Genomic DNA, 55,946 nt, shown 5'->3' on the forward strand with positions numbered 1-55,946 from the left:
GCCGATGGCGACGGCCTCCGTCTGCTCCGCCGTCGGCATCGGCTCCTTCTCGACACCGGGCTGCGTGGCGGGGATCGGCAGTCCCAGGAGCGCGGTGGCGGCCGTGGCCAGCCTCGCCTCGAAGTCGTGCATCCGCACCTCGAGCGTCGACATGCGCTCGAGGGCTGTCTCGAGCTCGTGTGCCATCGGTGCGAGCGATATGGCGACCTCGTCGCGGATCGCATCGCCGAGATCGGCGAGGGGCGCAAGCACGCGGTCGAGCTGCGAGGCCGCGGCGCCGGCACGGTGGACACGCGGGCTGCGGCGGGCGCCGGGATGGGTGGCGATGCTCATGACGGTCTCCTTTCCTGGGGAGGAGATCGTCCCGTTGGATGCAGGGGATCCTGTTCGGGGGGATGGTTCGCCCGGCCTTCGCTGCGCGGACAATCGTCAGGTTCTGGCGCTTCGGCGTGGCGACGCCTCGCTGCCAGCGGTCTCTACATTTCTATCTTTTCTTTCCTCGCATCGGACTCCGGGCGTGTCGCCGGCGGCCAATCTCATTGGTGAGCCGCCCGCGGGGCATCCTTGACAATGGCATCAAGGACGCGGCTGCTCATGTTCGACGATCTCCCCAACGCCACCCAGTCCCCCGCAATCCGATCCGCAACTGCTCGCCCTCCGGTTCCTCGCGACGGCCGGCGCGGCGCTGACGCACGCCCTGGGCGCCATGATGATCGGCCCCACGGTCGATCCGATGCACTGGCTGCTCGACGAGACGCTCGCGCTGCTCCGACGCCCGGCGCGCAGCCGGACACCCGGGTGGAGCGCCTGATTGCGGACCTCCGCGACCTCCGCAGCAGGATCGACGATGGTTCCGCCTGATCCGGCTCCCTGAGCCACCGGCGCAGGGCCTTGACGCCAATCCCGGCGACAAGGAGACCGCTCATGCAGATCACCGTCGACTACGACGACTACGTGTCCATCCTCTCCTACGTGCGGATGCTCGGCCGCCGGCTTGCGCCCATCCTCGAAGGCGATCTGCCGGCATTGCTCGGTCACCGCGCGCCGAGCGGCATGCGACGGGTCGCCGACGCTGCCGCGCGCGGCCGGCTCCATGCTGGCTTCGCTCGCGACATGTTGCCCGTGCTCGCCGATGCCTGCGATCGCGCAATCGAGGACGGCGTCTCCGTTGAGGGCGACTGGATCGAGGTCGGCTGGAGCGACGGCGGGATGGACCAGGCCTGGCATGAATGGGAGGTGCTGTCCGAGACCGCCCGCGAGATCGTGCCGATCCGGCGCGAGATCCGGATGATCATCGAGCTCCTGGAGCGGATCGAGGATCTGGTCGCCGCGCAGCGAGATTTCGCCGAACTTCGCCTCTGATCGAACCCGGGAACGGCCGAACAGCGCGAGGACGCCTCATGCGTGACGCGGAGCGACGACGAGCGACTCTACGGGCTGGATGCTGATCGCTCGACGACGGTCGGCTGGGACAGGCGGCCCGTCCGCTCGGTGGCATTGGCCGCAAGACGACGAACCGGCGCAGACGAGACCGACTCGCGCTCCGTCGTCGTTGCGCCCTGCCTCACCCCCACGGTGGCATCGCTCATCGTAGAGTCCTGCTCGCCCGTGAACGCCAAAGCCAGCAGGACGCCGAACACGCGCTGGACCGTCTCGTCGACGAAGCCCTCGATCCGATAGCGCCGGCCCGCCAGTATTCCGGCGACACGACGCCCCATGCGATCGAGGATTTCGGAGCTGGCAGCAGGATCGCGTGGATCGATGATCCCCTCGGGCACGATGAGGTGTGTGACACCGGTCTCCGGCTCATGGATTTCGATGCACTTCGGACGGTCCGCGGCGTCGAGCGTCAGGCTGACGCGCACGGGCGCCTGCTTGAGCAGCGAGCAGCCCCGGATCACGGGGAAGCCGAGCCGAGTGTCGAATTCCACGATCAGCCCGAGATCGATCCGATCGAGGAAGCTCTTGATAAGGAGCAGGTTCGCTTGCGTGTAGTGACGGTTGATCACCGAGCCGTGCTCGTGTCCAAGAATCGACTGGCGGACGTGGTCCGGCGCTCCGAGGGCGAGAAGCTCAGTCGCGACCGTCATGCGGCCGGCATAGAAGTCCTCGTGAGGATCCCGGATTCCGATGTGCTGGAAGATGCGACGACGGCGCTTGCCGAAGATGTCGGAGACCTTGCCGTCGACCTCGCTGGCCGGGAGCTCCGGGAACAGCAGGTCGCCCGGCAAGGCCAGTTGCGCCCGCCACCATTCGGCGAACCCGAGGCGAAGCAGGATGTCCGGAATCGGCACCACCCGCTCGCTCGCCTTGTTCTTCTGCCGCGCATCCGGACGCATCTCGAAGACGAAGCAAAGGATGCCGTCGCGCACCTGCACCGAGTCCTTCCGCAGCGCTGCGGACTCTTCGGGGCGCGGTCCCACGGTCAACTGGATGAGCGGAAGCCAGTAGAGGCCATCGCGGAGGATCACCCGCCCCGGGCGCCAGCGCCGGTGCTGGCTCAAGCACCCACCATAGATCGGCGACGTGACGAGGCCGCTGATCCGCTCGAGGCTCCAGACCGTCCGCTTCTTGGAGTCGGTCACGCGCAAGGCGAAGGGATCGGACGCACGATTGTCGGCGGACGCCGCCGGGCGGCGGAACTCCGGCAGGACCGAGACGAAGTCCAGGCCATTCCAGCCGAGGTCGACCTTCGCACTCCGGGCGATCGCCGAGACGCGCGCATGATGATGCTCGACGGCGGCATCGCTCACGCGGACCTGCAGGCGCTTGGCGAGCTCCGCGCGCTTGGCGCGCAGGTCCATATCAGCTCGGCCGCGGACCTCCACGATGATCTTGCGGTCGTATTCGTCTGCCTCGGCAATGGTCGCATGCTTGTCGGGCTCGATGCCGGTCTTGCTGTACTTGTTTCGCCCGTGGTTCTTGCCGTGCGGCTTGGGCAGGCGCCGGAGCCAGAGCAGGAAGGCGAGCAGGTTCTCCTTCTCCAGGAACAGATCGAGCGGCATGTCGCCGCGGAACGCGAGCATGCACTTCCCGGTGCCCTCGACCTTTCGCGCCATGTCGATAGAGACCGCGCTCCGGTGCGCCGCATCGATTGCGGCGCTTAGCATGACCGGAGCGGCGATCTCGGCGACCGCCTTTTCCGTGAAGAGCCGACCGCGAATGTCGCGGGTCGCCTGCTCGAGGGTCATTCCGTCCTCGTAGGCAAGCTCCGCCACCTTGACGTCGAGCAGTGTCCCGAGCACTTCCCGCTCGACGGCGGCCGGGGCGTTTCCCTCTCCCGGAATCCGGAGCGCCTCCATCGCCTGCTGCGTCGCCTCGCGCGCGACGTTCCCATCGCGAAGCCGCATGGCGGTCTTGAGGCGCTCGATCTCCTGCTCAAGACCGGCGCGGGCGGCGTCGGCCTCGGCCACGGTCCGCTTCGTCGCGATGGCATCCCGCTGCACGATCTCGTCGAGCGCCGCGCGCGCCGCTTCGCGAACGATCAGCGTCACCGCCGACGGGGTAATCATCCGCACCAGGTTCGTCGTCACGTCAGCCTCAACCCGCTCGAGAGCGGCGACGATCGCGGCAGCGCGCTTCATCGCCTCGAGCAGCACCTCGGTCTGCAACGAGAGGCACAAGAACGGCGGCGCCCCCAGTTCGGTCAGCTTTTTCGGGAGGCGGCGGCGGAACTGGTAGGTCCGCCCCCGACGCCAGACGAAGGGCATCGGTCCGGCCGGCGCCGACCGCGGCCGACGCCGAGTCGCGGTGCCGCGCGAGGAGGGCGGCGCCGGGTCGTGTGCTACACCCTGTGCGACACCGTGTGCCACACCCTCGCCGGGAGGCTGGGACGAGCGGCTCCAGGGGCTGGTCGATCTCTTGGATTCATTGACATTTTCTGAAAACATGGCTGGGGCGGGAGGATTCGAACCTCCGAATGACGGTACCAAAAACCGTTGCCTTACCGCTTGGCGACGCCCCAAAACTCCAGTCGCATCCGCCTGGCGCTGTCGCGCCGTTCGGAGCCCGCCCGCAGGCAGGCCGCCGATGCCGGCGGTTATGAAGGACATGGGCCCGGCAGCGCAAGGGGGCGTCGACATCGTCGAGCCCGCCTCGCGAAGGAAGGGTCCGGCGCCCGTTTCAGTCGTTTGACAGCCGTGGGCCGTCGTGCCTGAGGCGCGCGAGCGCTGGTAGAACAGGCGGACCAGATGCCAAACCTCGTGCGGACGCGGCGGCTCTCTAAGGACAGGGCGGATCGCCTCGAGCGGATGATCCCGCGAGGGCGCCTTAGCCGACGGCCGGCTGCCTTCGGAGCTCGAGCTGATACGGACCTTCGGCGTCGGGCGGCCCTCGGTGCGCGAGGCGTTCCTGCACCTGAGCAGGATGGGCTCGTCGAGGTCGGCTCCGGCGAGCGCGCCCGAGGGACCAGTCCGACGCCCCAGTTCGTCATCGACGCCCTCTCCGGCCCGGCACATGATCGCGGCGCCGGGAGGGTGTTCTTCGAGGCCGGCCTTGCCCGGCGCGCGGCGCGGCACGCGACGGCGGAGGATCTCGACGCGCTCGCCGAGGCGCTGGAGGTCAACCGGCGCTCGATCGGCGATCTCGACGCCCTCCGGCAGACCGACGTCGACTTCCGCCACACGCTGGCGGCGATCGCGCGGAACCCGATCTTCGAGGCGGTCCACGCGGCGCTCGCCGGGTGGCTGCTCGAGCAGAGGCGGCGGACGCTGGCGGCCCGGCCGGCCGGTCTCGACCTTCGTCGCCGGGTTCCTCGGTTCGCCGCGGATGAGCTTCCTGCCCGCGACCCTCGCCCTCGGGGCGGAGCGGGCCGTCGTTCTCGGCGACGCCCGGCCGGCGCGCGGGCCGGAGCGCGGGCTCGCCATGGGGCGGACGGCCAGCCGGTGCTGCTCGGCCTGCGGCCGGAGCACCTGGGCGGGGCGGAGGGGCCGTCGCCGCGGCCCGGCCGGGCCCGCCATGCCGCGACCGTCGAGATGGTCCAGCCGACCGGCTCGCGCAGCTACGCCACCGTCCGCCCCGGTCGTCGCCGAGTTGCCCGCCCACGACGCCAGCGTCCCCAGGCGAGTCGATCGAGATCGACATCAGCACCGCCCGGGCCTCGCTCTTCGACCGCCAGACCGAACGCGCCCTGTGAGGCCAACGGCGTGAATCTCGCAGGTGTTCACGCGTGAATATTACGCAAGGCATTGATTTCATTTGATGCGTTATACTATAGCGATACTCCGGCACGCTGCACGACGGAGGCGGCAAGGGTCGACCGGATCGGCGACGGTAGCGGTCGCAACGGCCGGCTGGCGCGCGTTCGTGGCGCCGGCGGCCGCGATTGTCCTCGGTGGTGGCCCGCCGCCTCCGCAGAGCCGGAAGGGCACGGGCGCCGACGGCGGCGCTAGAGGTAGAAGTCCTCGCCGTCGCGTCCGGAGTAGCTCGCCGCGGTGATCGTCGCGCCGTCATTGATCCAGATGGTCGCGTCGTGGCCAGCGCGGGCGTCCACGTAGAGCCTGACCTCGGTATAGGAACCGTTGTTGAACGTCGCCATGCCGCCGGCGCCCGTGGAGCCGGGCCGGAATGCCTGGTCCCCGGCCAGGGTCAGGTTCGCGTCGATCTCGCGCAAATCGATGATGTCGCCGCCGAGCGTCCCGACGCGCGACATGTCGTTGATCGTGTCCGGAGCCGTCGTGGTCGAATCGGACAGGAACCTGAACTTGAACAGGTCGTCCCCGTCCCCCCCGACCAGCAGGTCCTGGCCCCCGCCGCCGTCGAGCGTGTCGTTCCCGGCGAGCCCGTAGAGCTGGTCATTGCCGTTGTTGCCCCACAGCGTGTTGCGGGCGGTGTTCCCGATCAGCCTGTCGGGGCCGACGCCTCCCCATGCATTCTCGATAAGCGACCGGCTGTCGCCATAGAACTGGAGCGCGTTGTAGACGTTGCCGCGGGCGTAGCCCTGATTCTGCGATCCGCCCAGATAGGCGACCGTATCAGACGAGAAGTAGCTGTACTGCCCGGGCCGGAGATCCACCGTCATCCCGGCCGAGAAGTTGCGCAGGTCGTAGGTGTCGTTGCCGTTTCCGTCCCAGATCGTCTGGAATATCTTACCATACGGCGAAGTGATCGGTACGACTGCCCCGTTCAGATACGAGTTCCCCGCCGCGTCCCACGAGTAGCGCGTGTTTCCGGCGTTCGTCGAGAAATCCGCCCCGTAAAGGTATTGCAAGGCCGCGATATCGAGCATCATAAAGGTTTGCGGGAAATGCGAGTTCTGATAATTGTCGATCTCGTCTCGATAATGTTCCCTGTATGACATGATAGTGTACTCAAGATAATCATAATTAACACTTAGAACGTCGCGGAAGCTGTCGTTAAACCCGTAGTCGTGCGGATGCTTCAGACCAAGTGCGTGTCCGGTCTCGTGCATCAACGTCGCATAATGGAACGTGCCCGCATACGGGACGCCCGATTGATTGTTCTGCCGCCCGATCCAAACATCCCCCTGATACATCGAATAGCCATAGACGTCCGATTTACCGCTTAGGCCCGAGTTCCAGTAGGACCCGGGAAAGTCGCCGACCCGGGCCGTGTCCACGGACGACGTATTCGCGTACCGCAGCGTCGCGTTCCCAGCGCCGTACCCGGCGAAGGCAATGCCGAGGCCGGTCAGGCCGGCCACCGAATACGCCCCGCCAGTCTCCAGAATCCACCGCGTCGAGCTCTGCTGCGCGGCGGAAAACTGATAGTACGTCTGCTGCGACACGAAAAAGCCGTGCGTGCCGTATCCGGCCTGATAGTCGAAAAAGGAATCAGTAAAGCTGTAGGTGATGAGGGGCGACGTCCACTTCGTGCCGTGTATGATCCCGTTAAGGTCGCCACCGGGCTTGGATGTCAGCCATCCCCAACTCGTATATGGACCAGCTCCCATGACCTTCTCTCCCTATGACAGAAAAACAATCTGGGGTAGCGAGGCATTGCTGTTGTCGAACAGTAGCTCCGGGTCGCTGGTTTGGTCAACAACCTCATCTCGCTCAAGTTACGTCGCCGTCAAAAAAGGAAAACGCCGGAACCGCATCGATTCCGGCGATAGCTCGCATTAGTCCCCAAAGGCGACGCCTCAGCGTCCGAGGATCTTCTTCACGTATTGCTGGGTTTCCTGGTAGGGCGGCACGCCGCCGTGCTTCTCCACCGCGGCGGGACCGGCGTTGTAGGCGGCGAGCGCAAGGCGCCAGTCGCCGAACTTGCGGTACTGCATGGAGAGATAGCGCGCCCCGCCCTCGAGGTTCTGCTTGGGATCGTGCGGGTTCACCTGCAGGAGCCGCGCCGTGCCCGGCATCAGCTGCGCGAGCCCGATCGCTCCCTTCGACGACTTCGCCGTCGGGTGGAAGTTCGATTCCGTCCGCACCAGCCGCAGGAACAGGTCCTCGGGGATGTTGTGCTTGCGCGCGGCGGCCCGGGCCATCTCCTGGAACTGGCCGTTGCTGCCGTAATAGGCCGGGATCGCCCAGTCGTCGGTCTCGGCGATCCGGGACGGCCGGCGCGGCTGGCCCTTCAGCGCCCCGGGCACCGGGGTGCGGATCAGCGCGCGGTACTCCGGCGAGAGGCTGGAGCTGCCCGACAGGACGCGGCTCAGCTGAACCTCCGCCGCCGCCGGGCCGGACAACGCGAGGCCCACGCCCAGCGCGATCGCAATCCGTCTCATGGTCCCTCGTCCTGCTGTCGGCGCCTGCCTCGGGCCGCCGCCCGGCCTCTGCCGGAATTGCGGCGGACTATGGCAAAAAGAATCCGGCCTGTCAGCCCCGACGTGTTGTCCTTCACCCGGGCTTAATCCAAAAGAAGGCGGACTTCGGCCGACCGCCCGCACGGTCGGCGCGAGATGGAGGAGGAAAGCGGCATGGCCGGCAGCGTCAACAAGGTCATCCTGATCGGCAATCTCGGCCGCGACCCCGAGGTCCGCAGCTTCCCGAACGGCGGCAAGGTGGTGAACCTGCGCATCGCCACGTCGGAGACCTGGCGCGACCGCAACACCGGCGAGCGCAAGGAGCGCACCGAGTGGCATTCGGTGGCGATCTTCTCCGAGCCCTTGGCGCGTGTCGCCGAGCAGTACCTGCGCAAGGGCTCCAAGGTCTATCTCGAGGGCCAGCTCGAGACCCGCAAGTGGCAGGACCAGTCCGGCCAGGACCGCTACTCCACCGAGGTCGTGCTGCGACCCTACCGCTCGGAGCTGACCATGCTCGACGGGCGCGGCGAGGGCGGCATGGGCGGCGGCGCCGACTACGGCGAGGACCGCGGCATGCCGGAGAGCCGCGGCGGCGCGTCGAGCCAGATCGACGACGAGATCCCGTTCTGACGCCAGGGGCGCGGCGACATGCTCGGCGAGCCGATGGAGGCCATCGGCCGCACCGGCGCCATCCGGCTTCCGTTCCGGCCAACGACGCCGGCCGGGTCGAGTGCGTTCCGGTCCTCGCGCTCAAGAAGCCGCGCCGGGCCATAGAGGCGACATGCGCGAACCCAGGCGAGCGCCCTGCCGCATGGCGACAGGGCGCTCCTTTCGGTTCCGTGCCGGTCAGTCGGAAAGGACGAAGCGGTTCCGCGACGCGCCGCGCAGCGACAGGCGGTAGACGACCACCGCGACCACGAAGGTGGCAGGCGCCGACCACGAGGCGAGGCTGCCGCCCGCCTCATGCAGGATGAGGCCGACCGCGGCCGCGCCGAACCAGGACAACAGGCCGCCCGGGTTGATCGAGGGCACGCGGTCGCGATCGACGACCATGTCGCCCCCGAGGACGCGCTCATAGACGCCGCTGAGGATGTGGGTAAGCGCGATCGCGACCCACGCGACGACGAAGATGCCCTGGTAGGCGAGCGCCTGGAGGATGTAGGCGAAGACGTCGGCCAGCATCAGCAGGTAGACTGCAAGGCCGACGACACAGGCCCAGACCGCCTTCGGGAGCTTCAGGCCGAAGGCGGTTTCGGCGAAGGATTCCATGTTCACCGCAGCGAGGTAGTAGTTCGCGGTGTTGATGCGGGTCTGGCTGATCCAGACGAAGGCGAGTCCGGCGAGACCCATCAGCTTGACGATGGCGAGCACGACCGACACTTCGGTCACCCCGCCCTCGGTCGGCAGGGACGCCGCGAGGAAGATCCCGACAAGGCCGTTGAGCAGGAAGGCGACGAGGTAGAAGGGCGCTCCGAAGTTGAAGAAGGCGTGGTAGTCGCTGTCCTTCCGGGCGCCGAAGCGAGCGTAGTCGAAGGTGTACATCATCAGGACCCAGACGCCCATGAAGGCGACGAAGCAGTCCCACCAGCCGCCGGCCGGGGCGCCGCCCTCTGGCCCGAGCGTCAGCCAGGCGTTCGAGTAGCCGTATTCGGTGATCGCGAGCACCACGGCGGCGATGAGCCCGAGCAGGTACAGCGGCAGGAGCACGCCGTTGAACTTGTCGAGCCAGTTCTGGATCGAGCCGAAGATCAGGGCCACGGAATAAACGACGACGATCAGGCCGGCGACGGGATAGGCGAGGCCCGCAAAGGTCTGCGACAGGGCGACGGCAATGACCGAGCCTTCGAAGACGGCGTAGTAGATCGCCGTAGCGAAGAAGATCAGCGTCGCGATCGCTGCGCCGCTGCGGCCGAGCAGCACCCGCGACAGGAGCGAGACGCTGAGGCCGGTGCGGATCGCGTAGCGGGCGAGGACGGCATTGACGGCGGCGTAGGCGACGACGGACAGCGCGATGCCGGTGATGGCGTTGACCGAGCCGTAGGCGAGCGCCAGCGAGGCGGCGACCACGAGATAGAACATCGCCGAGCAGACCGACCACCAGGCCATCGTGAGCGGCAGGCGGCCCATGCGGGCATCGACGGGAACCGGACGGTCGGAGAATTCGAGCTCCGCCCCCTCCTGTTGTTGCAGCTTTCCAGCCATGACTTCTCCTTTCGCCGGTCAGACCGGCGGCGGCATGCGTTTCGGAAAGGAGGCCCGGCCGTCGGGCGGCCGGGCGGAGGGGAGGGGTCAGGCCCCGAGGAGCGCCGCCTCGGCGGTGGGCGCCGCGGCGGCCGGGGCATCGGCGACAATGACGTAGACGCCGGTCTCGTCGAGCCGCGCGGTCCAGCCGGGCTCGATCACGATGGTCGTCGTGACCTCCTCGATGACCGCAGGGCCCGCGAGCTCGTCGCCGGCGCCGAGCTTGGCGCCGTCATAGACCGGCGTCGGCGTCGTGGCGCCATCGGCCGAAAAGACCATGTCGCGCTTGCCCTTGACGGCGCTGTCGGCGCCCCTGCCGGCGGCGATCGTCATCCGGCCCGGCTTCTCGACGTGACCCGTGACGACGCTCTCGACGTTGACGACCTCGACGGCGCTGTGCGGCTCGGCATAGGTGTAGAGCTGCCGGTGCCGTTCGTGGAACGCCGCCTTGATCGTTTCGAGCGTCTCCTCGGTGACGTCGAAGATGTCGATCTCGACCGTGCATTCATGCACCTGCCCGACGTAGCGCATGTCGAGGCTGCGCCGGATCGAGATCTTGTCGCCGCTGAAGCCGTCCTCGGCGAGATCGGCCCGGCCGCGGGTTTCGAGCTCGTCGAACAGCCGCGCGAGACGCGCCGCGGCTTCCGCTCCTTCGAGGCGCATCGGGGCGGGGGCCATGTAGTTGTACTTCACGTCCGACAGGATCTGCCCGTAGGCGCAGAGGCCCGAGGCGAGCTTCGAGAACAGCACCTTGCCGATGCCCATCTCGCGGGCGAGCGCGGTGATGTGGGCGCCGGTGGCGCCGCCGGCGCCCATCAACACGAAGTCGCGCGGATCATAGCCCCGCTCCACAGAGACGCGACGGATGGCGTTCACCATGTTGTTGTTGACCACGGTGAACATGCCGTAGGCGGCCTTGCGGATGTCGAGCCCGAGCGGGTTCGCGAGCCGCGAGGAGATCGCCTTCTCCGCCTTGGACTTGTCGAGCGGCAGCCGGCCGCCGACGAGGCCCTCGGGGCTGAGATAGCCAAGGACGACGTTGGCGTCCGTCGTCGTCGGGTTCTCGCCGCCCCGGCCGTAGCAGGCCGGTCCCGGCTCGGAACCCGCCGACTGCGGACCCATCTGCATCAGCCCCATCGAGTCGATCCAGCCGATCGAGCCGCCGCCGGCGCCGAGCGTCTCGACCTGAACCATGGGGATACCGATCCGGTAGCGCAGGAAGTCGATGTTCTTGCTGACGTTGGCCTGGCCGTCGCGAGTCAGGGTGATGTCGAAGGACGTGCCCCCCATGTCGACGGTGATGATGTTCTTCTCGCCCCAGGGCTCGCCGACGTGGAGCGCCGCCTGCGGCGCCGAGGCAGGGCCGGAGTTGATCGCATAGACCGATTGGTCCGTCACCGTGTTGCCGAGGGCGAGGCCGCCGTTCGACATGAAGTAGCGCACCGGGTGTCGCGAGCCGAGCTCGCGGAACTTGGCGTCGACGGCCGTGACGTAGCGATGGAGGATGGGCGCGAGATAGGCGTTCACGATCGCCGTCGAGGTGCGGGTATATTCGCGCACCTGCGGATAGAGGATGGAGCCGACCGTCAGGCGCACGTCCGGCATCATCTCCCGGACGATCTCGGCGGCACGCAGCTCGTGGTCGGTATGCAGCACCGACCAGACGAAGGAGATGGCGACGGATTCGACGCCTTCCTTCAGAAAGTATCGGCAGGCCGCGCGCACGTCCTCCTCGTCGAGCGGCGTGCGCACCGAGCCGTTCGACAGAACGCGCTCCTGGACGCCGCGCCGAAGGTGGCGCGGGACCAGCATGGTCGCCGGCGGATAGCTCGGGTCGTAGCGGTAGCCGTCCTCCTTGTGGCCGAGGCGGATTTCGATCGAATCCTCATGGCCACGGGTGGCGATGAGGCCGGTCCTGGCGCCGGTGTGCGTGATGAGCGCGTTGAGCCCGACCGTCGTGCCGTTGATGCAGAGATCGGCGTTCGAGACGATGTCTCTTGCGCTGATGCCGGTCTCCTCGGTGATGAGGGCCAGGCCGTTCTCGATGGCCTGCGTCGGGTCCTTGGGCGTCGACAGCGTCTTGAAGATGCGGACCTGACCGTTCGTGTCAGCGAGGATGAAGTCCGTGAAGGTGCCGCCGGCGTCGATACCCACGCGATACTGATTGCGCATATCTTGTGTGTCCTTTCGTGTCCGGATTCAGTGGGCGCGGGCGGCGGCGGTGGCCGGCTCGTCCACGATCAGAGTCTCGCGGTCGGTGATGATGACGCCGTAGTCGCGGCGGGCGCCTTCGAGCGACACGAGTCCGTTCCTCACATCCTCCACTACCAGGGCGACGTCGCGTTCGAACGGATTGCCGAAACCGCCGCCGCCGGGGTTGACGTTGGCCGCGACCTGGCCGGGCTGGATGATCTCGATCGCGTTGTCGGTCAGGATGTCGGTCCTGCCGTTCCGGGTGATCTCCATCCGGCCGACCTTGGGCGCGAGCATCTCCGACTTCGCCCCGGCCGCGCCCATGGCGGGAATGCGCCGGCCTTCGCCGAACATGACGAGCGTCATCGGCGAGTCGAGCGGCTCGACCTCCCAGCGCGCGCCGGAGCCGCCGCGGAATTTGCCCGCGCCGCCCGAGTCCTCCATCATCGAATAGCGGTGGATGATGATCGGATAGGAGTGCTCGAGCATCTCGATGTCGCCCGAGGTCAGCGCGCCGAAGCAGCAGAGCGGCCCGCGCACGTGCCAGCCGTCCTGGCCGTTGGTGGCGCCGGCGCCCGAGATGATCGAGGCCAGCACCATCGTGACGTATTCCTCGTCGTGCCGGGTGTCATGGCCGGCGATGTTGCAGCCGTTGGCATGACCCCAGCTCGCCGAGACCTTGTCCGGGGCCGCCTGCTCGAAGGCGAGCCGCACCGCGTCGGTCAGCGTCTCCATCGGCGTCGTCGTGCAGTTCATGTGCGGCGCAGGCTCACGCGCGTTGCAGAGCGTGCCCTTCGGCCCCATGTCGGTGGTGACGCAGCGATAGAGGCCCTCGTTGTAGGGCGGCGGCAGCTGGGCGAACATCATCAGCCCGAGATAGACGCCCGAGTGCGAGTTCCCCTCGTAGGAATTGATGAAATAGGGGATCTGCGGCGGGCTTGAGATGGCGATATGACAGGTGTCGCCCTTGATGGTGACCCGCGCGGTGATCTCGAAATCGCCGAAGCCGTGGCCCGCGTCCTCAAGGATTGCCGTGCCGCTGTAGGTTCCGTCCGGGACGGCGGCGATCAGCTTGCGCATGTGCTTGTCGGCCATGTCGAGCAGCACGTCGATGCAGTCCCGCACCGTTTGCAGGCCGTATTTCTCGATGAGGCCGATCAGGTTGCGCGCGCCGACCTGGCAGGCGCCGATCAGCGCGTTGAAGTCGCCTTCCTGGTCGCGCCGCGCCCGTACGTTGGTGAGGATCAGGTTCATCACGTCGCGGCGCGGCGTGCCCTTGTCCCAGAGCTTGACCGGCGGGATGCGCAGCCCCTCGGCGTAGATTTCCTTGGCCTCCGGATTGTAGCCGGCCGGAACCGGGCCGCCGATATCGGTCAGATGGCCCTTGCAGACCGTCCAGAACACCAGCTCGCCCTTGTAGAACACCGGATAGTACATGCAGGTGTCGATGATATGGCTGCCGGCGTAGTCCGGGTCGTTGTGCAGGATCAGGTCGCCCTCGTGGATGTCGCCTTCGAAGAACCGCGCCACCGCCTTCATCGCCGGGATCAGCGAGCCGAGGTGGATCGGGATGTCCTGGCCCTGCAGGATCATCTCCGGCACATGGTTGAAGAGCGCGGTGGAATAGTCGTGAGCGAGGTTGAACACGCTTGAGCGCGCAGTCTTTTCCAGTGTCAGGGTCATTTCGCGCTGGGTCGTCTCCAGCACACCTCGCACTACCGTCAGGGTGATGGGATCAACTTGCTTGACAGGCACCTGAGTTCTCCTTCCTGTTGGGAGCAAAATGCGCAGACGATTTGGTTGCGGGACCGGGGATCGCGCTCCATTTGGTTCGTCGTCGGCGGCATTCGCTGGAAGGATGACAGTCTTCACCCGACCTGTCTTGTCAGTGGGTGAACGATCCTTTTCCAAACCGCGCACTCGCACACCAGCGCGTTGCCCGTGCTGGTGTGCGGTGCTATCTTCTTTTTGCCCAGACGGGAGGGGAGGGCGCTTGCCCGATCGGACGCCGAGCGAGGAGCATCTAGAGCACACTGAGCTGTGGCGCCGCACGGTCTCGGATGCCTACTTTCCCCTCAACGTCTCCCTTCTCGTTCCGTCGGGCTTCACCGCGAACCTGACGCGTGCGAGCTTTGGCGAAGTGTCGCTGTCGCGCCTTCGCTCGGCGCCGGTGCGCTACGAGCGCGAGGCGCAGCATGTCGCTGCGATGACCGACGAGGTATTTCTCGTGACCTTGCCCGTCGTCGGCGCCTTCGAGTTCAGCCAGAGGGGCTACGAGGTCAGTTGCGCCCCGGGTGGGCTCGTGCTCGAACGCGGTCACGAGCCCTACCGCTTCCAGTATGTCGTGCCGAGCGATCTGCTGGTGATGAAGGTCGGCGCCCGGGCGCTCGGCGAGCGTATCGGCAACTCCAAACGCTTCGGGCAATGGGTGTTCGACGCGCGCACCGGCCTCGGAAGCCTGTTTTCGACGCTGCTGGCCGAAGCCCACCGCTGCGGCCGCGGGATCGAGGGCGTGCCGCGAACCGTCGTCGGTCGCCAGCTTCTCGAATTGCTGGCGCTAGTGCTCGCCGAAGACCAGCGGGTGCTGGGCAGCTCGCTCTCGGTGGTTCGGGCTGCGCATCTCCAGCGCGCTGAGCGCTATATTCGCGCCAACTTCACCGATGCCGACATGTCGCCGGAAAAGGTGGCCACAGCCTGCGGCATCTCGACCCGATACCTGCACGGACTTTTCCGCGATCTCGAGACCACCGTCGCGCAACGCATCCGCGACGTCCGGCTCGTCGCCGCTCGGGATGCGTTGCGTACGCCGGGGACATCCTCCCTGTCCGACGTCGCCTACCGGTTCGGGTTCACCGACCAGGCGCAGTTCTCCCGCCTTTTCAAGCAGTCGTTCGGCGAGACGCCCTCGGCGTATCGTAGCCAGAGCCTGGGCGCCGCCTCAGGCCCCCGCCCACCTGCGGCGGCGGTCGCCCCACCCGTTGCCGTTGCTGCGGAAGACTATGATTGCAGCCACTTCGGGTCGCCTCGATCGGGATAATGACGGGATAGCCTGCCCTGATCATGCCGCCCCGTGCTGAGCTTCGGGATGCGCAGGTTCAGCTGCCCGAGCCCGGGTGTCGAGCGTCCGGTCGCGGTAGACGTTGCGCCAGGTCGACCGCTCGCCGGTTCGTTCGTACCGCCCCGCGCCGATCATGCCCTCCAGAGCCCGCCCTCAGCGGCGCTCAAACGGACCGCGCCGTATCGGCCAGCGTTTCGAGCAGCCATTGCAGCCCGGCGTCGCGATCCGAGCGCTGGTGCCAGATCGCGTCGAAGCTCACCTCCAGAGGCTCGTAGGGGAGATCGAGGATCGCCAGAACGCCCTGGTCGACGGCGCGCCGGGCGAGCCGCTCCGGCAGGGTCGCCACCATGTCGGTGCCGGCGAGGATGTCGGGAACCGCCGCGAAATGCGGGAGCGAGACCGCGACATGGCCGACCATGTCCTTGTCCTTCGCGCTCGTCTCGATCACCAGCCGGTCGATCCAGACGCGGCGCCAGACGCCCCGCTCGTCCATGAACCCGTCAGATCCCTGGTCCTCGCTCCCGGTCAGCTCGACGACGAGGAAGGGAAACCCGAGCAGCCGGGCGAGGGTCACGGGGCCCTCGGTCAGCGGATGCTCGCGGCGCACCACGACCGCCTCCTTCTCGAGGAAAAGCGGCGTCCGGCGCATGCGCGGCGGCAGGTCGGCGAACCAGCTCACCACGAGGTCGATGCGCCCCTCGTCGAGATGGCGGATGACGTCGGTCCGGTTGCACGGGAAGACCCGGAGCTCGACCTGCGGCGCGACCTCGCTCAGCCGGCGGATCAGGCCCGGCAGCAGCGCGACGGCGCCGAAATCCGTGAGGGAGATCCGGAAGGCCCGGGTCGCGTCCGCGGGCACGAAGGGCCGCGCGCCGATGGCCTCGTCGATGCGGCCGAGGCCGTCGCGGATGCTCGGCGCCAGGTCGAGGGCGCGCCGCGTCGGCTCCATCCCGTGGTCGCCGTGGACGAAGAGCTCGTCGTCGAGCGCCCGGCGCAGCCGCGAGAGCGCATGGCTCACCGCCGAAGGCGTCACGCCGAGCGTCTTGGCGGCGCCGCTGACGCTGCCCTGCTCCAGGATCGCCTCGAAGGCGCGGAACAGGTTCAGGTCGATCCGCTGCAGGGACACCGCCTCAGTCTCCTGATTTCCGCCCGGCGCCCGGGCCTAACTCCGCCGCCATCCGCCGCCGCGGGGCGGCGGCCTCTATGCGTTGGCGGCCACCATCGGCGCGGCGGCGTCGGCCTCGTCGATCTCCCCGAGCAGCCGCTCGGCCTCCGGCGAGCCGGGGGCGGCGTAGTTCAGGTTCCGGAAGAGGCCGGCGAGCCGGGTGAAGTGGCGCCGGACCTCCTCCTTGTCGGTGAAGCCGTAGTCGCGCCGCGCGATCGAATAGACCCGGTCGAAGAGCGCCTTCTGCCGCTCCAGCGAGACCGAGCTGTCGATCTCGTCGAAGGCGTCCTGCTGCAGGTAGACCATGTCGACGAACTTCGCCGCCTCGGAGATGACGAAGTCCTCGACGCTGATGCCCTCCTCGCCGGTCACCTGCTCCATGCGCGCGATCTCGTCGCCGCGCTTCAGCAGCGCCATCATCGCCTCGACCCGGTCGGTCCAGTCGGCGGCGATGTTCTCCGAGGCCCAGCCCTCGAGCTGGCGCAGGTAGCGCGACCAGGAGATCAGCGGGTCGATCGCCGGGTAGAACCGCTTGTAGGCACGGTCGTAGGAGAGGCCGAGGAAGCATTTCACCGCCGCCAGGGTGGACTGGGTGACGGGCTCCTCGAAGTTGCCGCCCGCCGGCGAGACCGAGCCGATCAGCGTCAGCGCGCCCTCGGAGCCGTCGTTGGTGCGGATGCGGCCGGCGCGCTCGTAGACGCCCTTGATGGCGCTGTCGAGATAGGCGGGGAAGGCCTCCTCGCCCGGGATCTCCTCGAGCCGCCCGGAGGTCTCGCGCATCGCCTGCGCCCAGCGGGAGGTGCTGTCGGCGATGATCAGCGTGCGCAGGCCCATCTGGCGGTAGTATTCGCCGATGGCGATGCCGGTGTAGATCGACGCCTCGCGGGCGGCGACCGGCATCGAGGAGGTGTTGCAGACGATCACCGTGCGGTCCATCAGCGAGCCGCCGGTCTTGGGATCCTTCAGGTGCGGGAACTCGGTGATGGTCTCCACCACCTCGCCCGCCCGCTCGCCGCAGGCGACGAGCACCACCACGTCCACGTCGGCGTGCCGCGCGATGAGGTTGAGGAGCACCGTCTTGCCGGCGCCGAAGGGTCCGGGGATGCAGGCCGCGCCCCCCTGAACGACGGGGAAGAAGGTGTCGATGATCCGCTGGGTGGTGATCATCGGCTGGTCGGGGAAGAGGCGGGTGGACCAGCCCTTGGCGAGCAGCTTGCGCGGCAGCGGCTGGCGCACCGGCCAGTCCTGGGCCAGCGTCACCGTGCGCTCGGCGCCCGAGGCCGCCTTGATGCGGGCGATCGGCTCGTCGACCGTCACCGACCCGTCGCGCAGCCAGGTCACCTCGAACTCCTCGTCGAGGTCGAAGGGGACCATGATCTTGTGGGTGATCGGGCCCTCGGGCACCGTGCCCACCGTGTCGCCGCCGCGCAGCCGGTCGCCGATGCGCACGCTGGCGGCGAAGGACCATTTGGCGTTGGGGTCGAGCCCCGGCGCCTCGACGCCGCGCGGCAGGAAGGTGCCGTGGCCGACGGCCAGCGCCTCCAGCGGGTTCTGGAGCCCGTCATAGACCTGGCCGAGCAGGCCGGGGCCGAGGCGGACGGAGAGGAGCAGGCCGGTCTGCTCGACGGCGTCGCCGAGGCCGACGCCCTCGGTGCTCTCGTAGACCTGGGCGTCGGCGCTGTCGCCGATCACCCGCAGCACCTCGGCCTTCAGCCGCTCGTGGGGCGTGCGGGCGGGGCGGATGTAGACGACCTCGTTCTTCACCAGCCGGCCCTCGCCGGAATCGGCGAGCCGCAGGCGGACGATGTCCTCCTGCACGGCGGAGATGTAGGCGACGGGCTCGGGGGCGGCCGCCCCGGGCTCCTGCCGGCGGTCCTTGCCGCGGCCCTTCCGGCCTTCTGGCGTCTTCATGCGGCGTCCTCCAGCCCGGGGTCGCCGGCCATGGCGGCGTCGAGCATCTCGGCGAAGCGGGCGGCGGCCGCGTCGGAATCGTAGCGCGCCCATCGTTCGGCGAGCGACCAGCGCATCAGGTAGAGCCCCACCGCCTCGAGATCGAACTCGTGGCCGAAGGCGCGCCGCTCCGCCGCCTCCCAGGCGGCTTCCAGCACGACGCGCTCCATCCCGGCGGCGTCGCCCTTCTCGAGCATGTCCCGGGCGGCGGGCAGCCAGGGGAAGCTGCGCCCGAGGCCGAAATCCGGGAGGCTCCAGCCGGCGCGGATCCGCTCGACGTGGCGGCCGAAGCCCCAGGGCGCGCCCGGGGGCGGCGCCTCCTCGCCGGCATGGCGCCGGCGGAGCGCGGCGACCAGCGTACGGATCTCCAGCCGCTCCTCGATGGCGGCGCGCAGGTCGCCGTCGGGGACGCCGGCGAGGACCTTCGCCGCGCGGTCGAGGAAGGCCGCGTCGTCGTCGCCCACGTCGATCCGGTCCCAGGAGAGGATCGAGCGCGCCAGCTCCACCCCCGCCATGTCCTCCGGCGAGAGCGCCTTCAGCCGCTCGTTGAGCCGGGCGCGGTTGATCGGCGGCTCCTTCTCGGAGAGGAGCCCGATGGCGGGCAGGCTCGCCATCAGCGTCACGTAGGGGTCGCCCTGGTAGATCACTTCACCACCCCTTCGAGGAGCGCCCGGAAGCGCGGCTGGAGATGGGCGAGGATCGCCTCGGCCACCGCCCGGTCGGAGAGGTCGATGCTGACCCCACGGTCGCCGAGCTCGAGGCGGATGCCGCCCGCGTCGTCCCCGGCGCGGCCGAAGGTCACGCCCTTGCGCAGCATCTCGGCCGCGGAGGCGGCGGCGAAATGGGTGAGCGAGCCCTCGCGGAGCTGCTCGGGCTTGCGCCGGAGCTCGTCGAGGCCGACGGCGGCGCGGGGCAGGATCACCTCGACCTCCGCCGCCTGGTCGACGGCGCCCTCGTCGCGGGCGCGGGAGGCGACGGCGAGGATCATGCGCTTGAGCAGCTCCTCGTCGCGCATCGCCTCGGAGACGGTCTTGCCCACGTCCTCGGCGAAGCGGCGGGCGAGCTGCTCCTTCAGCTCCAGCACCGCGTCGCGGGCGGCGACGCGCAGCGCGTCCTCGCCGGCGCGCCGCTGCGCCTCGGCCTCGCGGTAGGCGGCCTCGCGGCGGGCCTTGGCGTCGGCCTCGGCGGCGTCGACGAGCTTGCGCGCGCGGGCCTCGGCCTCGGCGACGATGCGCTCGGCCTCGGCGCGGCCGGCGGCCACGCCGTCGTCGCGCAGCCGGGCGATCAGGGCCTCCACGCCGGAGGCTGCGCCGGCGGCGCTGGGGACGGTCTCGGCCATGTCGCTACCCCTCGATGCCGCCCGCGAGCACCAGCGCGAAGACGAAGGAGAAGACCGCGAAGCCCTCGACGATGGCCGCGGGCGCGAGCGCCAGGCCGAAGATCTCGGGCTTGTTCTTCGACGCCGCCACCGCGCTCGCCAGCGCGCGTCCCTGCCAGATGCCGATGTAGAGGAGCGCGAGCCCGAGCACGAAGCCGATGCCGAAGAGCGCGCCGCCGTTCTCCGGCGTCACCGCCCGCTGGAGCGCGAACATCACCACGATGCCGTAGATCACGTTCGAGGACGGGATCGCCGCGGCGCCGATGAAGCGGCCATAGCCGCTGTCGGTCTCCTGCATCGCGCCGATCGCCGCCTGGCCGGCGATCGCCACCCCGATCGCGCTGCCGAGCGCGCCGCCGCCCACGGGCGCGAACACCCCCAGCCAGCCGAGCAGGACGATGAGTTCATTCATGCGGGCGCCTCCCTTTTTGCGAACGCGCGGAACGGATAGCCTTCCTCGGACAGGCCCCAGCCGAAGAACTCGACGTAGTTGAGCCGGAGCCCGTGGACCACGCCGCTCATGATGCCGATGACGACGTTGATCGCGTGGCCGAAGACGAGCACGACGATCGCCAGGAGCACGCCGATGCCCGGATGCAGCTCGCGCACCTGCCCGGCGAGGTCGTTGAAGGTCGCCGCCAGCGAGGCGCTGGCGAGGCCGAGGGCGAAGAGCCGGAGATAGCTCAGGATGTCGCCGAAGAGCTTGGTGACGCCGGTAAGCCCGAGGAGCCCGTCGCTGATCCGGAAGAGCCAGTCGGAGGGCCTGTTCACCGGCCTGCCGGCGGCGCTGCCCCAGAAGACGGCGCCGAGCCCCGCGGCCAGCGCCACCATCCCGGCCGCCCGCAGGATGTCGCCGCCGAGCCAGATCAGCAGCCCGGCGGCGATGACCCCGATCCAGCCGAGCGCCGCGAGCGCGCGCGGCGTGCCGCGGTTGAGCCAGGCGACGGTCCCGAGCGCGATGGCGATGTGCAGGCAGCCGATGGCCACCGAGACCACCATCATCTTCTGGAAGTCGCCCACGTCGATGATCCGCAGGCGGCCGAGCAGGCTGCCCTCCGGCGGATGCGCGCCGAAATAGGAGCCCGCCAGCACGCCGTAGACGAGCGAGGCTCCCGAGAGGGCGGCGAGCAGCATCCGCGCCCGGCGCCCGGCGGCGCTGGCGCCGAGCCGGCGCCAGAAGAAGGCGGTGCCGAGGGCGAAGAGCGCCGCATACCCCGCGTCCGCCACGATCATCGCGAAGAAGACCGCGAAGGAGGCGAAGACGATCAGGCTCGGGTCCCAGCTCCGGTAGGCGGGGCTGGTGTAGAAGCTCGTCAGGTCGCCGCCGATGGCGAGGCGGTCGTCGTCGGCGCGCAGGAGGGTCGGGGGGCTGTCCTCCGGCCCCGGCGCCTCGGTCACCAGCGCGAGGCCGCGCGCCTCGGCGAAGTCCCGGAGCGCGGGGGCGGCCTCCTTCGGCGCCCAGCCCTGGATCGCGAAGACCTCGCCCTCGTCGAGCGTCTGGCCGGAGACCTCGCGCAGCTCGTCCTGGTCCCGGGCGGCGGCGAGGTCGATGCCGAGCAGCACCCGCCAGCGGCTGAGCTCCGCCCGCTCGCGCTCGGCCTTCTCCAGCTCGATCTCCAGGTCCTCGAGCTCCACGCGGAGCGCCCCGAGCGGCTTCTCCCCCACTTGCGTGCGCAGAACCGGCAGGAGGTTGACCGGCGGCTCCTCCGGCGCGATCACCGCGACCAGAAGCTCCGTGGGCGTGCGCCCGACCGCCGCCCAGGGCAGGTCCAGCCGGTCGAGCGCCGCCCGCTCCTTCAGCGGCAGGGCGTAGAGCCAGAGCCGCTCGCCGCCGATCTCCTCCGGCGCGGGCAGGGCGAAGTCGCCCCAGGGCTCCAGCCCCTCGACCAGCGCCTCCACCTCGTCGCGGCGGTCGGCGAGCTCGCGCAGCCGCAGGCGGTTGGCCATGATCGCGCCGATCACCGCCCCGGGGTCGAACGCCATGCCGTCGCGATAGGGCCGCAGCCGCTCCGGCGCCTCCATGACGTGGCGGAAGGCGGTCTCGGCCCGCCGCCGCGTCGCCGGATCGTCCGGCGTCAGCGGGCCGGGCTCGCTGAGAGGCACGACATGCAGCACACCGAGCGCCTGCAGCCCGTCGAGCACCTCCGCCTTGTCCCCGGCGACGCCGCAAAGCGTCACCCGATGCATGGGAACGATGCTCATGCCTCGCCCGCCCGCGAATTCGCCTGCGCTTCCGCCTCGCGCTTCTTCTTGGCGATCTTCGAGCGCACCACGGCCGCGCGCTCGGCGTCGCCGAGATAGACGTTGATCCGGCGGATGTTGTCGCGGGCCTGCGGGATCAGCACCTTGTCGAAGAGGTTCACCCGCTGGGTGATCCTGACCGCCGCGGCCTCGAGCAGCTCCAGCCGCTCGGCCGCCACCCGCGCCTCGACCCGGAGGCGGATCGCGGCGGCGAGCCGCTCGACCACCGCGTCGACCCAGTGCGGCCGCACCATCCGGCCGTAGGAGGCGCGGATCACCTCGACATGCTCGACCACCGGCAGCCGCACGCCGGCGACGTTCTGGGAGCCCATCCGCACCGCGCCGAGCCGCGCCAGCCCGTCGAGCGCCACCCGCCGGTCGGCGAGCATGGGGATCGCCTCGCCCGCCTCGGCGATGGCGGCGGCGATCCGCGCCTCGATCTCGGCGATCGCGCGTCGTGCCCGCTGCCGCTCGCCCATGACCTGCTGGCGCTTGAGATCGAGCGCCGGCAGATAGCGCCCGTAGGCGACGAGGTTCTCCTTCTCGCGCGAGAGCTGCGACTTCGACAGGGGCACGCGCGCCATGGCTCAGGCGGCCTTGCGCGGGTAGTACTTGTCGATGAGGTTCTGGCGCACCAGCAGCTCCTCGGGCGCGAAGCACTCCGCCATGGTCTCCCAGCCGAGATCGAGCGCCTTCTCGACCGGCAGCGCCACGGAGAGGTCCATGAACCGCTCCTCGAAGAGCGCGCCGTAGCGCACCAGCCGCTCGTCGAACTCCGAGAGCTCGAAGGCCATCGCCTGCTTGCGCTGCGCGTCGCGGGCGCCGGAATAGAGGCGGATCATCGTGTTCATCACCGCCGAGTGATCCTCGCGGGTCTCCTTGCCGATGACGTGCTGCTTCAGGCGGGAGAGCGACCCGAACGGGTCGATCCGCCCGTCGCGCAGGTAGAATTGCCCCTCGGTGATGTAGCCGGTGTTGTCGGGCACCGGATGGGTGACGTCGCCGCCGGGCATGGTGGTGACGGTGAGGATCGTCACCGACCCCGCGCCGGGGAAGACCGCGGCCTTCTCGTAGCGCCGGGCGAGCTGCGAGTAGAGATCGCCGAGATAGCCGCGGTTGGAGGGCACCCGCTCCATGGCGATGCCCACCTCCTTCATCGCATCCGCATAGGCGGTCATGTCGGTGAGGAGCACCAGCACCCGCTTCTTCTCCTCGACGGCGAACTTCTCGGCCACGGCCAGCGCCATGTCGGGGACGAGCAGCCGCTCCAGCGCCGGGTCGGAGGCCTGGTTGACGAACATCACCGTGCGCGCGAAGACGCCGGCGTCCTCGAAGGTCGAGCGGAACCGCCAGTAGCTGTCGAAGGTGAGGCCGAGCCCGCCGAAGACCACCACGTCGGCGTCGGCCTGCACGCCGATGCGGGCCAGGAGCGCGTCGTGCGGCTCGCCGGCGGTGGAGAAGATCGGGATCTTCTGGCTCTCCGCCAGGCAGTTGAAGACGTCGATCATCGGCACGTCGGTGCGGATCATCCGCGACGCCAGCGCGCGGCGCGCCGGGTTAGGCGAGGGGCCTCCGATCGACGCCTGCGGGTCGTGGGCGAGCGAGGGCCCGCCGTCCGCCACCCGCCCGTCGCCGGCGAAGACCCGGCCGAGGATGTTGGGCGAGAACGCCACCCGCGGCGCATGGCCGAGGAAGCGCGCCTGCGTCCGCGTCGAGAGGCCGGCGGTGCCGGAGAAGACCTGCAGCGAGGCCTCGCCCTCGTCGAGCCGCACCACCTGGGCGAGGCGGGGGGCGGCGTCGCGCTCGCCGACGAGCGCGAGGTCGCCGAGGCGCGGCCCCTCCGGGCCGTCGCGCGTCTGCGGGGGCAGGGCGATGCGCACCACATCGCCGACGATGGAGAGCACCCTGTCGTAGTTGATGGAAACGCCAGACAAAACGACCGCCTCCCAGTTCCCGTTGCTTTGCCCTAGAGGCCCGCACGCATTCCTTGCCGGTATCGAGACCTGCCCCGCCGCATCATCGGAGCGCAAAGACATCGCCCCGATTCCTCTGGCGGCCGGGGCCTCGCGCGCCGCGGGGACGTCACCCCGCGACGCTCCCGAAGCGCCAGTAGAGCGGCACGATGAAGAGAGCGACGACGAACCACCAGACGAGGACCGGCAGGCCGAACTTCCAGTACTCGCTGAACTTGTAGCCGCCGGGGCCCATCACCATCAGGTTGACCGGCGTCGCCACCGGCGTCAGCAGCGCCGCATGGGCGCCCATGGCCACCGCGATGATCAGCGGCATCGCCGAGATGCCGGCCTCCGGCCCCGCGGCCACCGCGATCGGCAGCATGACCAGCGCCGCGGCGGTGTTCGACATCAGTTGGGTGATCCCCGCCGTCACCAGGAACAGGCCGCCGAGCACCCCGAGCGGGCCGAAGCCGCCGAGCAGCCCGATCATCCCGTCGGCGATCATCACCGCGAGGCCGCTCTGGGTCATCGCGGCGGCCAGCGGGATCATGCCGCCGACCAGGATGCAGGTGTTCCAGTCGATGCCGCGCCACATCTGCGGCACGTTCAGCACGCCGAGCAGCACCATCAGCCCCGCGCAGATCACCGCGGTGATCGCCGCCGGCCAGGGGTTGATCACGAGCAGCGCCACCAGCAGCAGGAGCACGCCGATCGCCTGCTTCGCCTTGTGGCCGAGGGGCACCGCCTGCCGGCGCACGAGGTCGGGGCTGTCGACCACCAGCACCTGCGGCGAGGCGAGGCGCTTGTCGAGCGCCGCCCACGTGCCCTGCAGGAGCAGGGTGTCGCCGGCCTGGAGCACCTGCGGCCCCGGCCCGAGATCCTGGCCGGCGCGCTGGATGGCGAGCACCAGCAGATCCCCCGAGGGGGTCGCCATGCCCGCGAAGGCGGGCTTGCCGATGTACTCGGAGCGCGGCGGGATCACCACCTCGGCGAGGCCGGAGCCGGGGTTGAAGAGCGTATCGGCGACCTGCGCATCCTTGGGATCGGCGCAGAAGGCGAGGTGCTGGTCCATGGCGAGCCGCCCCGCCGCGGCGGCGTCGCCGCGGACGAGCAGCACGTCGTTCTCGGCCAGCGCCGCGCGGGCGAGCGGCCGCTCGCTGCCGCCCTCCAGCATCGAGACCAGCGACAGGTCGGGATAGCCGGTGAGGTCCAGCGCCTCGCTCGGCTGGCCGACCAGCCCCGAATCCGCGCGCAGCCGCAGCCGGTGCAGCCCGTCCTCGATCCGGTACTGCTCGACCAGGGTATGGGCATGGGCGCTGAAGTCGGGCGGCATCGAGTCGCCGTTGCGGTGGGGCAGGAGGAGCCGCTGCGTAAAGAACATGATGACCATGGAGCCCAGGATCATCGGAATGCCGGCCACCGCGAACTCGAGAAAGCCGATGCCCCCGTAGCCCGCATCCTCGGCGCTGGCCGAGGCGATCACGTTGAGCGGCGCGCCGATCAGCGTCAGCATGGTGGCGCTGTGGGAGGCGAAGCAGAGCGGCAGCAGGAGCTGCGAGGTCGGGATGTTGAGCCGGAGCGCCACCACGATCGTCACCGGCAGCAGCGCCGCCACCGTGGCGTTGACGCTGATGATCGCCGTGAAGACCGCCGCCATCAGCATGAGCAGCAGCAGGGCGAGGCTCTGGCTGCCGCCGGCCCGCTCGATCAGCTTCTGCCCCGCCCAGGTGGTGAAGCCAGAGGCCTCGAGCCCGGCGGCGACCACGAACAGGCCCGCGATCAGCACCACCGTCGGGTCGCCGAGGCCGGATATCGCCTGGTTGCCGCTCAGGATGCCGGTGAAGAACAGCGCCAGCGACACGCCGACGGCGACGATGACCGGGTGGATCTTGTTCCAGATGAAGAAGCCGAGCGCGGCCAGCATAGTCAGCAAGACGACCATTGCGTCGCTCATGTGCGCTCCTCGTGTGGAAACCGCGTCGATGCTCCGCCGCCGGCCCGGGACCTGCAGGCCGCGAGCAACAGATGCAGCCTTGCGCGGAGTTCCGCTTCCAGTTTCGTTCCGGCCGACGCTAGGGGCTGGTCCGAATCGCGTCAAGGGCGGGACCGGCAAGATCCCGGACAAAACGATTTGGCCGCACGACAAGACTCATGTTCACGCGACTTGTGAAGCATATTCAATCCGTATCGGTCATACGCGCCCCATGTGGATGGCGGGCGATTTTCAGATCGTTCCAAACTAAAGGATCAGGGCGGGCGGCGGAACCGTGCGTTCCGGTACTGCGAGATTGACCGCTTTGGCGGTTCTGCCATTGTGGCGCCGCAATCCAGGGAACCTCACATGACCGATTCACCTTCGCCGCGCCGCAAGTACGAGCGGCTGATCGCCGCCGTGGCCGAGCTGCCCCCTGTCCCGACCGCCGTGGCGCATCCCTGCTCGGACGCCGCCCTCGAAGGGGCGGTCGATGCGGCCAGGATGGGGATCATCGCGCCGATCCTGGTGGGTCCGCGCGCCAAGATCGTCGCCGTGGCCGAGGCGGCGGGGCTCGACATCTCGCCCTACGAGATCGTCGACGCCCTGCACAGCCACGACGCGGCCGAGAAGGCGGTGGCGCTTGTGCGCGAGGGCCGGGCCGAGATGCTGATGAAGGGCTCGCTGCATACCGACGAGCTGCTCGGCGCCGTGGTGCGCCGCGACACCGGGCTGCGCACGGAGCGGCGGCTCAGCCACTGCTTCCTGCTCGACGTGCCGAGCCACGACCGGGTGCTCATCGTCACCGACGCCGCGATCAACATCTTCCCCACGCTGGAGGAGAAGGTGGACATCGTGCAGAACGCCATCGACCTGGCCCATGCCATGGGCGTCGCCGAGCCGCGGGTGGCGATCCTCTCGGCGATGGAGACGGTCAACCCCAAGTTGCAGAGCACGGTGGAAGCGGCGGCCTTGTGCAAGATGGCCGACCGCGGGCAGATCACCGGCGGGCTGCTCGACGGGCCGCTGGCGCTCGACAACGCGATCAGCGCCGAGGCCGCGCGGATCAAGGGGATCGGCGGGCCGGTGGCCGGCCAGGCCGACATCCTGGTGGTGCCGGATCTTGAGGCGGGCAACATGCTGGCCAAGAGCCTCGGCTTCCTCGCCTCGGCCGATTCCGCCGGCATCGTGCTCGGCGCGCGGGTGCCGATCACGCTGACCAGCCGGGCGGATTCGGTGCAGAGCCGCCTCGCCTCCTGCGCGGTGGCGGCGCTGGTGGCCAGCTACCGCCAGCGGACGGCGCCGGTGGCGTCCTGAGATGGCCGATGCGATCCTCGTCGTCAACGCCGGCTCGTCGAGCCTGAAGTTCACCGAATACTACCTGCGGGCCGGCGGGGCGCTGGAGGTGGCGGTTCGCGGCAGTATCGAGGAGCTCTACGGCGCCGCGCGCTTCCGGGCGCGGGACGCGGCCGGCGGCACGCTGGCCGAGCATGCTTGGGAGGGCGAGGCGCCGGGCCATGCCGGGGCGCTCGACCATCTCTTCGGCTGGTTGCAGGGTCAGGCCGGCGGCGACGACCGGCTGATCGGCGTCGGCCACCGGGTCGTGCACGGGGGGGCCGACCATGCCGCGCCGGTGCGGGTCGACGCGGGCGTGCTGGCGGCGCTGGAGCGGCTGGCGCCGCTGGCGCCGCTGCACCAGCCGCACAACCTGCTGCCGATCCGGCTGATCGCCGAGCGGCGGGGCGACCTGCCGCAGGTGGCCTGCTTCGACACCGCCTTCCACGCTAGCGCCCCGGCGCTGTCGCAGGCCTTCGCGCTGCCGGCGCGGATCACCGATCTCGGCGTGCGGCGCTACGGGTTCCACGGCCTCTCCTACGAATACATCGCCTCGGCGCTGCCGGAGCACGACCCCAAGGCCGCGGCCGGCAGGACGGTGGTGCTGCATCTCGGCAATGGTGCCAGCATGTGCGCGGTGGGCGCGGGGCGCAGCGTGGCGAGCACCATGGGCTTCACGGCGCTCGACGGGCTGCCGATGGGCACCCGCTCGGGGGCGCTGGATCCGGGGGTGGTGCTCTATCTGATGCAGGAGCTCGGCATGGACGCGGCCGGGATCGAGGCGCTGCTCTACAAGGAGTCGGGCCTGCTCGGCGTGTCGGGCGTCTCCAGCGACATGCGGGCGCTCCTGGAGAGCGACGCACCCTCGGCGCGACTGGCCGTCGAGCTCTTCGCCTATCGCATCGGCCGCGAGCTCGGCTCGCTGGCGGCGGCGCTGGGCGGCCTCGACGCGGTGGTCTTCACGGCAGGCATCGGCGAGAATTCCGCGGCGATCCGCGCCATGGCCGCGGAGCGCGCGGGCTGGCTCGGGCTGCGGCTCGACGCCGAGGCGAACGCCGCCGGCGGGCCGCGCATCAGCACGGCGGACAGCGCGGTGGCGGCATGGGTCATTCCGACTAACGAGGAATTGATGATCGCCCGACACACGCTCAATCTCGTCAATTGATCTGGGTCATGGCCAATCCCTGGATGGAAAACCCAGATTGGTGATCGTCATATCGTGATCATGGAGACATATATACTTCTGACATAGAAGGGACGAGGCGCGAGACAAGCGCCCGGTATCGGGAAGAAACGCATGGCGATCGACTATCTTGAGAAAATTCTCAACGCGCGGGTCTATGGGGCGGCGGTCGAGACACCGCTCGATCGGGCGGCGATCCTGTCGGAGCGACTGGGCAACACGCTTCTGTTCAAGCGCGAGGATCTGCAGCGCACGAACTCCTTCAAGATGCGCGGCGCCTTCAACAAGATCGCCAGCCTCTCGCCCGAGGCGCTGGCGATCGGCGTGATCACCGCCTCCTCGGGCAACCATGCCCAGGGCGTGGCCTATGGCGCCAAGGTCAAGGGCTGCCGGGCGGTCATCGTGATGCCGGTGTCCACGCCGGCGATCAAGGTCGACGCGGTGCGCGCGCTCGGCGGCGAGGTGGTCCAGTACGGCGACAGCTTCACCGACTCGCTCGGCCATGCGCTGGAGCTGGAGAAGACCGAGGGCCTCAGCTTCGTGCATCCCTACGACGATCCCGAGGTGATCGCCGGCCAGGGGACGATCGGGATGGAGATCCTGCGCCAGTGCCAGGAGCCGATCCATGCGGTCTTCATCGCCATCGGCGGCGGCGGGATGATCGCCGGCATCGGCGCCTATCTCAAGCGCCTGCGGCCCGAGACACGGATCATCGGCGTGCAGCCGGTGGACTCGGACGCGATGAAGCGGTCGCTGGAGACGGGCGAGCGGGTGCTCTTGCCGCATGTCGGCCTCTTCGCCGACGGCGTGGCGGTGCGGCAGGTGGGCGAGGAGACCTTCCGCGTCGCGCGAGAGGTGATCGACGAGATCATGCTCATCGACACCGACGCGATGTGCACCGCGATGCGCGAGGTCTTCGCCGAGAACCGCGCCATCCTGGAGCCCTCGGCCGCGCTGACCGTGGCGGCGGCCAAGGACTATGTGGCGCGCGAAGGCATCCGCGATCAGGTGCTGGTCTCGGTGCTCTGCGGCGCCAACATGAACTTCGACCGGCTCGGCTTCGTGGTGGAGCGGTCCTATGCGGGCGAGCATCGCGAGGCGCTGCTCGGGATCACGGTGCCGCGGACGCCCGGCTCGGTGCGCCGGCTGATCGACACGATCGGCGAGCACCGGTTCAGCGAGTTCGGCTACCGCCTCGGCGATGCGGAGGCGGCGCAGGTGTTCGCGGGCATCTACGTCTCCGGGCGCGAGGACACGGCCGCGACGATCGGCGCGCTGGAGGCGGCGGGCTTCGCGACCACCGACCTCTCCGACAACGAGCTCGCCAAGACCCATCTGCGCCACCTCGCCGGCGGCCGCAGCCCGGCGGCGGGGCAGGAGCAGCTCTACAGCTTCGAGTTCCCCGAGACGCCCGGCGCCTTCGGCGCCTTCCTCAGCCGGATGCGCTCGGACTGGACGGTGAGCCTGTTCCACTACCGCAACCACGGGGCGGACCACGGGAGCGTCCTGATGGGCGTGCAGGTGCCGCCCGGCGACGAGCCGGCGTTCCGTGCCTTCATCGAGGAGCGCGGCTATCCCTTCGTCGAGGAAACCGACAACCCCGCATACCGGATGTTCCTGCGCTGAGCGCGGGCGTCCCGCAGCACATCTCCCAGGAGGACACGCAATGGCCGCCAAGATGGACGTGATCGACAGGCCCGAAACCGACGCCTGGCGCGGCTTCCGGCCCGGGCCGTGGCAGGCGCGCATCAACGTGCGCGACTTCATCCAGCGCAACTACACCCCCTACGAGGGCGACGCGGGCTTCCTGGCCGGGGCGACCGAGCGCACGCGCAAGGTCTGGGACAAGCTCATGCCGATGATCATCGAGGAGCGCGAGAAGGGCGTGCTGGCGGTCAGCCAGGAGCCTTCCAGCATCATCGCCCATGCGCCGGGCTACATCGACAAGGATCTGGAGCTGATCGTCGGGCTGCAGACCGACGCGCCGCTGAAGCGCGCGATCATGCCCAAGGGCGGCTGGCGGGTGGTGGAGGCGAGCCTCAAGGCCTACGGCTTCGAGCCCGACCCCGAGATCGCCAAGATCTTCACCAAGTATACCCGGACCCACAACGACGGCGTGTTCGACGCCTACACCCCCGAGATCCGCAAGTGCCGCAGCTCGGGCATCGTCACCGGCCTGCCCGACGCCTACGGCCGCGGCCGCATCATCGGCGACTATCGCCGCGTCGCCCTCTATGGCATGGACCGGCTGATCGCGGACAAGCACCGCGAGAAGGCCGAGCTCGACGACCGCCATTCGACCGAGGAGGTCATCCGCCTGCGCGAGGAGCTCTCCGAGCAGATCCGCTCGCTGAAGCAGCTCAAGGAGATGGCGGCCCTCTACGGCTACGACATCTCCGGCCCGGCCACGACGGGGCGCGAGGCGGTGCAGTGGACCTATTTCGCCTATCTCGCCGCCACCAAGGAGCAGAACGGCGCGGCGATGTCGGTGGGCCGCATCTCGAGCTTCCTCGACATCTTCCTCGATCGCGACATCCGCGACGGCCGGCTGACCGAGAGCGAGGCGCAGGAGCTGATCGACGATCTGGTCATCAAGTTCCGCATCATCCGCTTCCTGCGCACGCCCGACTACAACAACCTCTTCTCCGGCGATCCGACCTGGGTGACCGAGTATATCGGCGGCATGGGCCAGGACGGCCGCACGCTGGTCACCAAGACCAGCTTCCGCATCCTCAACACGCTCTTCACCCTGGGCCCGGCCCCCGAGCCCAACCTCACCGTCGGCTGGTCGCCGCGGCTGCCGAGGGGGTTCAAGGAGTTCGCGATCCGCTGCTCGATCGAGACCAGCTCGATCCAGTACATGTGCGACGACCAGATGCGGCCGAAATGGGGCGACGACGCCGCCATCGCCTGCTGCGTCTCGGGCATGGCGGTCGGCAAGCAGATGCAGTTCTTCGGCGCCCGGGTGAACCTCTTGAAGTCGCTGCTCTACGCGATCAACGGCGGCCGCGACGAGATGTCGGGCGAGCAGGTCGGCCCGCCGCTGGCGCCGGTCACCGGCGACGTGCTCGACTACGATGAGGTGATGGCGCGCTTCGAGATCGTGAGCGAGTGGCTAGCGCGGACCTATGTCAACGCGCTCAACATCATCCACTACATGCACGACAAGTACTGCTACGAGTCGGTCCTGATGGCGCTGCACGACCGCGACATCCTGCGGACGCTCGCCTGCGGCATCGCCGGCCTGTCGCATACCGCCGACAGCCTTTCCGCGATCAAATACGCCACGGTCCGGCCGGTGCGCGACGAGACCGGCCTGATCGTCGACTACACGATCGAGGGCGACTTCCCGAAATACGGCAACAACGACGAGCGGGCGGATGCGATCGCGGTGGATCTGGTCCGCTCGTTCATGGCCAAGATCCGCCACTACGAGACCTACCGCGACGCGCGGCACACCCAGTCGATCCTGACCATCACCTCGAACGTGGTCTACGGCAAGCAGACCGGCAACTCGCCGGACGGCCGCAAGGCCGGCGTGCCCTTCGCTCCGGGCGCCAACCCGTCGAACGGCGCGGACACCCACGGCGCGCTCGCGGCGATGATGTCGGTGGCGAAGCTCCCCTACGACGAGGCCGAGGACGGGATCTCGCTGACGATCTCGGTGGTGCCGACCTCGCTCGGCAGCGACCAGGACCGGATCGACCGCGGCGTCGGCGGGCTCGACGCCTATTTCTCGTCGAACGGCTTCCACGCCAACCTCAACGTGCTCAACCGCGAGACGCTGCTCGACGCCGTGGAGCATCCCGAGAACTACCCGCAGCTGACGATCCGCGTCTCGGGCTATGCGGTGAACTTCGTCAAGCTCACCCGCGAGCAGCAGCTCGACGTGCTGAACCGCACCTTCCACGGGTCCATGTAGCCCATGTCCAGCAACCTCGTCGGCAGCCGGTACGAGTTCCATCTCACGCACGAGGGGGCCGCCGAGCGCAAGCGGGCGGCATCCTATCACGCGGTCTATGCCGAGGATCTGGCCGAGGCGCCCGCGGACGAGCTCGTCGGCTACGTCCATTCCATCGAGGTCGGCAGCACCGTGGACGGGCCGGGCATCCGTTTCGTGCTGTTCCTCACCGGCTGCCCGATGCGCTGCCAGTACTGTCACAACCCCGACACCTGGCACAAGCACAACGGCGCCAAGTACCCGCTGTCGCGGATCATGTACCAGATCGGCAAGTACACCGAGGTGCTGCGGATCTCCGGCGGCGGGCTGACCATCTCGGGCGGCGAGCCGGCGATGCAGCCGAAGCTCGTCTCCGCCATCATGCGCGAGGCCAAGGCGCTCGGCATGCACACCTGCCTCGACACCTCGGGGCGGCTCGGCACCAATCTCTCGGATGCCGATCTCGCCAACATCGACCTGCACCTGCTCGACATCAAGTCGGGCGATCCCGAGACCTACGAGCGCGTCACCGGCCATCCCCTGCAGCCGACGCTCGACTACGCCCGGCGCCTCACCGACCTCGGCCGCCCGCTCTGGGTGCGCTTCGTGCTGGCGCCGGGCCTGACCGACGCCGAGGAGAACGTCGCGCGCGTCGCCGAGATCTGCGCCGGCCTGCCGACGCTGGAGCGGGTGGAGGTGCTGCGCTTCCACCAGATGGGCAAGGAGAAGTACCGCAAGCTCGGCATCCCCTACCCCCTCGCCGAGACCGAGCCGCCCAGCCCCGAGCTCGCCGAGCGGGTGCGCGGGCAGTTCCGCGCCCGCGGCCTCACCGTCTACTGACCAAGCCAGGGCGCCGGCAGCGCGCCGCCAGGGAGGACACCATGGCAATCAGCGTCTTCGACATCTACAAGATCGGCGTCGGCCCCTCCAGCTCGCATACGTTCGGACCGATGGTGGCCGCCGAGCGCTTCCTGAAGGAGCTGGACGCCGAGGGGCTGTTCGAGCGCGCCGCGAAGGCCGAGATCGAGCTCTACGGATCGATGGCGCTGACCGGCAAGGGCCATTTCACCGACCTCGCCAGCATGCTCGGCCTGGAGGGCAACGCGCCCGCGACCCTCGACAGCGCCACCATCCCCGCCAAGCAGGCGCGCATCGAGGCGGAGAAGACCCTGCATTTCGGCGGCCGCAAGTTCGTCCCCTTCGATCCGGCCCGCGACATCCACTGGCACGGCGAGAAGACCTACGACACCCATCCGAACGGCCTCGCCTTCCGGGCGCTCGACGCCGGCGGCGCCGAGCTCAAGCGCGGTCTCTACTTCTCGATCGGCGGCGGCTTCGTGATCTGCGAGCACGACTCGCTGAACCCGAAGGACGCGGTGGGCGACAAGAAGCCCCTGCCCTACACCACCGGCGCCGAGCTCGCCGCGATCTGCGAGCGCGAGGGCAAGACCATAGCCCAGGTGGTGATGACGAACGAGCTCGCCTGGCGCTCCGAGAAGGAGGTGCGCGACGGCCTACTGGAAATCGCGGCCGTCATGGAGAAGTCGGTGCTGGACGGCATCGCCGCCGAGCCCGGCGAGATCCCCGGTGGTCTCGGCGTCAAGCGCCACGCCGGCCAGATCCACGCCCAGCTCGAGGCGGGCAACACCCCGGGCGCCGACCTCTTCCAGCTCTCGGACTACGTGAACGCCTATGCGCTGGCGGTGATGGAGGTGAACGCCTGCCTCGGCCAGGTGGTGACCGCCCCCACCATGGGCGCCTCGGGCATCGTGCCGGCGGTGCTTCAGGCCTACAAGAAGTTCGCGCCTTCGGCGAACGACGACAAGGTGATCGACTTCCTGCTGGTCTCCGCCGGCTGCTCGATCCCGGTGAAGATCAACGCCTCCTTCTCCGGCGCCGAGGTCGGCTGCCAGGGCGAGGTGGGCTCGGCCAGCCTCATGGCCGCCACCGGCCTCGCGCATGTGCTAGGCGCCAACACCACGGTGGTGCTCAACGCCGGCGCCATGGCGCTGGAGCACAACCTCGGGCTGACCTGCGACCCGGTGAAGGGGCTGGTGCAGATCCCCTGCATCGCCCGCAACGCGCTCGCAGCCAACAAGGCGATCAACGCGGTGCGCCTCTCCATGCTCAAGGGCGACGAGCCCAAGCGCCCCACCTTCGACCAGGTGGTCGAGGTGCTCTACCTCACCGGCAAGGACATGTCCGACAAGTACAAGGAGACCTCCCAGGGCGGCCTCGCCGTCGTCTGGGTGGACTGCTGAACCACGCCGGCCCGCTACCACCCCGTGCGCGAGATCTGACCGGAGAAGGCCTCCCTCGTCGCCATCGACGGCAAGACCTCGCGGCGGAGCGGCAATCGCGGGCGCCGGGACGGCGCGGGCAAGCCCGGCGACGCGGCGGGCGGACGGCCGGCGTGGGCGCGGGGCTGACGCAAGACGTGCGCGCTGCATCGGGGGCGATTGCGTGCAAGCCTGCTGCCCCCGCATGACACGGCGCGACGGCGCTCGGGACCGGCCGCGGCCGCGGCGAGCTTGCCCTCGTCGCGGCCGTTGAGGACGACCGTCGCCCCGTGCGCGGCGAGGCCGGCCGCGAGCGCGAGGCGGCCGGAGAGGTCGAAGAGCGGGAAGGCCATGGCAGCTCTACTCTGCCGCGACGGCAACGCTTCGCAGAATGCCCTTCATCCGGTCCATGCCGAGGCGAAGGAACGGGTCGGAGTGCACGTAGAAATACTGCACGCCGCGCTCCTGCCAGTAGGGCATCTCGTCGAGGGTGACGAGGGTGCCGGCGACGCGACCGGCGGCGCAGATCTTCGCGACGGCCTCGCCGACCTTGGCGATCACTGGCGCCGGGCGCGGCTCGCCGAAAGGCGGCGCCGGCGGGTGGCCCATGTCCTGGGAGAGATCGCCGGGCCCGATGAAGAAGACGTCGACGCCGTCGACCGCGAGCATCGCTTCGAGGTCGTCGATCGCGCCGACCGTCTCGATCATCGCGACCACGAGCCGATCCTCGTGGTTCGTGGGCAGGGCGTAGCGCACTGCGTCGACGATGGCGCGCGCCTGAGCGGCGGTGTCGACCATCGGCACCATCAGCCCGTCGGCGCCGGCGTTGAGGTAGCGGATGAGGAGCGGACGCTCGTGCGACTGCGGGCGGACGATGCCGGCGCCGCCGGCGCCGCGGATCGCCTGGGCGGTGACGCGGATGTCCTCGAAGCCCCAGGTGCCGTGCTCGCAGTCGAGGAAGATCGCGTCGGCGCCGAGCTCGACGAGGCGCACGGCGAGGCCGGAGGAGAGGTGGTGGGTGTTGAACATGGTAACCGCCTCGCCGGCGGCGAGGCGGTTACGGAGCTTCGCTCCCATCATCGGGTGGCTTCCTTCTTCGGCAGATCGGGCGTGTCGGCGGGGGCGCCGACCCGGCGGGCGACGTCGAGGTCGGCGGAGGTGTCGCGCATGAAGGTCGGGCAGATCGAGAGCTCGGGGACGACGGCGCCGGGCGGCAAGCTGGCGCAGAGGTGCACGGCGCGGGCGACGTCGGCGGGGCGCATCATCACCGCGCGCTCGCTGGCGAGCGGCGGCCGGGCGCGGTTGTCCATGATCGGCGTGTCGGTCTCGCCGGGCAGGATGGTGGTGGCGCGGATGCCCTGGTTGCGGAAGGTGTTGTGCAGGAAGGTCATGAAGTTCTTCACCCCCGCCTTCGCCGCGCCGTAGGCGGCGCCGCCGAGCAGGTTCGGGTTGACGACGGCAAGCGAGGAGATGGTGATGATCGTGCCCTCACCCTTGGCGAGCATCGCCGGCAGCACGGCCTGGGTGAGGTTGAAGACGGCGGTCAGGTTGACGTCGACCGTCGCGTTCCACTCCTCCTCGGAGAGGAACAACGGGTTCAGCACCTTCGAGGCGCTGCCGGCGTTGTTGACGAGGATGTCGACCGGGCCAACGCTGGTTGCCACCTCGGCGGCGAGGGCGACGATCTCCTCACGGCTGGCGATGTCGAGCGCGCGGGCGACGGTGCGGCCGCCGGCGGCCTCGATCGCCGCGGCGGCCTCGGCGAGGGGCGCGAGGCGGCGGCCGGCGAGGACGACGGTGGCGCCGTCCTCGGCGAGGAGCGCCGCGGTCTCGCGGCCGATGCCGGAGCCGGCGCCGGTGACGAGCGCGACCTTGCCGGCGAGGCGGCCGGTCATTCCGCCGCCTCCTTCCAGCCGTAGACCTCGCGCGCGGCGCGCTCGGTGATGAGGCCATCGGCGAGGTCAGCGGCGATGAGCTCGGCCGGGCGCTCGGCGGCGCGGCCCCAGCCGCCGCCGCCGGGGGTCTCGACCTTGAGCCGGTCGCCGGTGCGCAGCACGATCTTGCCCTTGGGGAACTGCGGCGCGCCGTTCTTCTCGACCCGGCCCGGGGCGCCGGAGCCGCCCTCGACGACGCCGAAGCAGGGATGGCGCACCCGCTCGGAGGCGAGATAGACGCTCATCGGCGCCTTGCCGCGGTTGCGCAGCACGGCGCGCTGGCCGAGGCCGCCGCGGTGCTTGCCGGGGCCGCCGGAGTCGGGGATCAGCTCCTTGCGCTCGGTGAGGACCGGGACGGCGATCTCGAACATCTCGATCGCCGTCACCTTGCAGTTCGAGGGGAAGCTCAGGGTGTCGAGGCCGTCGAGCTCGGCGCGGGCGCCCTGGCCGCCGTGGAAGTTCTGCACCGAGCCGTACTGGCTGCCGTCGTCGCGCTGGCCGACGCAGTTCGCCGCCCAGATCGGCGCGCCGCCGGAGTCGCCCATCACCTTGTCGGGGACGACGCCCTCGAGGGCGCGGAAGATCAGCGAGGGGATGACGTGGCCGATCAGGTTGCGCGAGTTGCCCGCCGTCCAGGGCTCCGGGTTCAGGATCGAGCCGAGCGGCGCGTCGTCGGTGAAGGGGACGATGCAGCCCTCGTTGTTCGGCGTGTCCGGGTCGAGCAGGCACTTCAGCGCGTAGACGGTGTGGGCGTAGCGGTAGTTGGTGCGGCAGTTGATCGAGTGCAGCACCTGCGGCGAGGAGCCGGCGTAGTCGACATGGATCGAGTCGTCGCGGACCTCGACGGTCGCCTTCAGCTTCACGTCCTCGTGGTAGCCGTCGAGCAGGACTTCGGCGGAATAGCTGCCGTTCGGCCAGCTGCCGATCGCCCTGCGGGTCTGCGCCTCGGAGCGGGAGTGGATCGCCCGGGCGAGGCCGTCGACGTCGTCGAGGCCGTACTCGTCGAGGAACTTCAGGAGCTCGCGGGACATGACGGCGTTGGCGGCGACCATCGAGTCGAGGTCGCCCTGCACCTCGGTCGGCAGGCGCACGGAGGCGGCGATGATATCGAGCACGTCCTGGTTGGGGACGCCGGCCTTGTGCAGCTTGACGATCGGGAAGCGGATGCCCTCCTCGAAGATGTCGCTGGCCTCGGAGTGCAGCGGCGCGCCGCCGATGTCGGGCAGGTGGGCGATCGAGCCGGCATAGGCGACGACGCGGCCCTTCTTGAAGATCGGCGTGATCATGGTGACGTCCGGCAGGTGGCCGGTGCCGATCTCCGGGTCGTTGGTGGCGAGGACGTCGCCCTCCGCGAGCGTCTCGGGCGGGAACTTCGGCAGGAAGTGCTGCTGCGCCGCGGCGGGCAGCGAGCTGATGAAGACGGGGATCGACCAGGTGCATTGGGCGAGCGCCCGGCCGCGGCTGTCGAGGAGCACGGTGACGTAGTCGTGGTTCTCGCGTACGATCGGCGAGAAGGCGGTGCGGCCGAGCACGGTGTCCGCCTGGTCGGCGATGAAGATCAGCCGGTTCCACATCACCTGGAGGTTGATGGGATCGTCGAAGTCCGGCGCGTTCGTGGTCGACATGGGCTCGGGTCCCTCAGCGGATGTTGATGACGAGGTTGCCGCGGGCGTCGACGTGCGCCGTGCCGTGCGGCCCGACGACGGCCGTCGACTCGCGCTGCTCGACGATGGCCGGCCCTTCCAGGGGCGCGTCGACGGGCAGGCGGTAGTGGTCGTAGATCGGGGTCTCGACCGCCTGGCCGAGCTCGTGGAAGTAGACCTGGCGGTGGCCCTTCAGCGCCTCGCCGGTGGTGGTGGCGTGGGGGCGGGTGACCTGGTCCTTCTCGCCGCCGGCGCGCAGGCGCCAGGTGATGACCTCGACGCCCGAGTTCTGCACGGTGCGGCCGAAGAGCTCGCGGTAGAGGGTGTAGAAGTTGTCGAGGAGCTGCTTCAGGAACGTCTCGTGGTCGAGGCCGCGGTCGGGAAGCGCGACGGTGATCTCGTGGCCCTGGCCGATGTGGCGCATGTCGACGGTGAAGCGGTTGGCGATCGTCGCCTCGGCGACGCCGGCGGCCTTCACCACCTCGGCGCCCTGGACCGCGAGGCCGTCGAGCAGCCGGTCCATGGCGTCGAAGTCCCAGGCGTCCACCGCCATGACGTGGCTCGCCGAGAGATCGACGGCAACGGGCGCGATCAGGAGGCCGATCGCCGAGGTGACGCCGGCGCCGGTCGGGCAGATGATGCGCTTGATGCCGAGCTTGCGGGCGATGCCGTAGGCATGCACCGGGCCGGCGCCGCCGAAGGCGACCATCGGCAGGCTGCGCGGGTCGACCCCGAGGTCGGTGGCGTGCACGGCCGCGGCCTTGGCCATCGACTCGTTGACGAGGTCGTGGATGCCCCAGGCGCAGCGCTCGACGCTGACGCCGAGAGCGGCGGCGAGCCTTTCCACCGCAGCCTCGGCCGCCGCTTTCGACACCTTGAAGGCGCCGCCGACGAAGTTGTCGGTGCCCATGTAGCCGAGCAGGATGTCGGCGTCGGTCACGGTCGGCTCCGTGCCGCCGCGCCCGTAGGCGGCGGGCCCGGGCAACGCGCCCGCCGAGCGCGGGCCGACGTCGAGCAGGCCGAGCGGGTTCTTGGCGGCGATCGAGCCGCCGCCGGCGCCGATCTCGATCATGCGGATCGACTGGATCTTCAGCGGGAAGCCCGAGCCCCGACGGAAGCGCTGGTAGTGGGCGACCTCGAGGTCGGTGCCGACCGTGGGCTCGCCGTGCGGGATCAGGCAGAGCTTGGCGGTGGTGCCGCCCATGTCGAAGGAGAGGACGCTCTCCTCGCCGGCGATGCGGCCGAACTCGGCGGCGGCGACGGCGCCGGCGGCGGGGCCGGATTCGATCAGGCGGACCGGCAGCTCGGCGGCGCGGCGGCTGGGGACGAGGCCGCCGGCCGAGGTCATCCAGAGGACCTGGCGGCGGATGCCCTTGTTCGCGAACTCGCTTTCGAGATGTGCGACGTGTCCCGCCATCTGCGGGCGGGTATAGGCATTGATGACGGTGGTCGAGGCGCGATCGAACTCGCGGACCTCGGGGCAGACGTCGGAGGAGAGCGAGACGAAGATGTCGGGCGCTTCCTCGCGGAGCAGCGCGGCGATGCGCTTTTCATGGCTCGGGTACTTGTAGGCGTGGAGCAGGCAGACGGCGACGGAGCGGATGCCGCGGTCGCGGAGCTCGCCGGCGATCTCGCGCACGGCGTCCTCGTTCAGCTCGGTGACGATCTCGCCGTCCGCCGCCACCCGCTCCTCGGCGCCGAAGCTGTTGGCGCGGGTGACGAGCGGGTCGGGGTACTTGATGTTGAGGTCGTAGAGGTCGTAGCGGCCCTCGTTGCGGATCCTCAGCATGTCCTGGAAGCCGGCGGTGGTGACGAAGCCGGTCTCGACGCCCTTGCGCTCCAGCACCGCGTTGGTGACGACCGTGGTCGCGCCGAGCACCTGGAGCGCGTCGAGGTCGATGTCGGCGCCATGCGCGTCGAGCAGCTCGCCGACGCCCTGGACGACGGCCTCGGCGGGGTTCAGGGGCGTGCTCAGCACCTTGTGCAGGTGCAGCTCGCCGCGGTCGTCGAGGAGCGCGAAGTCGGTGAAGGTTCCGCCGGTGTCGAATGCGAGCTTGGCCATCTCGTCCTCTGGCTGAAGTGCGGGGACGGCTCGCGCCCCCGCCTTGCCCGGAAGCTACGGCTCCGCCTCTGCTCTGGCCAAAACAACCCCGGTCTGCCGCCATAGGGTTTGCGTATGGGGTCGCGCTCCAGCGTCAGGCGGTGCGAAGGCCCGGGGTCTCGACGCGCACGGCGGTATGGACCGTGTCGAGGAGAACCGCGCGTGCGGCGAGGGCCGGTTCGGACAGGGGCAGGTGGTCGGAGACGCACAGCGACACCGTCGCCTCGATGGCCGGGCGGACGAGCCGGCGCAGGACGAAGGCGCCGCCCGCGGCCGGGACCCCGGCCACGGAGGCGGGGAGGATGGTGGAGCCGAGGCCGCCGGAGACCGCGGCGGTGAGCGCGGAGACCGACTCGATCTCGGCCGCGACCTTCGGCGTCACCCGGGCGCGGGCGAAAGAGGCCTCGATCAGCTGCCGCAGGAAGTGCCCGCGGCCGGGCAGCAGCAGGTCGACGCCGCCGAGCGAGGCGAGCGGCAGCGCCGCCTCGTCCGGTGCGTCGAACCGCAGGCCGGCGGGCGAGACGAGGAACATCTCCTCGCGGAAGAGCGGCTGCAGGGTGACGCCCTTGATCGGCCCCTCGCCATAGATCAGCGCCATGTCCATCTTGCCGGTCATGATCAGCTCGCTCAGCACATGGCCGAAGCTGTCGTTGACGTGGACGACGATGTCGGGGTGCCGGCGGCGCATCTCCTTGAGGAAGGGGATCGAGAGGGCGCTGGTCGTCGAGTAGGTGGCGAGGCCGATCGACACCCGCCCGGCGATCGAGCCGGCGGCGAGGTTCATGTCGATCTGCGCCTGATCGATCTGGCGCAGCATCAGCTGGGCGTGGCGGTAGAGGATCAGCCCGGCCTCGGTCGGCGTGATGCCGGTGTTCGAGCGGAGCAGCAGCTTGTGGCCGAAATGCGCCTCCAGCCCGGCGATCTGCTGCGACAGCGCCGGCTGGGCGATGTTGAGGATGGCGGAGGCCCGCGAGACGCTGCCCGCGTCCACGATCTTCACGAAGCTCTTCAACTTGCGGAAATCTACGCTCACGCCGCCCACCCGGATCCCGGGCAGGCTCCCGCTTTTTCAGGCGCGGCGCAAGCGTTCAGACGAGCGCGGCCACCGCGCGCTCGATGCGGTCGCAGCCCTCGCGGATGGTGTCGAGCGACGAGGCGGTGGAGAGCCGGAAGTAGGGCGAGAGGCCGTAGGCCGAGCCCTGGACCCCGGCGACGCCGACCGAGTCGAGCAGGTAGAGCACGAAGTCCTGGTCGGTCTCGATCGGCTTGCCCGCCGGGGTGCGCTTGCCGATCACCCCGACGCAGCTCGGGAAGAGGTAGAAGGCGCCGTCCGGGGTGATGCAATGCAGGCCCGGGATGGCGTTCAGCCGCTTGACGGCATAGTCGCGGCGCTCGCGGTAGACCGCGACGCTCTCGGCGACGAAGCCCTGGTTGCCGGAGAGGGCGTCCGCCGCGGCCGCCTGGCTGACCGAGGAGGGGCAGGAGGAGATCTGCGACTGGAGCTTGTTGATCGCCGCGATCAGCGCCGCCGGGCCGCCGGCGTAGCCTATCCGCCAGCCGGTCATCGCGTGCGCCTTGGAGACGCCGTTGACGACGAGGGTGCGGTCCCTGAGCGCCGGGACGGCGGCGGCGAGCGTCGTGGCGGGCTCATCGCGGAACCAGATCTGGTCGTAGATGTCGTCGGAAAGCACCCAGACCTGCGGGTGGCGCAGCAGCACGGCGCCGAGCGCCTCCAGCTCCTTGCGGCCGTAGGCGACGCCGGTCGGGTTCGACGGGCTGTTGAGCACCAGCCAGCGGGTGCGCTCGGTGATCGCCGCCTCCAGCCGCTCGGGGGTGAGCTTGAAGCCGCCGGCCTCCGGGCATTCGACGATCACCGGCGTGCCGTCGTTGGCGAGCACCATGTCGGGGTAGCTGACCCAGTAGGGCGCGGGGATGACGACCTCGTCGCCGGTGTCGACGCCGGCCATCAGCGCCAGGAACAGCACCTGCTTGCCGCCGCCGCCGACCGCGATCTCGTTGTCGGCATAGTCGAGGCCGAGCCGCCGCCGGAAGTCGCCGATGATCGCCTTGCGCAGCGCCGGCGTGCCGTTGACCGCGGTATACTTGGTCTCGCCCCGGCCGATCGCCGCATGAGCCGCCGCCTTGACGCTGTCCGGCGTGTCGAAGTCCGGCTCGCCGACGGTCATGTCGACGATGTCGTGGCCCGCCGCCTTCAGATCGCGGGCGCGGGCGGCCGCGGCGGTGGTCGGCGAGACCTTGATGCGGTTGACGCGGGCGGAAGGCTGGAAGGCGGTCATCTCTTTCTCCGAAGCGTTCAATGGGCGGCCTCGGCCTCGCCGCGCATCTTGCCGGTCAGGAACAGCTCGCCGAGCTCGTCGTGGGTGATGTCGGCCGGCTTGCCGTCCCAGATCACCTTGCCGAGGCGGAGGATGACGGCGCGCTCGGCCACCTCCATCGCCTTCTTGGTGTTCTGCTCGACGAGGAGGATCGTCAGGCCGCTGGCGTGCAGCCGCAGCAGCTCCTCGAAGACGGTATGGATCGCCGTCGGCGACAGGCCGACCGAGGGCTCGTCCACCAGCAGCACCTTCGGCCGCTGCAGCACCGCCATCGCCACCTCGAGGAGCTGCTGCTCTCCGCCCGACATGTTGCCGGCCAGCGTCGAGCGGCGCTTCTTCAGGATCGGGAAGAGGTCGTAGACATATTCCCGCTCGCTCGCGACCTTGTCGTCGCGCAGCGTGTAGGCGGCCATCTGCAGGTTCTCGTCCACGGTCATCACCGGGAAGTTGCAGCGCCCCTGCGGCACGAAGGAGATGCCGCGCCCCAGCATCGCCCGCGACCTCATGCCGGCGATGTTCTCGCCCTGCCACTCGATCGTGCCGCCCTTGACGGTCGTCATGCCGTAGAGGGTCTTCAGCAGCGTCGACTTGCCGGCGCCGTTCGGGCCCATCAGCGCCACGAACTGGCCGGGCGGGATCGCGAGGTCGACGCCGTTCAGGATGTCGAGCTGGCCGTAGCCGGCGCGCAGCTCCTTGATCGCGAGCGTGCTCTTATCCACCGAGATAGGCCTCCCTGACGGCCGGGTTGGCGATGATCTCCTGCGCCGTGCCCTCGGCGAGCTTGCGGCCCTGGTCGAGGACGACGACACGTTCGCAGAGGCTGGTCACCACGTCGATATTGTGCTCGATGACGACGAAGCTGACGCCGAGCTCGGTGTTGGCGTAGCGGATGGTGTCGATCACCCGCTCGATGATCTTCGGGTTGATCCCGGCCATCGGCTCGTCGAGCAGGATGATCTTCGGCTCGGGCATCAGCATCGAGGCGAACTGGATGAGCTTCTGCTGGCCGCCCGAGAGGTTGCCGGCCGGCATGTGCTTCACGTCCCAGAGCCCGGCCATGCGGATCAGCTCGCGGGCGCGGACCCGCAGCGCCTCGATCCGGTCGTGCGAGCGCTTGCCGACGCCGAAGGTCGAGAGGATGTCGGGGAAGGTGAACATCTGCCCGGCGATCACCAGGTTCTCCTCGACGTCGAGCGCCTTGAAGACCACGGTCTTCTGGAAGCTGCGCAGCATCCGCCCCTCGCGGGCGATGCGGCTGAGCGACCAGCCGGTGATGTCCTGGCCGTCGAGCGTCACCTTGCCGGCGTTCGGCTGGTTGAGGCCGGTGGTGCAGTCGAAGAAGGTGGACTTGCCCGAGCCGTTCGGCCCGATCAGCCCGAGGATCTCGCCGCGCCGCACATGCAGGCTGACGTCGTTGACCGCGACCACCGCGCCGTAGGACTTGGTGAGCCCGCTGATCTCGAGGATGGGGAGGGTCATCGCCGGCCTCCGATCAGCGCCCAGGCGCGGGTGAGGAAGGGGGCGAAGCCCTGGCGGAACCAGAAGACCAGCGCCAGGAGGCAGAAGCCGTAGGCGATCATCCTGAGCTCCGGCGCGACCCGCAGCGCCTCGGTCAGGCCGACGAAGAGCAGGCTGCCGAAGACGACGCCGGAGATGGTGCCGGCGCCGCCGCCGAGCACGATGATGAGCATGGTCGTGGAGTAGTACATCTGGAAGGTGAGCGGGCTCACCACGGTCAGGTAGTGGGCGTAGAGGCAGCCGCCGAGGCCGGCGAAGACCGCGCCGAGCATGAAGACCACGAGCTTGTAGCGCCAGGTGGGCACGCCGACCGCTTCCGCCAGCGTCTCGTTCTCGCGGATCGCCACCATGTTGCGGCCGGCGGGCGAGCGGACGATGAGCCAGAGGGCGAGCGTGCCGATCAGGCCGCAGGCGAGCGCCAGGTAGTAGAAGCCGACGGTGCCCTGCACGGTGAAGGAGGCGGGGCCGAGGGCGAACCAGGCCTTGGGGATGTTCGAGAGCCCCATGTCGCCGCGGGTGACGCTGATCCAGTTCTTCGAGATCGCCTGGCCGATGATGACGAAGCCGAGGGTGCACATCACGAAGGAGGTGGCGCGCAGGCGCAGCGCCGGGACGCCGAGCGGCAGGGCGATGGCGCCGGAGACCAGGCCGGCGGCGAGGAAGTTGAGGTAGAAGGGGGTGTTCCAGTGCACCGCCATCAGGCCGGCGGTGTAGGCGCCGATGCCGAAGAAGGCGGCCTGGGCGAGCGAGAGCAGCCCGGTATAGCCGACGAGCAGGTTCAGGCCCTGGGCCGGCAGCAGGAAGATCAGCGCCACGATGCAGGCGTGCAGCACGTAGTTGCCGACGAGGAGCGGGGCGGCGAGGGCGACGGCGCAGGCGAGGATCGCGAGCGGCAGGCGCAGGTCGGGACCGGACCTCGCGAGGACGGTGTCGGTGGTCAAGGGGAAACCTCCGGTGCGAGCGTGGGGAGGGGCGCGGGGGTCAGAACCGCGCCTGCGCCGAGAAGAGGCCGTGCGGGCGCCACATCAGCATGAGGATGAGGGTGGCGAAGCCGACGGTGTCGCGGAACTGCAGGCCGACGTAGGTGGCGACGAGGCTCTCGGCGATGCCGAGGATCATCGCGGCGATGAGGGTGCCGCGCACGTTGCCGAGGCCGCCCATGATGATGATCGGCAGGGTCTTGAAGGTGATGAGCTCGCCCATGCCGCCGTAGACGCTGACGTTGACCGGCGCGGTCAGGACGCCCGAGAGGGCGGCGAGGCCGGAGCCGAGCAGGAAGGTGGTGAGCACGACGCGCTTCACGTCGATGCCGACGACGTCGCAGCATTCGATGTTCTGCGACACCGCGCGCATCGCCTTGCCCCAGCGGCTGTAGGTGACGAGGAGCTCGAGCCCGACGAAGACCAGGATGCAGACGACGAGGATCAGGATCCGCTGCTGGGCGAGGGTGAAGCCGAGGATCGTCACCGGCTCGATGTAGCCGCCGGCGAAGAACTTGTAGCCGCCGCCGAACACCAGGATCACGCCGTTCTGCAGGATGAGCGCCACGCCGAGGGTGGCGAGCACCCCGGCCTCCGCCGGGGCGCCCACCATCTTCTGCATGACCAGCCAGCCCACGACGAGCGCGATGGCGACCGTCACGATCACCCCCACCACGATCGAGGCGGGATAGCCGAAGCCGAGATAGTCGATCGCGAACCAGGCCCCGAAGGTGCCGAGCATGTAGTACTCGCCGTGGGCGAAGTTGATCGCCCGGAGCACCCCGAAGATCATCGTCATGCCCACGGCGACGATCGCGTAGACCGAGCCGGTGACCAGGCCGTTGACGACCTGTTCCGAAATCATCGACAGCATTTTCGGCTACCCCCCTGCGGCGGCGACGTTACTGGGTCGGGTACTCGATCTCGGCGGTGTAGGCGCCCTTGATCGAGGGCTCGCCGTTCTCGACCCTGAGCAGGATCATCGGCAGCCGGGCCTGGTTGTGGTCGTCGAAGGTGACCTCGCCGACGGCGCTCTCGTACTTGATCTTCGCGAGCGCGTCGCGGACCGTCGCCTGATCGGTGCTGTCGGCCTCGTCGATCGCCTGGGCGAGGAGGTGGATGGTCTCCCAGTGCACGTAGGCGTGGTTGTTCGGCATCTCGCCGTATGCGTCCTGGAAGGCGGCGACGAAGGCCTTGCTGCGCTCGGAGTCCCAGGCCGGCAGCCAGGCCGCCGCCTCGATCGCGCCCTCCAGCGCCTGCGGCGCGGCCTTGATCGTCGACTCGGTGTTGAACTCGGCGTTGCCGACCAGCGGCAACTTGCCGGCGATGCCGGTCTCGATCATCTGCCGCGCGACGATCGGCGTGGTGTCGGCGAGGCCGTACATCATGATCGCCTGGGCGCCGGAGTCGCGGATCTTCGCCAGCACGCTGCGGAAGTCGACCTCGCCTTCCTTGTAATAGTCCTCGGAGACGATCTCGCCGTCGAACTCGGGCAGGTACTTCTTGGAGAACTCGATCGCCGCGCGGCCATAGTCGCTGTCGACCGACAGGACGGCGAACTTGGTCAGCCCCTGCTCGGCCGCGTACTTGGTGACGACGTAGGCGCGGTTCTCGTCGGTCGGATAGTTGCGGAAGGTCCACTTGAAGCCGCCGACGCCGGCGCCGTAGGTGATCTTCGGGTTGGAGGAGGCGGCGTTGAGCAGGAGCACGCCCGCGTCCTCGGCGACCGGCTGCATGGCGAGCGTCACCGAGCTCGAGACGTCGCCGATCACGAAGCCGACGCCGTCCTGGTCGACCAGCCGCCGCGTCGCCGAGACGCCCTCGACCGGCGTGCCCTGGCTGTCGGCGGCGTAGAGCTCGAGCTGATGGCCGTCGATGCCGCCCGCCGCGTTGATCTCCTTCACCGCCAGCTCGGCGCCGCGGTTCGAGAAGGCGCCGTAGCGCGCGTTCGGGCCGCTCATCGGGCTGACGATGCCGATCTTGACGGCGTCCTGCGCTAGGGCAGCGTGCGACGTGAACAGCCCGCCCGCCAACGCGGTGAGCATCGTCGTGCCCAGCATCAGGCCAGTGCGACGCGAGATGGGTGTAATCATGGCGGCTCCTGTTGGGTCTGTCGTGACCTCGCTTGAGCGAGGCACCTGTTTGACGCTCAAGTGCGGGCTTCTCGATCCGCGACTATGGATCGCCCTCCGAAGAGCCTACGCTTGCCGTGGCGGCGCTCGCCAACACAACAGTGGTCTGCCGCCATAGTCATTCTTTATAGCCGCTGCCAGCGCCTCCTAACTCTGCGTGGGCCGCGGTGGCCGAGACTATGACCGATTGGGCGTCTCGGAACCTGCTCCCGACGCAGAGCCCTTTCGGCAGCCGCAGCGCGAAGTCCCAATTGCGGCGAAGGTCGGCTCGGCCGCCGCCTTCGGCGCCTTCTTCCACCAGGGGCAGATCTGCTTCACCATCGGCCGCCATCTCGTCCACGAGAGCGTCGCCGGCGACTACGCCCGCATCCTTGGCGAGAAGGCGGCGGCCCTCCACGTCGGCAACCCGGCGACCGAGCAGGTCCACCTCGGCCCGATCGTCAACGAGACCCAGGCGGCGCGGGCGCAGGACATCTACGACCGCACCCTCGCGATGGGCGCCGAGGCGGTCGTCGCCGGCGGCCGCGACGGCACGATGTTCAAGCCGGCGGTCGTCAAGGGCGTGACCCGCGACATGCCGCTCTTCAAGGAGGAGATCTTCGGCCCGGTCGCGCCGATCACGACCTTCGCCACCGAGGACGAGGCGATCGAGCTCGCGAACGCGGTGGAATACGGCCTCGCCACCTCGATCTTCACCGCCGACCTCGCCCGCGCCGCGCGGATCGCCGACCGGGTCAGGACCGGCATCGTCCACGTCAACGACCAGACTTTGGTGCACGAGGTCTTCGGCCCGATCGGCGGCATGGGCGCCTCCGGCAACGGCGCCCGCTCCGGCGGGCCATCGATGGCCGACGAATACAGCCAGTGGCAGTGGGTGACGGTGAGTGCAGATATCCCCGGATATCCGTTCTGATACGGTTTCCGTGTGATTAGATCGGGTTGGTTCGTTTTGGCCACCAGTGGAATCCGGCCTGACCTCGGATAAGGTGGCGGTCGTTGGCCAGAGCCACGCATCTGTCGGCGACGGCGGCGTCGAGGTCGGCAATCGTCGCGAAGTGCCGGTTGACGATGGACTCGTCGACATGGACCCAGAGGGTCTCGGCTGGCTGCAGCTCGGGGGTGTAGGGCGGCAGGAAGACGAGCCGGATGCCCTCGGGCACGGCGAGCGGCAGGGTGTGGTATCCGGCGCCGTCGAGGACGAGGACGATGATCCGGTCGCGCCCGGCGCCGGCCTCGCGCGCGAAGAGGGCGAGCGTGCTCTCGAAGAGCTCCTTGCTAACGCCGGTGGAGAGATACCAGAAGCTCTCGCCGGTGGCCGGGGAGACGAAGGCGGTGACGTAGAACCACTCGAAGCGGTGGTGGCCGCGGGCGATCGGGCGCTGGCCCTTCGGCGCCCAGACCCGGCGGAGGATCGGCTTCAGGCCGATCCGGTGCTCGTCGGTGGCGAAGGTCTCGACCGTTGCGCCGGGATGGCGCTCCGCTTCCTCCGCGACGACGTCGGCAAGCTTTTTTTGAACGCCGCCTGCTCCTCGGGCGTCGCGGCTTCCGCGTGCTGCGGCCGCGGGCTCTGGATCGTCCAGCCGATCGCGCGGAGCGCCTCCCAGCCGCGTTGCTCGGCGACCGGCGCCCGAGCTCGGCCGCCATGAACAGCGCCACCTTCTTCGCCGTCCAGACCCCGCCGTCATCGGGCGGGCGCCGCACCCGCTCCCGCACCGCTGCCAGCATCGCCGGCGTCAGCACCGTCGGCGCCGCGCCGTTTCCGCGCCGCCGGTCGCCGAGGCTCCCGGACCGAAGGCGTTGTAGCGCTCCAGCAACTGCTCGACCCAGCGCAGCGCGAAGCTCGTCAGACCAGCGACCTCGGCACAGGTCCTCCCCTCCGCCAGAAGCCAGATAACCTGATAGTGCCGCGCCAGGGTCGCGTCGCCGCTCCCGCGATATCCCGCCTGCAACTCATCGAGGCCGAGGTGCCCCGCAACATGCGCCATGCCTGCCCCCTCTTCTTGGTTGCAGGCAGCATAACCTCTCGATTCCTCCCGGGAATCCCAGACACCCGAGTCAATCACGCGGGGACCGTATGAGGACCGCGATGACTTCCATCGACATCAAGGCCGCCGTCCTTCGCGAACGGGGCGGCGCCTTCGCGATCGAGGCCCTGCGCCTCAACCCGCGCGAGGCGGGCGAGGTGCTGGTCGAGATCGAGGCGTGCGGCATCTGCCACACCGACCTGATGATCCGCGACGGCGGCTATCCGACGCCGCTGCCGGTCGTCCTCGGACACGAAGGCGCCGGGGTGGTCCGCGCCGTCGGCGATGGCGCAGCGTCGCCGTCGGCGACAAGGTGCTCATGTCCTACGCCGCCTGCGGCCAGTGCCCGAGCTGCGACGCGGGCGAGACCGCCTGTTGCTGGCGCCACATGGAGATGAACTTCTCCGGCTATCGCTACCGCGACGGCCAGTGGACCACCCCCTCGGCCCTCGACTGGCCCGAGGGCGCGCGCGAGCCCGAGCCGGTGCATGGCGCCTTCTTCCAGCAGTCAGCCTTCGCGACCCACGCAGTCGCGCTCGAGTCGAACGTCGTCCGCGTGCCGGCCGACACCGATCTCGCGCTCTTCGCCCCGCTCGGCTGCGGCTTCCAGACCGGGGCCGGCGCCATCCTCAACACGCTGCGCCCTCGTTTCGGCGCCGGTGTCATGGTCTTCGGCGTCGGCAACGTCGGCCTCGCCGCCATCGCCGCCGCCCGCTCCGACGGCGCCGGGCGCATCATCGCCGTCGATCCCAACGCGGGCCGCCATACGCTCGCGCTCGACTTCGGCGCCGACGAGGCCCTGACCCCGGCCGAGGCGAGCGCCGAGGCGCTGCGCGGCAAGCTCGGGGGCGGGGCCGACATCTGCCTCGACACCACCGACCGCCCGCAGGTGCTGCGCGCCGCCGTCGACATCCTCGCCCCCCGCGGCGTCGCCGGGCTGATCGGCGGCTCGCCCCTCGGCACCGAGGTTCCCCTCGACATGACCCACCTGCTCTTCGGACGCACCGTCCGCGGCATCCTCCAGGGAGACAGCCGCCCCAAGGACTTCGTGCCGAAGCTCATCGAGCTGCACCGTCGCGGCGGCTTCCCCATCGATAAGCTCGTCCGCACCTACCCGCTCGCCGAGATCAACCGCGCCATCGAGGACATGGAGGCGGGGCGCGTCGTGAAGCCCGTGATCGTGATGCAGGAGAGAGACGCATGACCACCCTCGACCAGGCCGACAGCCACGACGCCATGCAGCCCGAGGACAGCCCCGCCTTGCGGGCGCTCTATGCGGGCTTCGAGGCCGAGCACCTGATGCCGCTCTGGACCCAGATCGGCGACCTGATGCCGGTGCATCCCAAGCCGCAGGCGGTGCCGCACGTGTGGAAGTGGGCGAAGCTGCTGCCGCTCGCCGAGGAATCCGGCCGCCTCGTTCCGGTCGGGCGCGGCGGCGAGCGCCGGGCGATCGGCCTCGCCAATCCCGGCCTCGGCGGCAAGGCGTACATCACGCCGACGCTCTGGGCGGCGATCCAGTACCTCGGCCCGCGGGAGACCGCGCCGGAGCACCGCCACAGCCAGAACGCCTTCCGCTTCGTCGTCGAGGGCGAGGGCGTCTGGACGGTCGTGAACGGCGACCCGGTGCGGATGAGCCGCGGCGACTTCCTGCTGACCCCCGGCTGGAACTTCCACGGCCACCACAACGACACCGACGAGCCGATGGCCTGGATCGACGGGCTCGACATCCCGTTCTCCTGGCAGAACGACGTCGGCTTCTTCGAGTTCGGCGCCGAGCGCGTCACCGACTACGCCACCCCGAACTTCTCGCGGTCCGAGCGGCTCTGGTGCCACCCCGGCCTGCGCCCGCTCTCCGGCCTCCAGGACACGGGTGTCGTCCCCGATCGGCGCCTACCGCTGGGAGTACACGGACCGCGCGCTGACCGAGCAGCTGCTGCTCGAGGACGAGGGCCAGCCCGCGACCGTCGAGCAGGGCCACGCCGCGGTGCGCTACGTCAACCCGACCACCGGCGGCGACGTGATGCCGACGATTCGTGCCGAGTTCCACCGCCTGCGCGCCGGCGCGGCGACCCCGACGCGGTGCTAGAGCAGATTCCGATCATTCCGGTTCGTAGCCCGAGGCGGTGAAGTAGTTGGCGCATTCGTCTGGGGCGAAGGCGTCGAGGGCAGCGGCGATGGCGGTTTCGAGAGCTTCGAGGGTTCGGGCGGCAGCCTTGCGGAGCAAGGCCTTGAGCTTGGCGAATGCCTGCTCGATCGGATTGAAGTCCGGAGAATAGGGCGGAAGGTAGAGGAGCCGTGCGCCCCTCGCCTCGATCGCCTCGCGGACGCCGCCGACCTTGTGCGCCGGCAGGTTGTCCATGACGACGATGTCCCCGGCGCCGAGGCTCGGGGCGAGCATGTGGCGGACCCAGGCGCGAAAGGCCTCGCCGTTCATCGCGCCGTCGATCACCATGGGGGCGGTCATGCCTTCGAGGCGCAGGGCGGCGACGAGCGTGGTGGTCTTCCAGTGGCCGTGCGGGATCGCCGCCTTGCAGCGCGCGCCGCGGGGCGCCCGCCCGCGCAGGCGCGCCATCCTGGCGCTGGCGCCGGTCTCGTCGATGAAGACGAGCCGCGCCGGATCGAGCTCGGGCTGCGCTTTGAGCCAGGCCAGCCGGCGCGCCTTCACGTCCGGGCGCTCCTGCTCGGCGGCATGCGCCGTCTTTTTTTCAGCGTGATGCGGCGGCGGTCGAAGAAGCGCCAGAGCGTGCTGACTGCGACCCGGAGACCCCGCTCGCGCCAGAGCGCCTCGCGCAGTTCCGCCAGCGTGATGTCCGGGGTCTCGGCGACCCGCGCCAGCAGGAAGGCGGCTTCGGCCTCCATGCGATCCGACCGGCGGTCTCCGCCCTGGGCCCGCGGCGCCGTGCGACCGCTCGCGCGCCAATCGGCCACCCAGCGGATCGCGCTCGACACGCTCACCCCGAACCGCGCCGCAGCCTCGCGCCGGCTCGCGCCGGTCCGAACCGCCTCAATCACGCGAACCCGCAGATCCTCGGACAGGTATCTCGCCATGTGTGCTGGCCTCCCCGCCCAGCACACATCTTGAATCAGAGCCGGCGGCGATTGGGAATCCCCAACGATTCATGCAGCTCGGAAACTGCTCTAGGTCGGCCCGACGGTGTTCCAGGTCTTCGAGGGCAAGGGCGGCGTGACCATCGCCGGCGTCGAGCACCCGCTCGACAAGGGCGACATGTTCGTCGTCCCGTCCTGGGTGCCGTGGTCGCTCTGAACCGACAGCCAGTTCGACCTCTTCCGCTTCTCCGACGCGCCGATCATGGAGCGGCTGCACTTCGCCCGCGCCCAGGTCGAGGCCCGGGACCGGTGAGCAGCACCACCGAGGAGGCCGCGCGGGAGGCGCTCCGCGCGCGGCAGGGGGCGGGGGCGCGCTATGCCGCCGCCGCCGCCCCGGCCCGCGAGCTCGCCTGGGCGCGGCGGGGAACGGCCTACTTCGCGCGCAAGCTGCGCGAGCTCACCGAGGCGGAGTTGACCGGGCCGTCGCTGCTGCCCGGCTGGACGCGGGCGCACGTCATCGCGCACGTCGGCTACAACGCCCGAGCGCTGGCCCAGCGGGTGGAGATCAGGTCCGCGATCAGCGTCCACCGCTGCGCGCCTCGAAGGCGCCCATGAAGGCGAAGTCGAGATTGGCGAGCGCGTTGCCGCCGGTGCTCTCGACCTCGACGGGTCCGTGTGGTGGCCACGCCGGGCAGCCAAGCGTAGGGCGAGAGCGCGAAACTCCAAGCCGAAGCTCCCGGCCGCGGCCGGGGCGGCGGCGAGCGCGAGGCTGCAGGCGAGGGGCGTCTTCATGGCTGGGTCCCGATGAGGGCGGCGGTGAGGGCGGCGCCGTCCACGGGCTTGGCGATGTAGGCCGCCGCGCCGGCGGCGAGGCATCGCTCGCGCACGCCGGCCTGGTCGAACCCGGTCATCATGATCACCGGCACGCTGCGGTCGCGGTCGCGCAGGCGCTCGAGGGTCTCGATCCCGTTCAGCCCGGGCAGATGCAGGTTCATCACCACGCAGGCAGGTCTGCGGAAGGCGAGGCTCTCGAGGAACTCCTCGTCCGAGGCGAAGACGACCGACTCGAAGCGCAGCGCGCCCACGAGGCGGCGCAGCGCGCGGCGCACGCCCGCGTCATCGTCGACGATCGCGATCGGGAGGGCGGGCGGGCGGGCGGGCGAAGGAGGAGCAGCGGAGCGCATCTCCCGAGGCTATGGCGCGCTCGCCCGCCGCGCCAGTTGGCCCGAGGTCCCATCCCTCACGGACGATGGGCGGCGACGATCCGGATCAGCTCGGCGACGGTGCGGGCCTCCATCTTCCTCATCATCCGGCCGCGATGCACCTTGACGGTCTTCTCGGCGGTTCCGAGATCGCCCGCCATCTGCTTGTTCAGCCGGCCCGCCAGCACCCGTCGAGCACCTCCCGCTCGCGCGGCATCAGGCGCGCGAGACGCTCCCGCACCGCCACCCGCTCGGCGCGGGCCGCGCGGTTCGCGCGTCGCGCGCGAGCGCCTGGCCGACGGCGGCGACGAGCGCCGCGGCGTCGACCGGCTTGGTGAGGAAATCGACCGCGCCCGCCTTCATCGCCCGCACGCTCGCCGGGATGTCGCCTGCGCCGGTCAGGAAGATCACCGGCCGGTCGGCGCCGCCGGCGGCGAGGCTCTCCTGCACGCCGAAGCCGTCCATGCCCGGCAGGCCGAGGTCCCAGCCCGGCGCCTCACGGAACATCACCGTCTCGACGCCGGTCGCGATCTCGAGATTCGCGATGAGTGTGCTATGATGCTACTGAAGCCGCTCGGCTACGCCACCGGCCAGTTCGGCAAGAACCATCTCGGCGACCGCGACGAATACCTGCCGACCGCGCACGGCTTCGACGAGTTCTTCGGCAACCTCTACCACCTCAATGCCGAGGAGGAGCCGGAGCGTCCCTACTGGCCGGGCGACAACCAGAACTTCCTGGACAACTACAACCCGCGCGGCGTCATCAAGTCCGCTGCCGACGGCGAGGTCGAGGACACCGGCCCGCTCACCTCGAAGCGCATGGAGACGATCGACGACGAGACGAGCGCCGCCGCGATCGACTTCATGAGGCGGCAGGTGGACGCCGGCACGCCGTTCTTCACCTGGATGAACTTCACGCACATGCACGCCTTCACGTATGCCCCCCCCGACAAGGAGGGCATCAGCGGCATGCCGGGCAACATCTACGCGGACGCCATGGTGATCCACGACAGCCAGGTCGGCGAGATCCTTGACGCCCTCGATGACATGGGCATCGCCGACGACACCATCGTCATCTACCCCACCGACAACGGCCCGAACTTCTTCTCCTGGCCCGATGCGGCGGTCTCGCCCTACCGGTCGGAGAAGGACACGAACTGGGAGGGCGCGTTCCGCGTGCCGGCGATGATCCGCTGGCCGGGCCGGATCGAGGCCGGACAGGTCTCGAACGAAATCTTCTCGGGGCTCGACTGGTTCCCGACGCTGCTCGCCGCCGCGGGCGAGGACGCCATCAAGGACGAGCTGCTTGCCGGCAGGGCGATCGGCGACACCACCTTCAAGGTCCATCTCGACGGCTACAACCAGCTTTCCTACCTCACCGGCCAGACCGACGAGGGCGCGCGCGAGGAGTTCTTCTACTTCGACGACGACGCCAACCTGGTGGCGATGCGCTGGGGCGACTGGAAGGCGGTCTTCTGCGAGCAGCGGACCGGCGGTGGCCTGCAGGTCTGGCAGGATCCCTTCACCTGCCTGCGCGTGCCCAGCATCCTCAACCTTCGCATGGACCCATACGAGCGGGCCAACCTCTACTCCGATCAGAAACGACTGGCTGTTCAAGAACATGTACCTGATCGCGGATGCGACGATGCGGCCTCCGTCTTTCTCGAGACCTTCATCGAATGGCTGCCGAGCCAACTGCCGGCGAGCTTCTCGGTCGACCAGGTCGCCGAGAGGGTCAACGCCCATATCGAGCAACTGCTCGCTCCCACGGACGCGCCGGCCGCGCCCGCCCAGTAGTCGGGGTTTGAGACCGGCGCGGGGAGCGGTCCCTGGAGCGGTCCCCCCCGCCGGTCGGCCGAAGCCTGCGGCCATGCGAAGCCGCGGCGCTCGTGAATGGCCATGTACTTTCCATAGGCTTTCCACATATCCTCCATATCGGAAAAACGAGTGATCCCAGAGGTTTGATTCAATGCCTACCCATGACGCGATCCTCGCCCTCCAGGCTGCGATGAACGCCGAGGTCATCGGCCAGCCGCGGGTGATCGAGCGCATGGTCATCGGCCTCCTCGCCGACGGGCACCTGCTGATCGAGGGCCTGCCCGGCCTCGCCAAGACCCGCGCGGTCAAGGCGATGGCGAAGCACCTCGCCGCCGACTTCAGCCGCATCCAGTTCACGCCGGACCTGCTGCCCGCCGATGTCACCGGCTCGGACGTCTACTTCTCCGAGGACGGCACCGGCGCGTTCCGCTTCCAGCAGGGGCCGGTCTTCGCCAACATCCTGCTCGCCGACGAGATCAACCGCGCGCCGGCCAAGGTGCAGGCGGCGCTGCTGGAGGCGATGGAGGAGCGCCAGGTGACCGTGGGCGAGACCACCCACCGCTTGCCCGCCCCCTTCATGGTGATGGCCACCCAGAACCCGATCGAGCAGGAGGGCAC

50 protein-coding genes, 1 tRNA gene and 3 pseudogenes (1 of these 54 running past the window's edge) are annotated in these 55,946 nt (G+C 69.5%); 17 read left to right on the forward strand and 37 right to left on the reverse strand.

The features are described from left to right. The coding region (locus KBB57_RS11400; protein ID WP_290750075.1) for a hypothetical protein at nucleotides 1–333 on the reverse strand (333 nt) is incomplete at its 3' end. A 591-nt stretch (nucleotides 334–924) separates the two neighbouring features. Here KBB57_RS11400 and KBB57_RS11405 point away from each other — a divergent pair. Continuing rightward, a complete protein-coding gene (locus KBB57_RS11405) occupies nucleotides 925–1,362 on the forward strand; it encodes a hypothetical protein (protein WP_290750077.1) in 438 nt (145 codons plus the stop codon). Between the two features lie 68 nt (nucleotides 1,363–1,430). On the opposite strand, the gene KBB57_RS11410 is transcribed toward KBB57_RS11405, so the two are convergent. After that, entirely contained in the window at nucleotides 1,431–3,710 is a 2,280-nt protein-coding gene (locus tag KBB57_RS11410; protein WP_290750080.1) for a DUF6538 domain-containing protein, read from the reverse strand. Between the two features lie 179 nt (nucleotides 3,711–3,889). Continuing rightward, a tRNA-Gln gene (locus tag KBB57_RS11415) sits at nucleotides 3,890–3,964 on the reverse strand. 511 nt (nucleotides 3,965–4,475) lie between these two features. Between KBB57_RS11415 and KBB57_RS11420 the strand changes: the two genes are divergently transcribed. Beyond that, a complete protein-coding gene (locus KBB57_RS11420) occupies nucleotides 4,476–5,171 on the forward strand; it encodes an FCD domain-containing protein (RefSeq protein WP_290750082.1) in 696 nt (231 codons plus the stop codon). A 215-nt stretch (nucleotides 5,172–5,386) separates the two neighbouring features. On the opposite strand, the gene KBB57_RS11425 is transcribed toward KBB57_RS11420, so the two are convergent. Continuing rightward, on the reverse strand, nucleotides 5,387–6,910 hold the full coding sequence (locus KBB57_RS11425) for a M10 family metallopeptidase (protein WP_290750085.1): 1,524 nt from the start codon (nucleotides 6,908–6,910) through the stop codon (nucleotides 5,387–5,389). 189 nt (nucleotides 6,911–7,099) lie between these two features. Next, the gene (locus KBB57_RS11430) at nucleotides 7,100–7,684 is read right to left on the reverse strand and encodes a lytic transglycosylase domain-containing protein (protein ID WP_290750088.1); all 585 of its coding nucleotides are present in this window, start codon (nucleotides 7,682–7,684) and stop codon (nucleotides 7,100–7,102) included. A 192-nt stretch (nucleotides 7,685–7,876) separates the two neighbouring features. Here KBB57_RS11430 and ssb point away from each other — a divergent pair, with 192 nt between their 5' ends. Continuing rightward, nucleotides 7,877–8,332 (forward strand): single-stranded DNA-binding protein, encoded by a 456-nt coding sequence (ssb, locus tag KBB57_RS11435; protein ID WP_290750091.1) that lies wholly within the window; start codon nucleotides 7,877–7,879, stop codon nucleotides 8,330–8,332. Between the two features lie 216 nt (nucleotides 8,333–8,548). Here ssb and KBB57_RS11440 read toward each other — a convergent pair whose 3' ends face one another. The 3 genes from KBB57_RS11440 to KBB57_RS11450 all read right to left on the reverse strand — a co-directional run bounded on the left by KBB57_RS11440 (nucleotide 8,549) and on the right by KBB57_RS11450 (nucleotide 13,891). Next, complete coding sequence (locus tag KBB57_RS11440; protein ID WP_290750093.1) at nucleotides 8,549–9,904, reverse strand: allantoin permease; 1,356 nt, start codon at nucleotides 9,902–9,904, stop codon at nucleotides 8,549–8,551. A gap of 87 nt (nucleotides 9,905–9,991) precedes the next feature. Then, nucleotides 9,992–12,115 carry a hydantoinase/oxoprolinase family protein gene (locus KBB57_RS11445; protein ID WP_290750096.1) on the reverse strand — a complete coding sequence of 708 codons (2,124 nt, stop codon included), beginning with the start codon at nucleotides 12,113–12,115 and terminating at the stop codon, nucleotides 9,992–9,994. 27 nt (nucleotides 12,116–12,142) lie between these two features. Continuing rightward, nucleotides 12,143–13,891: a hydantoinase B/oxoprolinase family protein gene (locus KBB57_RS11450; RefSeq protein ID WP_290750099.1), complete on the reverse strand. Its 1,749-nt coding sequence runs from the start codon at nucleotides 13,889–13,891 to the stop codon at nucleotides 12,143–12,145. Between the two features lie 238 nt (nucleotides 13,892–14,129). On the opposite strand from KBB57_RS11450, the gene KBB57_RS11455 reads away from it, so the two are divergent. Next, nucleotides 14,130–15,173 (forward strand): helix-turn-helix domain-containing protein, encoded by a 1,044-nt coding sequence (locus tag KBB57_RS11455; RefSeq protein ID WP_290750101.1) that lies wholly within the window; start codon nucleotides 14,130–14,132, stop codon nucleotides 15,171–15,173. 38 nt (nucleotides 15,174–15,211) lie between these two features. On the opposite strand, the pseudogene KBB57_RS11460 reads toward KBB57_RS11455, so the two are convergent. The 10 genes and pseudogenes from KBB57_RS11460 to KBB57_RS11505 all read right to left on the reverse strand — a co-directional run. Next, nucleotides 15,212–15,338 (reverse strand): annotated as a pseudogene (locus KBB57_RS11460) (transposase); the annotation flags it as partial. 19 nt (nucleotides 15,339–15,357) lie between these two features. Then, entirely contained in the window at nucleotides 15,358–16,320 is a 963-nt protein-coding gene (locus KBB57_RS11465) for a LysR substrate-binding domain-containing protein (RefSeq protein WP_290750104.1), read from the reverse strand. A gap of 75 nt (nucleotides 16,321–16,395) precedes the next feature. Further along, complete coding sequence (locus KBB57_RS11470; protein WP_290750107.1) at nucleotides 16,396–18,270, reverse strand: V-type ATP synthase subunit A; 1,875 nt, start codon at nucleotides 18,268–18,270, stop codon at nucleotides 16,396–16,398. Next, nucleotides 18,267–18,956 (reverse strand): DUF2764 family protein, encoded by a 690-nt coding sequence (locus KBB57_RS11475; protein WP_290750109.1) that lies wholly within the window; start codon nucleotides 18,954–18,956, stop codon nucleotides 18,267–18,269. Before KBB57_RS11475 ends, KBB57_RS11470 begins: the two co-directional genes overlap by 4 nt. Further along, complete coding sequence (locus KBB57_RS11480; RefSeq protein ID WP_290750112.1) at nucleotides 18,953–19,648, reverse strand: hypothetical protein; 696 nt, start codon at nucleotides 19,646–19,648, stop codon at nucleotides 18,953–18,955. The genes KBB57_RS11475 and KBB57_RS11480 overlap by 4 nt, the downstream gene beginning before the upstream one ends. Before the next feature lie 4 nt (nucleotides 19,649–19,652). After that, the gene (locus KBB57_RS11485; RefSeq protein ID WP_290750115.1) at nucleotides 19,653–20,099 is read right to left on the reverse strand and encodes an ATP synthase subunit C; all 447 of its coding nucleotides are present in this window, start codon (nucleotides 20,097–20,099) and stop codon (nucleotides 19,653–19,655) included. After that, nucleotides 20,096–21,889, reverse strand: a complete 1,794-nt coding sequence (locus KBB57_RS11490) for a hypothetical protein (protein WP_290750119.1) — start codon at nucleotides 21,887–21,889, stop codon at nucleotides 20,096–20,098. The genes KBB57_RS11485 and KBB57_RS11490 overlap by 4 nt, the downstream gene beginning before the upstream one ends. After that, nucleotides 21,886–22,512: a V-type ATP synthase subunit D gene (locus KBB57_RS11495; protein WP_290750122.1), complete on the reverse strand. Its 627-nt coding sequence runs from the start codon at nucleotides 22,510–22,512 to the stop codon at nucleotides 21,886–21,888. Before KBB57_RS11495 ends, KBB57_RS11490 begins: the two co-directional genes overlap by 4 nt. A 3-nt stretch (nucleotides 22,513–22,515) precedes the next feature. Continuing rightward, entirely contained in the window at nucleotides 22,516–23,862 is a 1,347-nt protein-coding gene (locus tag KBB57_RS11500) for a V-type ATP synthase subunit B (RefSeq protein WP_290750125.1), read from the reverse strand. 148 nt (nucleotides 23,863–24,010) lie between these two features. After that, a complete protein-coding gene (locus KBB57_RS11505; RefSeq protein ID WP_290750128.1) occupies nucleotides 24,011–25,837 on the reverse strand; it encodes an SLC13 family permease in 1,827 nt (608 codons plus the stop codon). 387 nt (nucleotides 25,838–26,224) lie between these two features. Here KBB57_RS11505 and KBB57_RS11510 point away from each other — a divergent pair, with 387 nt between their 5' ends. From KBB57_RS11510 to KBB57_RS11535, 6 genes are all read left to right on the forward strand, one after another. Next, nucleotides 26,225–27,172 (forward strand): bifunctional enoyl-CoA hydratase/phosphate acetyltransferase, encoded by a 948-nt coding sequence (locus tag KBB57_RS11510; RefSeq protein WP_290750130.1) that lies wholly within the window; start codon nucleotides 26,225–26,227, stop codon nucleotides 27,170–27,172. 1 nt (nucleotide 27,173) lies between these two features. Next, complete coding sequence (locus KBB57_RS11515; protein WP_290750132.1) at nucleotides 27,174–28,355, forward strand: acetate/propionate family kinase; 1,182 nt, start codon at nucleotides 27,174–27,176, stop codon at nucleotides 28,353–28,355. A gap of 132 nt (nucleotides 28,356–28,487) precedes the next feature. Then, nucleotides 28,488–29,999 carry a threonine ammonia-lyase, biosynthetic gene (gene ilvA / locus KBB57_RS11520; RefSeq protein WP_290750135.1) on the forward strand — a complete coding sequence of 504 codons (1,512 nt, stop codon included), beginning with the start codon at nucleotides 28,488–28,490 and terminating at the stop codon, nucleotides 29,997–29,999. Between the two features lie 52 nt (nucleotides 30,000–30,051). Next, nucleotides 30,052–32,295 carry a formate C-acetyltransferase gene (pflB, locus tag KBB57_RS11525; RefSeq protein WP_290750255.1) on the forward strand — a complete coding sequence of 748 codons (2,244 nt, stop codon included), beginning with the start codon at nucleotides 30,052–30,054 and terminating at the stop codon, nucleotides 32,293–32,295. 3 nt (nucleotides 32,296–32,298) lie between these two features. After that, on the forward strand, nucleotides 32,299–33,153 hold the full coding sequence (gene pflA, locus KBB57_RS11530; protein ID WP_290750138.1) for a pyruvate formate-lyase-activating protein: 855 nt from the start codon (nucleotides 32,299–32,301) through the stop codon (nucleotides 33,151–33,153). 41 nt (nucleotides 33,154–33,194) lie between these two features. Further along, nucleotides 33,195–34,574, forward strand: coding sequence for an L-serine ammonia-lyase (locus KBB57_RS11535; protein WP_290750140.1), 1,380 nt, complete (start codon nucleotides 33,195–33,197; stop codon nucleotides 34,572–34,574). 14 nt (nucleotides 34,575–34,588) lie between these two features. Here KBB57_RS11535 and KBB57_RS11540 read toward each other — a convergent pair whose 3' ends face one another. From KBB57_RS11540 to KBB57_RS11595, 12 genes are all read right to left on the reverse strand, one after another. Then, complete coding sequence (locus tag KBB57_RS11540; protein ID WP_290750143.1) at nucleotides 34,589–34,945, reverse strand: hypothetical protein; 357 nt, start codon at nucleotides 34,943–34,945, stop codon at nucleotides 34,589–34,591. A 7-nt stretch (nucleotides 34,946–34,952) separates the two neighbouring features. Next, the gene (locus tag KBB57_RS11545; RefSeq protein ID WP_290750146.1) at nucleotides 34,953–35,672 is read right to left on the reverse strand and encodes an aldolase/citrate lyase family protein; all 720 of its coding nucleotides are present in this window, start codon (nucleotides 35,670–35,672) and stop codon (nucleotides 34,953–34,955) included. Further along, a complete protein-coding gene (locus KBB57_RS11550) occupies nucleotides 35,669–36,487 on the reverse strand; it encodes an SDR family oxidoreductase (RefSeq protein ID WP_290750149.1) in 819 nt (272 codons plus the stop codon). The genes KBB57_RS11545 and KBB57_RS11550 overlap by 4 nt, the downstream gene beginning before the upstream one ends. Further along, the gene (locus KBB57_RS11555) at nucleotides 36,484–38,151 is read right to left on the reverse strand and encodes a hydantoinase B/oxoprolinase family protein (protein ID WP_290750152.1); all 1,668 of its coding nucleotides are present in this window, start codon (nucleotides 38,149–38,151) and stop codon (nucleotides 36,484–36,486) included. The genes KBB57_RS11550 and KBB57_RS11555 overlap by 4 nt, the downstream gene beginning before the upstream one ends. A 13-nt stretch (nucleotides 38,152–38,164) precedes the next feature. Further along, the gene (locus KBB57_RS11560) at nucleotides 38,165–40,231 is read right to left on the reverse strand and encodes a hydantoinase/oxoprolinase family protein (protein WP_290750155.1); all 2,067 of its coding nucleotides are present in this window, start codon (nucleotides 40,229–40,231) and stop codon (nucleotides 38,165–38,167) included. A 133-nt stretch (nucleotides 40,232–40,364) separates the two neighbouring features. Further along, nucleotides 40,365–41,303 carry a nitrogen assimilation transcriptional regulator NAC gene (gene nac / locus KBB57_RS11565; protein WP_290750158.1) on the reverse strand — a complete coding sequence of 313 codons (939 nt, stop codon included), beginning with the start codon at nucleotides 41,301–41,303 and terminating at the stop codon, nucleotides 40,365–40,367. Between the two features lie 55 nt (nucleotides 41,304–41,358). Then, nucleotides 41,359–42,567 carry an aspartate transaminase gene (locus tag KBB57_RS11570; protein WP_290750161.1) on the reverse strand — a complete coding sequence of 403 codons (1,209 nt, stop codon included), beginning with the start codon at nucleotides 42,565–42,567 and terminating at the stop codon, nucleotides 41,359–41,361. A gap of 17 nt (nucleotides 42,568–42,584) precedes the next feature. After that, nucleotides 42,585–43,325, reverse strand: a complete 741-nt coding sequence (locus tag KBB57_RS11575) for an ABC transporter ATP-binding protein (RefSeq protein ID WP_290750164.1) — start codon at nucleotides 43,323–43,325, stop codon at nucleotides 42,585–42,587. After that, nucleotides 43,318–44,085 carry an ABC transporter ATP-binding protein gene (locus KBB57_RS11580; RefSeq protein WP_290750167.1) on the reverse strand — a complete coding sequence of 256 codons (768 nt, stop codon included), beginning with the start codon at nucleotides 44,083–44,085 and terminating at the stop codon, nucleotides 43,318–43,320. Before KBB57_RS11580 ends, KBB57_RS11575 begins: the two co-directional genes overlap by 8 nt. Continuing rightward, nucleotides 44,082–45,065 (reverse strand): branched-chain amino acid ABC transporter permease, encoded by a 984-nt coding sequence (locus KBB57_RS11585; protein WP_290750170.1) that lies wholly within the window; start codon nucleotides 45,063–45,065, stop codon nucleotides 44,082–44,084. Before KBB57_RS11585 ends, KBB57_RS11580 begins: the two co-directional genes overlap by 4 nt. Nucleotides 45,066–45,105: 40 nt before the next feature. Further along, on the reverse strand, nucleotides 45,106–45,969 hold the full coding sequence (locus KBB57_RS11590; protein WP_290750173.1) for a branched-chain amino acid ABC transporter permease: 864 nt from the start codon (nucleotides 45,967–45,969) through the stop codon (nucleotides 45,106–45,108). A gap of 37 nt (nucleotides 45,970–46,006) precedes the next feature. After that, complete coding sequence (locus KBB57_RS11595; RefSeq protein WP_290750176.1) at nucleotides 46,007–47,197, reverse strand: ABC transporter substrate-binding protein; 1,191 nt, start codon at nucleotides 47,195–47,197, stop codon at nucleotides 46,007–46,009. Between the two features lie 226 nt (nucleotides 47,198–47,423). Between KBB57_RS11595 and KBB57_RS11600 the strand changes: the two genes are divergently transcribed. Next, nucleotides 47,424–48,149, forward strand: coding sequence for an aldehyde dehydrogenase family protein (locus KBB57_RS11600; protein WP_290750179.1), 726 nt, complete (start codon nucleotides 47,424–47,426; stop codon nucleotides 48,147–48,149). A 16-nt stretch (nucleotides 48,150–48,165) separates the two neighbouring features. On the opposite strand, the gene KBB57_RS11605 is transcribed toward KBB57_RS11600, so the two are convergent. The 3 genes and pseudogenes from KBB57_RS11605 to KBB57_RS11610 form a co-directional block, all read right to left on the reverse strand. Then, complete coding sequence (locus KBB57_RS11605; RefSeq protein ID WP_367272680.1) at nucleotides 48,166–48,840, reverse strand: IS630 family transposase; 675 nt, start codon at nucleotides 48,838–48,840, stop codon at nucleotides 48,166–48,168. Further along, nucleotides 48,792–48,908: pseudogene (locus KBB57_RS20120) on the reverse strand (hypothetical protein); the annotation flags it as partial. The pseudogene KBB57_RS20120 and the gene KBB57_RS11605, both read right to left, overlap by 49 nt. Before the next feature lie 61 nt (nucleotides 48,909–48,969). After that, entirely contained in the window at nucleotides 48,970–49,221 is a 252-nt protein-coding gene (locus KBB57_RS11610; RefSeq protein WP_290750184.1) for a helix-turn-helix domain-containing protein, read from the reverse strand. A 242-nt stretch (nucleotides 49,222–49,463) separates the two neighbouring features. Between KBB57_RS11610 and KBB57_RS11615 the strand changes: the two are divergent. From KBB57_RS11615 to KBB57_RS11625, 3 genes and pseudogenes are all read left to right on the forward strand, one after another. Next, nucleotides 49,464–49,636: pseudogene (locus KBB57_RS11615) on the forward strand (alcohol dehydrogenase catalytic domain-containing protein); the annotation flags it as partial. 288 nt (nucleotides 49,637–49,924) lie between these two features. After that, nucleotides 49,925–50,464: a zinc-binding dehydrogenase gene (locus KBB57_RS11620; protein ID WP_290750257.1), complete on the forward strand. Its 540-nt coding sequence runs from the start codon at nucleotides 49,925–49,927 to the stop codon at nucleotides 50,462–50,464. Continuing rightward, entirely contained in the window at nucleotides 50,461–51,387 is a 927-nt protein-coding gene (locus KBB57_RS11625) for a cupin domain-containing protein (protein WP_290750186.1), read from the forward strand. The genes KBB57_RS11620 and KBB57_RS11625 overlap by 4 nt, the downstream gene beginning before the upstream one ends. Here KBB57_RS11625 and KBB57_RS11630 read toward each other — a convergent pair. After that, a protein-coding gene (locus KBB57_RS11630; protein ID WP_290750190.1) for an IS630 family transposase occupies nucleotides 51,359–52,308 on the reverse strand; the annotation gives its coding sequence in 2 pieces (ribosomal slippage) (nucleotides 51,359–51,969 and nucleotides 51,969–52,308; 951 coding nt in all). The two genes, KBB57_RS11625 and KBB57_RS11630, sit on opposite strands and share 29 nt — an antisense overlap. A gap of 309 nt (nucleotides 52,309–52,617) precedes the next feature. Between KBB57_RS11630 and KBB57_RS11635 the strand changes: the two genes are divergently transcribed. Beyond that, entirely contained in the window at nucleotides 52,618–52,923 is a 306-nt protein-coding gene (locus tag KBB57_RS11635) for a maleylpyruvate isomerase family mycothiol-dependent enzyme (RefSeq protein WP_290750192.1), read from the forward strand. Between the two features lie 173 nt (nucleotides 52,924–53,096). Here KBB57_RS11635 and KBB57_RS11640 read toward each other — a convergent pair whose 3' ends face one another. From KBB57_RS11640 to KBB57_RS11650, 3 genes are read right to left on the reverse strand one after another with little or no spacing between them, the layout of a single operon-like run. Further along, nucleotides 53,097–53,492, reverse strand: coding sequence for a response regulator transcription factor (locus tag KBB57_RS11640; RefSeq protein ID WP_290750195.1), 396 nt, complete (start codon nucleotides 53,490–53,492; stop codon nucleotides 53,097–53,099). A 56-nt stretch (nucleotides 53,493–53,548) separates the two neighbouring features. Then, the gene (locus tag KBB57_RS11645; RefSeq protein ID WP_290750198.1) at nucleotides 53,549–53,698 is read right to left on the reverse strand and encodes a LuxR C-terminal-related transcriptional regulator; all 150 of its coding nucleotides are present in this window, start codon (nucleotides 53,696–53,698) and stop codon (nucleotides 53,549–53,551) included. A 28-nt stretch (nucleotides 53,699–53,726) separates the two neighbouring features. Beyond that, nucleotides 53,727–54,017: a response regulator gene (locus tag KBB57_RS11650; RefSeq protein WP_290750201.1), complete on the reverse strand. Its 291-nt coding sequence runs from the start codon at nucleotides 54,015–54,017 to the stop codon at nucleotides 53,727–53,729. Nucleotides 54,018–54,065: 48 nt separating this feature from the next. On the opposite strand from KBB57_RS11650, the gene KBB57_RS11655 reads away from it, so the two are divergent. Both KBB57_RS11655 and KBB57_RS11660 read left to right on the forward strand, forming a co-directional pair. Beyond that, entirely contained in the window at nucleotides 54,066–55,307 is a 1,242-nt protein-coding gene (locus KBB57_RS11655; RefSeq protein ID WP_290750204.1) for a sulfatase-like hydrolase/transferase, read from the forward strand. A 172-nt stretch (nucleotides 55,308–55,479) separates the two neighbouring features. Beyond that, on the forward strand, nucleotides 55,480–55,946 hold the 5' end (the start) of the coding sequence (locus tag KBB57_RS11660) for an AAA family ATPase (RefSeq protein WP_290750207.1). 517 nt of this gene lie beyond the right edge of the window; the window shows 467 of its 984 coding nt (coding positions 1–467); the start codon lies at nucleotides 55,480–55,482; the stop codon falls past the right edge of the window.

It is taken from the genome of Amaricoccus sp., assembly GCF_017993425.1.
Classification (GTDB): Bacteria; Pseudomonadota; Alphaproteobacteria; order Rhodobacterales; family Rhodobacteraceae; genus Amaricoccus.

What these genes read in the sequence shown, in the direction of transcription:
- KBB57_RS11405 (WP_290750077.1), top strand. Translation starts at nt 925, where the DNA reads ATGCAGATCACCGTCGACTACGACGACTACGTGTCCATCCTCTCCTAC.
- KBB57_RS11410 (WP_290750080.1), bottom strand. Translation starts at nt 3,710, where the DNA reads ATGCCCTTCGTCTGGCGTCGGGGGCGGACCTACCAGTTCCGCCGCCGC.
- KBB57_RS11425 (WP_290750085.1), bottom strand. Translation starts at nt 6,910, where the DNA reads ATGGGAGCTGGTCCATATACGAGTTGGGGATGGCTGACATCCAAGCCC.
- KBB57_RS11430 (WP_290750088.1), bottom strand. Translation starts at nt 7,684, where the DNA reads ATGAGACGGATTGCGATCGCGCTGGGCGTGGGCCTCGCGTTGTCCGGC.
- ssb (WP_290750091.1), top strand. Translation starts at nt 7,877, where the DNA reads ATGGCCGGCAGCGTCAACAAGGTCATCCTGATCGGCAATCTCGGCCGC.
- KBB57_RS11440 (WP_290750093.1), bottom strand. Translation starts at nt 9,904, where the DNA reads ATGGCTGGAAAGCTGCAACAACAGGAGGGGGCGGAGCTCGAATTCTCC.
- KBB57_RS11445 (WP_290750096.1), bottom strand. Translation starts at nt 12,115, where the DNA reads ATGCGCAATCAGTATCGCGTGGGTATCGACGCCGGCGGCACCTTCACG.
- KBB57_RS11470 (WP_290750107.1), bottom strand. Translation starts at nt 18,270, where the DNA reads ATGAAGACGCCAGAAGGCCGGAAGGGCCGCGGCAAGGACCGCCGGCAG.
- KBB57_RS11480 (WP_290750112.1), bottom strand. Translation starts at nt 19,648, where the DNA reads ATGGCCGAGACCGTCCCCAGCGCCGCCGGCGCAGCCTCCGGCGTGGAG.
- KBB57_RS11485 (WP_290750115.1), bottom strand. Translation starts at nt 20,099, where the DNA reads ATGAATGAACTCATCGTCCTGCTCGGCTGGCTGGGGGTGTTCGCGCCC.
- KBB57_RS11490 (WP_290750119.1), bottom strand. Translation starts at nt 21,889, where the DNA reads ATGAGCATCGTTCCCATGCATCGGGTGACGCTTTGCGGCGTCGCCGGG.
- KBB57_RS11495 (WP_290750122.1), bottom strand. Translation starts at nt 22,512, where the DNA reads ATGGCGCGCGTGCCCCTGTCGAAGTCGCAGCTCTCGCGCGAGAAGGAG.
- KBB57_RS11505 (WP_290750128.1), bottom strand. Translation starts at nt 25,837, where the DNA reads ATGAGCGACGCAATGGTCGTCTTGCTGACTATGCTGGCCGCGCTCGGC.
- KBB57_RS11510 (WP_290750130.1), top strand. Translation starts at nt 26,225, where the DNA reads ATGACCGATTCACCTTCGCCGCGCCGCAAGTACGAGCGGCTGATCGCC.
- KBB57_RS11515 (WP_290750132.1), top strand. Translation starts at nt 27,174, where the DNA reads ATGGCCGATGCGATCCTCGTCGTCAACGCCGGCTCGTCGAGCCTGAAG.
- ilvA (WP_290750135.1), top strand. Translation starts at nt 28,488, where the DNA reads ATGGCGATCGACTATCTTGAGAAAATTCTCAACGCGCGGGTCTATGGG.
- pflB (WP_290750255.1), top strand. Translation starts at nt 30,052, where the DNA reads ATGGACGTGATCGACAGGCCCGAAACCGACGCCTGGCGCGGCTTCCGG.
- pflA (WP_290750138.1), top strand. Translation starts at nt 32,299, where the DNA reads ATGTCCAGCAACCTCGTCGGCAGCCGGTACGAGTTCCATCTCACGCAC.
- KBB57_RS11535 (WP_290750140.1), top strand. Translation starts at nt 33,195, where the DNA reads ATGGCAATCAGCGTCTTCGACATCTACAAGATCGGCGTCGGCCCCTCC.
- KBB57_RS11540 (WP_290750143.1), bottom strand. Translation starts at nt 34,945, where the DNA reads ATGGCCTTCCCGCTCTTCGACCTCTCCGGCCGCCTCGCGCTCGCGGCC.
- KBB57_RS11545 (WP_290750146.1), bottom strand. Translation starts at nt 35,672, where the DNA reads ATGATGGGAGCGAAGCTCCGTAACCGCCTCGCCGCCGGCGAGGCGGTT.
- KBB57_RS11550 (WP_290750149.1), bottom strand. Translation starts at nt 36,487, where the DNA reads ATGACCGGCCGCCTCGCCGGCAAGGTCGCGCTCGTCACCGGCGCCGGC.
- KBB57_RS11555 (WP_290750152.1), bottom strand. Translation starts at nt 38,151, where the DNA reads ATGTCGACCACGAACGCGCCGGACTTCGACGATCCCATCAACCTCCAG.
- KBB57_RS11560 (WP_290750155.1), bottom strand. Translation starts at nt 40,231, where the DNA reads ATGGCCAAGCTCGCATTCGACACCGGCGGAACCTTCACCGACTTCGCG.
- KBB57_RS11570 (WP_290750161.1), bottom strand. Translation starts at nt 42,567, where the DNA reads ATGACCGCCTTCCAGCCTTCCGCCCGCGTCAACCGCATCAAGGTCTCG.
- KBB57_RS11580 (WP_290750167.1), bottom strand. Translation starts at nt 44,085, where the DNA reads ATGACCCTCCCCATCCTCGAGATCAGCGGGCTCACCAAGTCCTACGGC.
- KBB57_RS11590 (WP_290750173.1), bottom strand. Translation starts at nt 45,969, where the DNA reads ATGATTTCGGAACAGGTCGTCAACGGCCTGGTCACCGGCTCGGTCTAC.
- KBB57_RS11595 (WP_290750176.1), bottom strand. Translation starts at nt 47,197, where the DNA reads ATGATTACACCCATCTCGCGTCGCACTGGCCTGATGCTGGGCACGACG.
- KBB57_RS11610 (WP_290750184.1), bottom strand. Translation starts at nt 49,221, where the DNA reads ATGGCGCATGTTGCGGGGCACCTCGGCCTCGATGAGTTGCAGGCGGGA.
- KBB57_RS11620 (WP_290750257.1), top strand. Translation starts at nt 49,925, where the DNA reads ATGGTCTTCGGCGTCGGCAACGTCGGCCTCGCCGCCATCGCCGCCGCC.
- KBB57_RS11625 (WP_290750186.1), top strand. Translation starts at nt 50,461, where the DNA reads ATGACCACCCTCGACCAGGCCGACAGCCACGACGCCATGCAGCCCGAG.
- KBB57_RS11640 (WP_290750195.1), bottom strand. Translation starts at nt 53,492, where the DNA reads ATGCGCTCCGCTGCTCCTCCTTCGCCCGCCCGCCCGCCCGCCCTCCCG.
- KBB57_RS11650 (WP_290750201.1), bottom strand. Translation starts at nt 54,017, where the DNA reads ATGTTCCGTGAGGCGCCGGGCTGGGACCTCGGCCTGCCGGGCATGGAC.
- KBB57_RS11655 (WP_290750204.1), top strand. Translation starts at nt 54,066, where the DNA reads ATGATGCTACTGAAGCCGCTCGGCTACGCCACCGGCCAGTTCGGCAAG.